Origin of the sequence: Pseudomonas sp. NBRC 100443, assembly GCF_030268185.1 — a bacterium.
Classification (GTDB): Bacteria; Pseudomonadota; Gammaproteobacteria; order Pseudomonadales; family Pseudomonadaceae; genus Pseudomonas; species Pseudomonas citronellolis.
Window position 1 is genome coordinate 55082 of record NZ_BSQE01000003.1, and the last position, 57671, is coordinate 112752.

General features: G+C 66.0%; 48 protein-coding genes and 1 tRNA gene (2 of these 49 running past the window's edge). 38 read left to right on the forward strand and 11 right to left on the reverse strand.

Annotation, left to right across the window (positions count from 1 at the left end; genetic code table 11):
- Both QSJ95_RS04470 and QSJ95_RS04475 read right to left on the reverse strand, forming a co-directional pair.
- Positions 1-456, reverse strand: the 5' portion of a protein-coding gene (locus QSJ95_RS04470; RefSeq protein WP_009615033.1) for an alpha/beta fold hydrolase. Its footprint begins 378 nt before the window's first position; 456 of the gene's 834 nt are visible here — the first part of the coding sequence; the start codon lies at positions 454-456; the stop codon falls past the left edge of the window.
- A gap of 26 nt (positions 457-482) precedes the next feature.
- Entirely contained in the window at positions 483-1073 is a 591-nt protein-coding gene (locus QSJ95_RS04475; RefSeq protein ID WP_009615034.1) for an amino acid synthesis family protein, read from the reverse strand.
- Positions 1074-1703: 630 nt separating this feature from the next.
- On the opposite strand from QSJ95_RS04475, the gene QSJ95_RS04480 reads away from it, so the two are divergent.
- From QSJ95_RS04480 to QSJ95_RS04515, 8 genes are all read left to right on the forward strand, one after another.
- Positions 1704-2291 (forward strand): type II secretion system protein N, encoded by a 588-nt coding sequence (locus tag QSJ95_RS04480; protein ID WP_285640393.1) that lies wholly within the window; start codon positions 1704-1706, stop codon positions 2289-2291.
- Positions 2292-2293: 2 nt separating this feature from the next.
- Positions 2294-4102: a type II secretion system secretin GspD gene (gene gspD, locus QSJ95_RS04485; RefSeq protein WP_082936655.1), complete on the forward strand. Its 1809-nt coding sequence runs from the start codon at positions 2294-2296 to the stop codon at positions 4100-4102.
- Between the two features lie 82 nt (positions 4103-4184).
- The gene (locus QSJ95_RS04490; protein WP_157763205.1) at positions 4185-4799 is read left to right on the forward strand and encodes a hypothetical protein; all 615 of its coding nucleotides are present in this window, start codon (positions 4185-4187) and stop codon (positions 4797-4799) included.
- Positions 4800-5168: 369 nt separating this feature from the next.
- Positions 5169-10466, forward strand: coding sequence for a hypothetical protein (locus QSJ95_RS04495; protein ID WP_285640402.1), 5298 nt, complete (start codon positions 5169-5171; stop codon positions 10464-10466).
- A gap of 26 nt (positions 10467-10492) precedes the next feature.
- Positions 10493-11899: a hypothetical protein gene (locus QSJ95_RS04500; protein ID WP_285640403.1), complete on the forward strand. Its 1407-nt coding sequence runs from the start codon at positions 10493-10495 to the stop codon at positions 11897-11899.
- A complete protein-coding gene (locus QSJ95_RS04505; RefSeq protein WP_285640874.1) occupies positions 11850-12854 on the forward strand; it encodes a Wadjet anti-phage system protein JetD domain-containing protein in 1005 nt (334 codons plus the stop codon). Before QSJ95_RS04500 ends, QSJ95_RS04505 begins: the two co-directional genes overlap by 50 nt.
- Before the next feature lie 112 nt (positions 12855-12966).
- Positions 12967-13368, forward strand: coding sequence for a hypothetical protein (locus QSJ95_RS04510; protein WP_058487758.1), 402 nt, complete (start codon positions 12967-12969; stop codon positions 13366-13368).
- Positions 13361-14005 (forward strand): BRCT domain-containing protein, encoded by a 645-nt coding sequence (locus QSJ95_RS04515; RefSeq protein WP_285640406.1) that lies wholly within the window; start codon positions 13361-13363, stop codon positions 14003-14005. Before QSJ95_RS04510 ends, QSJ95_RS04515 begins: the two co-directional genes overlap by 8 nt.
- Before the next feature lie 16 nt (positions 14006-14021).
- Here QSJ95_RS04515 and QSJ95_RS04520 read toward each other — a convergent pair whose 3' ends face one another.
- Both QSJ95_RS04520 and QSJ95_RS04525 read right to left on the reverse strand, forming a co-directional pair.
- A complete protein-coding gene (locus QSJ95_RS04520; RefSeq protein ID WP_285640408.1) occupies positions 14022-14144 on the reverse strand; it encodes a hypothetical protein in 123 nt (40 codons plus the stop codon).
- Positions 14145-14432: 288 nt separating this feature from the next.
- Positions 14433-14509 (reverse strand) — tRNA-Arg (locus tag QSJ95_RS04525).
- A gap of 608 nt (positions 14510-15117) precedes the next feature.
- Here QSJ95_RS04525 and gabD point away from each other — a divergent pair.
- The 3 genes from gabD (at position 15118) to QSJ95_RS04540 (ending at position 19499) form a co-directional block, all read left to right on the forward strand.
- Entirely contained in the window at positions 15118-16569 is a 1452-nt protein-coding gene (gene gabD, locus QSJ95_RS04530) for an NADP-dependent succinate-semialdehyde dehydrogenase (RefSeq protein ID WP_009615037.1), read from the forward strand.
- A 196-nt stretch (positions 16570-16765) separates the two neighbouring features.
- Positions 16766-18046 carry a 4-aminobutyrate--2-oxoglutarate transaminase gene (gene gabT / locus QSJ95_RS04535; protein WP_009615038.1) on the forward strand — a complete coding sequence of 427 codons (1281 nt, stop codon included), beginning with the start codon at positions 16766-16768 and terminating at the stop codon, positions 18044-18046.
- Between the two features lie 223 nt (positions 18047-18269).
- Positions 18270-19499 (forward strand): HDOD domain-containing protein, encoded by a 1230-nt coding sequence (locus QSJ95_RS04540; protein WP_285640411.1) that lies wholly within the window; start codon positions 18270-18272, stop codon positions 19497-19499.
- A gap of 385 nt (positions 19500-19884) precedes the next feature.
- On the opposite strand, the gene argH is transcribed toward QSJ95_RS04540, so the two are convergent.
- Complete coding sequence (gene argH / locus QSJ95_RS04545; protein ID WP_285640414.1) at positions 19885-21279, reverse strand: argininosuccinate lyase; 1395 nt, start codon at positions 21277-21279, stop codon at positions 19885-19887.
- A 231-nt stretch (positions 21280-21510) separates the two neighbouring features.
- On the opposite strand from argH, the gene QSJ95_RS04550 reads away from it, so the two are divergent.
- The 6 genes from QSJ95_RS04550 (at position 21511) to QSJ95_RS04575 (ending at position 27579) form a co-directional block, all read left to right on the forward strand.
- Positions 21511-22581, forward strand: coding sequence for a sensor histidine kinase (locus tag QSJ95_RS04550; RefSeq protein ID WP_009615041.1), 1071 nt, complete (start codon positions 21511-21513; stop codon positions 22579-22581).
- Positions 22582-22585: 4 nt separating this feature from the next.
- A complete protein-coding gene (algR, locus tag QSJ95_RS04555) occupies positions 22586-23332 on the forward strand; it encodes an alginate biosynthesis regulator AlgR (RefSeq protein ID WP_064581703.1) in 747 nt (248 codons plus the stop codon).
- A 171-nt stretch (positions 23333-23503) separates the two neighbouring features.
- Complete coding sequence (hemC, locus tag QSJ95_RS04560; protein WP_009615043.1) at positions 23504-24445, forward strand: hydroxymethylbilane synthase; 942 nt, start codon at positions 23504-23506, stop codon at positions 24443-24445.
- Positions 24442-25206 carry a uroporphyrinogen-III synthase gene (locus QSJ95_RS04565; protein ID WP_285640419.1) on the forward strand — a complete coding sequence of 255 codons (765 nt, stop codon included), beginning with the start codon at positions 24442-24444 and terminating at the stop codon, positions 25204-25206. Before hemC ends, QSJ95_RS04565 begins: the two co-directional genes overlap by 4 nt.
- Before the next feature lie 22 nt (positions 25207-25228).
- Positions 25229-26344, forward strand: coding sequence for a uroporphyrinogen-III C-methyltransferase (locus QSJ95_RS04570; protein WP_043316365.1), 1116 nt, complete (start codon positions 25229-25231; stop codon positions 26342-26344).
- On the forward strand, positions 26341-27579 hold the full coding sequence (locus QSJ95_RS04575) for a heme biosynthesis HemY N-terminal domain-containing protein (RefSeq protein WP_009615047.1): 1239 nt from the start codon (positions 26341-26343) through the stop codon (positions 27577-27579). The genes QSJ95_RS04570 and QSJ95_RS04575 overlap by 4 nt, the downstream gene beginning before the upstream one ends.
- 62 nt (positions 27580-27641) lie before the next feature.
- On the opposite strand, the gene QSJ95_RS04580 is transcribed toward QSJ95_RS04575, so the two are convergent.
- Positions 27642-28730 (reverse strand): PQQ-dependent sugar dehydrogenase, encoded by a 1089-nt coding sequence (locus QSJ95_RS04580; RefSeq protein ID WP_281687284.1) that lies wholly within the window; start codon positions 28728-28730, stop codon positions 27642-27644.
- 114 nt (positions 28731-28844) lie between these two features.
- Between QSJ95_RS04580 and QSJ95_RS04585 the strand changes: the two genes are divergently transcribed.
- From QSJ95_RS04585 to QSJ95_RS04595, 3 genes are all read left to right on the forward strand, one after another.
- Positions 28845-29327, forward strand: a complete 483-nt coding sequence (locus tag QSJ95_RS04585; protein WP_009615049.1) for a disulfide bond formation protein B — start codon at positions 28845-28847, stop codon at positions 29325-29327.
- 246 nt (positions 29328-29573) lie between these two features.
- Entirely contained in the window at positions 29574-30041 is a 468-nt protein-coding gene (gene rsd, locus QSJ95_RS04590) for a sigma D regulator (RefSeq protein WP_285640424.1), read from the forward strand.
- 324 nt (positions 30042-30365) lie between these two features.
- Positions 30366-31586, forward strand: a complete 1221-nt coding sequence (locus QSJ95_RS04595; RefSeq protein ID WP_285640427.1) for an AlgP family protein — start codon at positions 30366-30368, stop codon at positions 31584-31586.
- Here the strand turns inward: QSJ95_RS04595 and QSJ95_RS04600 are convergent.
- On the reverse strand, positions 31583-32056 hold the full coding sequence (locus tag QSJ95_RS04600) for a TIGR02444 family protein (RefSeq protein WP_285640429.1): 474 nt from the start codon (positions 32054-32056) through the stop codon (positions 31583-31585). The genes QSJ95_RS04595 and QSJ95_RS04600 overlap by 4 nt on opposite strands.
- Before the next feature lie 47 nt (positions 32057-32103).
- On the opposite strand from QSJ95_RS04600, the gene QSJ95_RS04605 reads away from it, so the two are divergent.
- The 6 genes from QSJ95_RS04605 to QSJ95_RS04630 all read left to right on the forward strand — a co-directional run bounded on the left by QSJ95_RS04605 (position 32104) and on the right by QSJ95_RS04630 (position 38712).
- Complete coding sequence (locus QSJ95_RS04605; protein WP_267853661.1) at positions 32104-34017, forward strand: ATP-binding cassette domain-containing protein; 1914 nt, start codon at positions 32104-32106, stop codon at positions 34015-34017.
- Positions 34017-34577, forward strand: coding sequence for a mechanosensitive ion channel family protein (locus tag QSJ95_RS04610; RefSeq protein WP_043269653.1), 561 nt, complete (start codon positions 34017-34019; stop codon positions 34575-34577). Before QSJ95_RS04605 ends, QSJ95_RS04610 begins: the two co-directional genes overlap by 1 nt.
- A gap of 39 nt (positions 34578-34616) precedes the next feature.
- Positions 34617-35375: a TerC family protein gene (locus tag QSJ95_RS04615; protein WP_043269651.1), complete on the forward strand. Its 759-nt coding sequence runs from the start codon at positions 34617-34619 to the stop codon at positions 35373-35375.
- Positions 35376-35588: 213 nt separating this feature from the next.
- Complete coding sequence (locus tag QSJ95_RS04620; RefSeq protein WP_009615056.1) at positions 35589-36218, forward strand: LysE family transporter; 630 nt, start codon at positions 35589-35591, stop codon at positions 36216-36218.
- A gap of 77 nt (positions 36219-36295) precedes the next feature.
- The gene (locus QSJ95_RS04625; protein WP_058487747.1) at positions 36296-38191 is read left to right on the forward strand and encodes a cytochrome c/FTR1 family iron permease; all 1896 of its coding nucleotides are present in this window, start codon (positions 36296-36298) and stop codon (positions 38189-38191) included.
- A gap of 68 nt (positions 38192-38259) precedes the next feature.
- A complete protein-coding gene (locus QSJ95_RS04630; RefSeq protein WP_009615058.1) occupies positions 38260-38712 on the forward strand; it encodes a YaiI/YqxD family protein in 453 nt (150 codons plus the stop codon).
- 85 nt (positions 38713-38797) lie between these two features.
- On the opposite strand, the gene elbB is transcribed toward QSJ95_RS04630, so the two are convergent.
- Positions 38798-39451 (reverse strand): isoprenoid biosynthesis glyoxalase ElbB, encoded by a 654-nt coding sequence (gene elbB / locus QSJ95_RS04635; RefSeq protein ID WP_009615059.1) that lies wholly within the window; start codon positions 39449-39451, stop codon positions 38798-38800.
- A 142-nt stretch (positions 39452-39593) separates the two neighbouring features.
- Between elbB and QSJ95_RS04640 the strand changes: the two genes are divergently transcribed.
- The gene (locus tag QSJ95_RS04640; RefSeq protein WP_285640439.1) at positions 39594-40832 is read left to right on the forward strand and encodes a sterol desaturase family protein; all 1239 of its coding nucleotides are present in this window, start codon (positions 39594-39596) and stop codon (positions 40830-40832) included.
- On the opposite strand, the gene QSJ95_RS04645 is transcribed toward QSJ95_RS04640, so the two are convergent.
- Positions 40833-41396 (reverse strand): DedA family protein, encoded by a 564-nt coding sequence (locus QSJ95_RS04645; protein WP_099049022.1) that lies wholly within the window; start codon positions 41394-41396, stop codon positions 40833-40835. It abuts the gene before it with no gap.
- A gap of 244 nt (positions 41397-41640) precedes the next feature.
- On the opposite strand from QSJ95_RS04645, the gene hemB reads away from it, so the two are divergent.
- A complete protein-coding gene (gene hemB, locus QSJ95_RS04650; protein ID WP_009615065.1) occupies positions 41641-42654 on the forward strand; it encodes a porphobilinogen synthase in 1014 nt (337 codons plus the stop codon).
- 22 nt (positions 42655-42676) lie between these two features.
- Positions 42677-44887 carry a polyphosphate kinase 1 gene (gene ppk1, locus QSJ95_RS04655; RefSeq protein WP_009615067.1) on the forward strand — a complete coding sequence of 737 codons (2211 nt, stop codon included), beginning with the start codon at positions 42677-42679 and terminating at the stop codon, positions 44885-44887.
- Positions 44888-45618: 731 nt separating this feature from the next.
- On the opposite strand, the gene ppx is transcribed toward ppk1, so the two are convergent.
- Positions 45619-47121, reverse strand: coding sequence for an exopolyphosphatase (gene ppx, locus QSJ95_RS04660; RefSeq protein WP_009615068.1), 1503 nt, complete (start codon positions 47119-47121; stop codon positions 45619-45621).
- Between the two features lie 193 nt (positions 47122-47314).
- On the opposite strand from ppx, the gene trxA reads away from it, so the two are divergent.
- The 4 genes from trxA to QSJ95_RS04680 all read left to right on the forward strand — a co-directional run bounded on the left by trxA (position 47315) and on the right by QSJ95_RS04680 (position 51796).
- Complete coding sequence (trxA, locus tag QSJ95_RS04665; protein WP_009615069.1) at positions 47315-47641, forward strand: thioredoxin TrxA; 327 nt, start codon at positions 47315-47317, stop codon at positions 47639-47641.
- A gap of 246 nt (positions 47642-47887) precedes the next feature.
- Positions 47888-49150, forward strand: a complete 1263-nt coding sequence (rho, locus tag QSJ95_RS04670) for a transcription termination factor Rho (protein WP_009615070.1) — start codon at positions 47888-47890, stop codon at positions 49148-49150.
- A 116-nt stretch (positions 49151-49266) separates the two neighbouring features.
- Positions 49267-50733 carry a 4-hydroxy-3-polyprenylbenzoate decarboxylase gene (ubiD, locus tag QSJ95_RS04675; protein ID WP_009615071.1) on the forward strand — a complete coding sequence of 489 codons (1467 nt, stop codon included), beginning with the start codon at positions 49267-49269 and terminating at the stop codon, positions 50731-50733.
- A 94-nt stretch (positions 50734-50827) separates the two neighbouring features.
- Complete coding sequence (locus QSJ95_RS04680; RefSeq protein WP_043316391.1) at positions 50828-51796, forward strand: CDP-6-deoxy-delta-3,4-glucoseen reductase; 969 nt, start codon at positions 50828-50830, stop codon at positions 51794-51796.
- A gap of 309 nt (positions 51797-52105) precedes the next feature.
- Here the strand turns inward: QSJ95_RS04680 and QSJ95_RS04685 are convergent, their stop codons facing one another.
- Positions 52106-53005 carry a LysR substrate-binding domain-containing protein gene (locus QSJ95_RS04685; protein WP_285640449.1) on the reverse strand — a complete coding sequence of 300 codons (900 nt, stop codon included), beginning with the start codon at positions 53003-53005 and terminating at the stop codon, positions 52106-52108.
- Positions 53006-53223: 218 nt separating this feature from the next.
- On the opposite strand from QSJ95_RS04685, the gene QSJ95_RS04690 reads away from it, so the two are divergent.
- From QSJ95_RS04690 to QSJ95_RS04710, 5 genes are all read left to right on the forward strand, one after another.
- Positions 53224-54342, forward strand: coding sequence for an ABC transporter ATP-binding protein (locus tag QSJ95_RS04690; protein ID WP_285640451.1), 1119 nt, complete (start codon positions 53224-53226; stop codon positions 54340-54342).
- 10 nt (positions 54343-54352) lie between these two features.
- Complete coding sequence (locus tag QSJ95_RS04695) at positions 54353-55279, forward strand: ABC transporter permease (RefSeq protein ID WP_285640453.1); 927 nt, start codon at positions 54353-54355, stop codon at positions 55277-55279.
- Positions 55279-56097, forward strand: a complete 819-nt coding sequence (locus tag QSJ95_RS04700) for an ABC transporter permease (protein WP_285640455.1) — start codon at positions 55279-55281, stop codon at positions 56095-56097. Before QSJ95_RS04695 ends, QSJ95_RS04700 begins: the two co-directional genes overlap by 1 nt.
- A gap of 26 nt (positions 56098-56123) precedes the next feature.
- The gene (locus tag QSJ95_RS04705; RefSeq protein WP_285640457.1) at positions 56124-57158 is read left to right on the forward strand and encodes an ABC transporter substrate-binding protein; all 1035 of its coding nucleotides are present in this window, start codon (positions 56124-56126) and stop codon (positions 57156-57158) included.
- A gap of 153 nt (positions 57159-57311) precedes the next feature.
- Positions 57312-57671 carry the beginning of an amidase gene (locus QSJ95_RS04710; RefSeq protein ID WP_285640459.1) on the forward strand. The gene runs 1098 nt beyond the window's last position, so 360 of the gene's 1458 nt are visible here — the first part of the coding sequence; its start codon is at positions 57312-57314; its stop codon lies off the right edge, out of view.

The window sequence follows — 57671 nt, forward strand, 5'->3', positions numbered from 1 at the left end:
CAGGGCCGCCTCGGCGTTGGCGTCGGGACCGTGTTCGGCGGCCTGGCGGGTGCGCTCGATGACGCCGGCGCGCTGTTCGGCGCTGCGGTTGAACACACTGTTGAGGATCACCAGCCCCTGCAGCCGCTGCGGATGGTGCAGGGCGAAGGCGCGCGCCACCAGGCCGCCCATGGAGAAGCCGATGACCGTGGCCTGCGGGATCTGCAGGTGGTCGAGCAACTCGCGCAGCTGCGCGGCGTAGCCGACCAGCCCGGTGCCCGCTTCGGGGCGCGGGCTGGCGCCGTGGCCGAGCATGTCGTAGGCGATGACCCGGTAGTGCGGGGCCAGGCCGACGATCTGCCCGCCCCACATTTCCTTGTTCAGGCCCACGCCGTGGATCAGTACCACGGGCTGGCCCTGGCCGGTCGCCAGGTAACTGGTGCCGGCCGGTGTATGTTCAGCGGTGAGCCGAATCATGGAACGCTCCTGCACTGGCCGCGGAATCACTGGGCCTGCTCGGCGGCCAGTTCTTCCAGGTCGATGTAGCGGTTGCCGATGCGCGGGTGCAGGCGGCCGCCGTCGGCGGCGCCCAGGACCACGATGATCTCGTCGGCGCGCGGCGCGTCCTCGATCTGCATCTCCAGGGTGATGTAGTGCGAACGCAGGCCCTCGTCGTCCTTGTGCATCATCGGGACCTGGATCGAGGTGCCCGGGCCGCCGCGCTTGTTGGTGAAGCTCAGGTAGCTCTTGGCGTCCACCGCTTTGCGGTAGTGGTTGCCGAAGCGCAGGGTGTGGATCACCGCCGAGGCATGCTCGATCTCGCCATCGGCGCCGACCACGGCGGCCTTGCCATAGGCCTCGATCCTGTCGGCGCCGCCGATCAGCGCGGTCAGCCGCTCGACCATCAGCGCGCCCAGCTCGGAACAGTTGGCCTTGATCTCCGGCTTGAGGTCCTCGACGAAGCCGCGGCCCGCCCAGGGGTTCTTGATCACCACGGCCAGCCCGGCCATGGACACCGGTTTCTCGGCAGCCTTGCCGCCCTCGATGAAGGTTTCCTCGACGTAGCTGACGATCTTGCGGATTTCGAAGCTCATGGGCACTCCTTGGGTGTCTCTGTGCGATTTGGTCTGATGGTATACCATAATATTGGAAGTGCAAGAGGCAGGGTGGCAAAGGCGGTGGGGTCTGGCGACGGATGGTTGCCCGGTGCTTACGAAGAAGGCCTGCCGCTGGGAGCGCCGGCCCTTCTATCGGTTCAGGATGCAGCTCTGGTTTCGCCCCAGGGCATGTGAAGCGCCCGACTCTTCCTTCGCCTGTGTGGGGCTCCCGGTCATGCTCGAACCAACAGCGTGCTTCGTATGGCGACGTTTGAATGCTTCGCTGCTGGCGGCGGGTCTTCAAATAGGGCTGCGTTGGATGCCGGGCATGATGACGTTTGCTATGGCACAGACGTGGCGTGGTCGTTGGTTAATAGTCGTTGGTTAATAAAGGTTATTCATTCAATTTTGTAGGGCTTTTCTTTGTAGGGATATTGGTGGGCATATTGTTGAATGTTCTGAGTTTAAAAGAATTGTCGTCCGCCAATCATTTGCACATGCGTATGGGTGACGAGCACAACCGTTTTCTTTAAAAGCCTTGGTCGGTTCACGCTTCAGTCTTTATCCGCAAGGTTGAATGGCTGATGGCAGGCAAGGAGCTGTTCTTGGGAAAGCAAAAGGAACTGCATGAAAATCGACATTGCGCTATCGAAGCTCGCCGTGCCGAGCATGATCTGCGGGCTCTGCGCCGTGGCAGCCTTCTATGTGTTCAGCTTTCTGAAATGGCAGCGGCAACTCGATGAGGCAATCGTTCCTCAGTCCCCGGGCGGTGAAGTCGCACGGCAAAAGCCGACCCCAAACCGTGAAGTGTTGGCGCAGCTTTTCGGTAGCCCGGCTCCAAAAGCTGAGACTGTACCTGTCAAGGAAAGCAATCTGTCTCTAAAGCTGGTGGCCAGTTACGCCGGTAGCGAGGAGTCACGTTCAGCTGCGGTAATTGAAGGCAATGAGAATGCGCAAGCTCTCTATTATCCCGGTGACAAACTGCTCCCTGGTGTTGAACTGGTTTCGGTTCAGTCGCGTCGGGTATTGATAAGGCGAAATGGAGTTCTGGAAAGTGTGAGTCTGGACGAACGAAAACAGGATGTGGAAGAGTTGTCCAAGCCAATTGTTTCAGTCGCGCAGAAAGTTTCCTCGCCGACACTCGAACCGCTTAATAGTGAAAGGCTATCGGAAAAGTTGAGCAGGTTGAAATCCCTTGCGGCCGGGGATAACTGAACATGCGTATTGTATTTTTAGTGCTGGCTTTATTTAGCGCTTGGCTGCATGCCGAAGAAAAGGCTTCCAGTTCTTTTGGGCTGGACATGAAAGGAGCGGATATACGGTCCCTGATAGAGTGGGTGGCCGATCAGACAGGAAAGAACATTGTCATCGATCCCAGGGTCAAAGGGCGGGTTTCAGTTGTCACGGGTGGAGCCATCGGCGAGGCGGATCTTGGGCAATTGCTGAGTTCGGTATTGAGCGTGCATGGCTATGCGCTGATAAAGGAAGGAAGCGTATACAAGGTCGTTCCCGACGCGGATGCGAAGTCATCCAGCATCCCGGTTGGCGAGCAGCATGCCAGTGCCGGCGATAATGTCGTGAAGCTCTTCAAGTTGAACAATGTCTCCGCGGTCCAGTTGGTGAACCTGTTGAAGCCCATGGTTCCCCAGACAGCCTACATAGCGGCCTACCCTGAACGGAACTACATAATCGTTGCCGATCGCGCCGTGAACATTTCCAAGATCGATGACCTGGTCGGGCAACTGGATCGTGTGTGGGCGGTGAGCACCGAGGTGCTGGCTCTTGAGTTCGCCAGTGCACAAGACATCCTCACGATGCTCAATGGTCTATTCCCAAAACCGAAGTCGGAGACGCCAGAGGGCTTTTTCTCCATTGGTGCGGATGTTCGAACCAATAGCATCGTGGTTGCTGGCGACGAGGTATTGCGGCGGCAGGTGAAGGATGTAGTGGCGCGTCTGGATCGTAAGGTCCAGGGGCTTGGAAACAGCCGAGTCTTCTATTTGCATTACCTGCGTGCGGCCGATGTATTGCCGGCCATTCAAAGTATCAGTTCCAGTATCCAGAAACAGGGCTTGAATATTCAGGAATCCTCGGTGGAGGTGAACATACAGGCCAGCGAGGCTACGAACGCCCTGGTCGTGACCGGTCCCCCGGATGTCATAGAGGCGGTAGAGCACATCATTCGCAAGTTGGACATCCGCCGTGCCCAGGTTCTGGTCGAGGCCGTCATCGTGGAGGTTTCCGAGGCGCAGGGGCGGGAACTGGGCGTCGAGTGGCGCACGAGCAGCAGCGGAAAAGGCGGGGATGGGTGGTACGGCGGCACCTTGTATCGTGACGGGACAGGAGGAGGCGCGGCGGACGAGGCTCCCAACCTGCTCAGCGGCCTGTCGCTGGGGTTTTATCGCAACGGTTCTCTTCGGGGACTGATCAAGGCCCTTGAGACCGGCGAGTCGCTGAATATCCTGTCCAAGCCGAATCTGGTCACCCTCGACAATGAAGAGGCGAAAATTGTCGTCGGGCAGAATGTTCCTTTCGTCACGGGACGTTCTACCAGTGCTGCCAGTCCAGTGGAGAACCCCTTCCAGACCATAGAGCGTAAAGACGTGGGGATCACGCTGACCATAAAGCCCCAGGTCAATGAAGGGGATGCCGTCACGCTGGACATTACCCAGGAAATATCCAGCGTTTCGAACGCTCGTGTGGCCCAGGCCCAGGACATCATCACCAATACGCGCTCGGTGAAGACGCGTGTTCTGGTCGAGGATGGTCAGACCCTGGTTTTGGGCGGGCTTATCTCGGACGAGCAACAGGAGGGTAATGCCAGCGTCCCGTTTCTCGGACGGGTGCCAGTACTGGGAGCGTTGTTCCGCAGTGATCGGAACAACAAGAAAAAGAACAACCTGATGATATTCATACAGCCGAGGATCCTGCGGAGCACGGAGGATGCCCAGTTGGTGACCGGTGGGCGCTATCACTACATCGACCAGGCGGCCAGGCGCATGGGGTATGAGTTCAATGCGGAGTAGCCGGTGGGGGGTAGTCATTGTTCTGGCGTGCGCGGCTGTGGGTAAGGTCTTCGCCTCCTCCACGACCGATGACGCATGCCTGGTGACCGAACTGCCGCAACGGTTGATCGACGTGGATGGAAAGGGGCGTGTCCATGGGGCATGGTCGGTTCCGACCGGCCAACTCATTGAGCATCTGCAGCAGGCACGTTTGCCGACCGGCGTTTTGCTGGCGGGTTATGACATTCTTTCGGTCCGGCGGGTATGTACCGAGATCGGGCAAGCCGATCTGGAGCGAGCCCATGTGGTATTTGGCGGGCGCGAATGGCTATTGGCCCGACAGGGCGCGTCGGCATGGGAATGGCTGGTGTCGCCAGTCGAGAGGGTCGCCACCAACCTGCTGAGTGGACGTTTGTCGGGGATCTTCGTTGGCCCCGGTAAGGTCGTGATCGGGCAAGGGTTGGAGCGGTCGACAATCACCGATCCCGCCAGAATGGCGGCGTGGCTTATCGATAACCACCAGGCCCGCATGGAGCCAGTCGTACTTTTTGTCGAGAAGGAATACCAGCAAAGTTTCTTGGAGTTCTTTTCAAATAATCCGTTGCCTGGTGTGTTTCTATCATTTGACGATGCAGAGAGAGTCAAGGAAACGCTGAATAGATATGCGAGCATTTCCCAGGATGATCAGGTTCGTCTGCTCGACTACTACTGTAAGTAAATTCATATATTGGTTTGATTGTGGTCTCAAGAGTGATCTTGGGTGACCGCCGTTTTATGTTGTTTTCGGAAGGTTCGGGCTTTATCTGTACTATTTAGGGGATCGAGGTCTGGTACGTTTGCGTCTGTCAGACGATTTGTAGGCTTTTATCTTTTGGTCTCGGATGGATTTCCCTCGGCTATGTAGGAAGTATTTGTCGGATTATCGATTTTCGTTATCTGTGTCATATAAAACGACATTGTAATTGCTACTTCAGGTGCCTTTGTTATTTCCTGATCCCTTGGCGAGAGTCTGTTGGGTCTCAACTCCAGACGATGCGGAGTTTAGCTTGGCGGGTGTTTTACATCTGCTTTCAGGGAGTCGAAGAGAGTGTTCAAGCAATGGATGGCGGGCTTATTGGCCTTGTGGGCATTCGGGGCGTGGGCGAACGACCAGCTTTGTGCTGTGGTGATGCTCGAGATTCCCCAGGAATTGAGCTTCGAGCGCCAGGCCTTCGTAGCCACCATGCGCATCAACAATGGTCTGGACACCATGGTCCTCGACGAATTGAAGGTGCAGGTCCTCTTCGAGGATGACCTGGGCAATGTGGTCAAGGCCAGTTCCGACCCCGATGCCACCGATGCCGCTTTCTTCATTCGCCTGGATGACTCCCAGAACGTCAACAGCCTGCAGTCCGGCGCCGATGGAGCCGTAACCCATGGCCAGGTGCCGGCATCTGCCAATGGCGTGTTGCGCTGGTTGATCATCCCCGCAGCCGGGGCTGCCGGTGATACGGCGGCGGGAAAGCGCTACAACGTGGGTGCCAGCCTGAGCTACAACGCCGGCGGCAAGGTCGAGTCCCTGGCGGTGACGCCCGACACCATCGTGGTCAAGCCGCAGCCGGAACTGACGCTGGATTACTTCCTGACCCGGGATGTCATCGCCGACGACGCGTTCACGCCGGATATCGAAGCCCCTGAGCCCTACACCCTGGGGGTACGGATTCGCAACAGTGGTCGCGGCGAGGTCAGCGGGCTCAAGCTGGAGTCGGCCCAGCCCCGCATCATCGGCAATGAGATGGGAGTAGCGATCAACTTTCGAATTACCCAGAGCTTCGTTGACGAAGCACCGGCAGAGCCCTCCTTGCTGTTGGACTTCGGCCGCATAGCTCCCGGGCGCAACCGCAATGGTCGCTGGATCATGGAAAGCACGCTGTCCGGTGAGTTCATCGACTTCAGTGCATCCTTTACCCATCCCGATGAGCTTGGTGGCAGCCTGACTTCTCTGCTCAAGGCGGCCAATACATATTTCCTGCTGCGCGATGTGCTGGTCGATCTGCCTACGCGTGATCGTATTCGCGACTTCCTCGCCTTCGTCGGCGACGACCTCTATGTGTTCGAGTCCGATGCTGCGGGAGAGGCGCGTAATGCCCCGTGCTCGGATTGCACGGCGGTCCGGCGTCTTACGGCGCAACTGAAAGGTGGTTCCGTCCAGCGCACCCTGGTCGTTTCTGTAGAGCCGGGATTCGGTTATGCCCGGGTGCCTGATCCCTATGCCGGCAGCAAGGGATTGCGGCGGGTAGTGCGTGTCGATGGTACGGCCGTTTCGCCTGCCAACGCCTGGCTGAGCAAGGAGCGCAGCGCCGATGGGCGTACCTTCGACTACTACCTGAACCTGTTCGATACGCAGCCGGCCAGCGAATATGCCATCGAATTCGGTGATTTGACCCAGGAGCCCAAGCCGCCGGTCTTCCAGCATGTGATGGATCGCTCGGTCCACGAGGGTGGTCAGGTCGGCTTCATGGTGCGCGCCAGCGATCCCAACGGAACCGTTCCACAGCTTTCCGTCGCGACGCTTCCTGTAGGGGCTTCCTTCAAGGACGAGGGGCGGGGACGGGGGACATTCCTCTGGGCCCCCACGCAAGGGCAGGCAGGGCGTTACGTCGTCAATTTCAAGGCCAGTGACGGGTTGCTGGAGACCACGATGCCAGTGGGTATCCAGGTGTTCCGGATGGGGGACAGTGATGGCGATGGGATGGACGACGATTGGGAGCAGGAGCATTTCGGCGATCTGGACCGTGATGGCACCGGTGACTATGACGGCGACGGAATTTCCGATCTCGATGAGTTCCATAACGACAGCGACCCTACGCTGGCCGATGCGACTCCATTACCTCCGCAATTGTACGATCCAATGGACAATGCCCAGGTCGAGGATCTGTATCCGGCACTGCGGGTGCGAAACAGCCCGACGCAGGTCACCGGGCAGCCCCTGAGCTATTGGTTCGAACTGTACGGCGACGAGGCCATGAGTCAGCTCCTGGCCAAGTCCGATGCGATAGCCGAAGGAGCAAACACCACCGAGTGGGTGGCCAAGGCCGATCAACTGGAGCCGGGAGCGAGCCTCGAGGACAATCGTCGCTACTACTGGCGTGTAAGGGTCAGTCACGCCAAGGGCAGTAGCGAATGGTTGGGTGGGCGCTTCTTCATCAATACCGCCAACGATTCTCCGAGCGCGCCGACGCTGCTGGATCCAACGCCCTTGGGCCTGGTGTCGGATACGCGCCCGGTATTCCGCTTCAACAACAGCGTCGATGTGGATGAGGATCCGCTGACCTACCGTGTGCGCGTCTATGACGAAGACGACGATGATTTCAGCCTGCCGGTAGTGGAAGTCAGCGGTCTGCTGCCGGGTAACGACGGTGTCACCGCCTGGCAATCTCCTATGGAACTGGCAGATGGCCGTTTCTATTTCTGGTTGGTGGAAGCCCATGATCCTCATGGGGCCGTGACGCCCAGCGAGCCCAGCCTGTTTGGCGTGAGCCTGAGCAACAAGGCGCCGAGCGCGCCGGGGCTGGCATGGCCGGTCCAGGACCAGCAGGTCGCTGAAGCCGTCGGGCTGACGCTGCGCCTGGATGCGGCGCAGGATCCTGAACGGCAGCCGTTGCAGTATCGCATCCAACTGGATGACAACGAGCGCTTCGATTCCGCGCAGCGTATCGACTCCGAGTGGTTCTCCGCAGGGCAAGCAGCCATCCAGTGGACCGTTCCGGTCGAGTTGCGAGAGGACCAGGTCTATTACTGGCGGGCACGTGCCAGTGACGGAGAGCTGGAGTCGGAGTGGGTCGTGGGGCGCTTCCGTGTCAACCAGTTCCAGGCCCCACCTCCCGTGCCCGTCGCCAACAATCCCGCCGAGGGAGCCTGGATCGAAGTACTGGAACCGCGCCTGTCCGTACATCCGGTCCAGGATCCCGATGGCGATACGGTGAGCTACGAATTCGAACTCTATGCCGCTCAAGGGGACCAGCCGCTGGCTGCTCAGGTCAGCACCGAGCCTCATTGGACCGTGGGTTTCGCGCTTACCGATAACACTTGGTACCGGTGGCGGGCGAGGTCGGTGGATGCCACCGGGTTGTTTTCCTCTTGGGGTGGCTGGCAACGCTTTTTCGTCAATGAAAATGGTGTGGATGACGCTCCCACGCTCAGCTTCGTATCGCCGGAGCAGGACCTGACCCTGAGCGGCGGCAGCGTGGCTATCCGGTGGGTCGATACGGACCCGGACAGCTCGGCGACCATCGACCTGTATGCCGGCGATCTGTTGATCGTATCCGGGCTCCCCGAGGACGAGGATGGCGACGGCGATAGTTTCGAATGGTCTCTGGCTGGCGTGGCTCCTGGCACCTATCGCATCAAGGCGATCATTCGCGATGCCAGCAGCCAGGTCGAGGCCGAGGCTTGCTGTTCCATCACCGTGCAACCTTCCACTGCCCAGGTACAGGTCACGCCCCTCACCTCACTGGAACTGGATGAATACGGCGAGGCCGTGGCGGAAATAGAAGTGAGCCTGAGCCGAGCGCCCAAGCCGGGTCAGAGCGTGATGCTCAACCTGGCGGTCACCGACCCGGGTGAAGCACGTCTGCTCAACCAACCGCCCTACTTGTATTTCACCGCCGAGAATTGGCAGATACCACAGCGTATCCGCCTGCGCGGGGAGGACGACTGCGAGATCGATGGACCTCAAAAGGTAGGCCTGGAACTGCTGCCACTGCACAGCAGCGATCCGGGCTTCTCCGGGCTAGATCCGCAGGATGTGCTGCTGACGACCAGCGACAACGAGGTGGAAGGGCAGACCTTGTTCGTTTGCCATTACCAGGTGCTGTCGCGCGGCGAGGTCGATGCCGAGGGCATGGTCGACATCGTTCTGCGGCCGGAACTGCTCAATACCGGAGTAGCTCTGCTCGAGGCGACGGCGACGCCCTCGTTGCAGGGCGATGACATAGAGCTGTCCGGTACGAACACCATGCGTTTCAGCAAGGTGCTCAATGGCATCAGCAGCCAGTCCCACGACAGCCTGGTGTTGCGCCAACCGGCAGGTGAACCGGTGCTGTTCAGCCGCATTCGCTGGAGTGTCGTGGCAGGGGATGCGGCGCCTGTGACCGAGGGGCAGGACGGACATGACGTCCTGCATGGTACCGCTGGTTCGGACATCATCTATGGTGGGGCGGGCAATGACCTCATCTTCGGTGGCGACGGCGACGACGTTCTCATCGGTGGCATGGGACAGGACACCCTGGTTGGCGAAGGCGGTGACGACACCTTCATCGTGACCGGAGAGGATCAGCACGCTGACAGGGTCATGGGCGGCGCCGGCTATGACCAATTGCTGGGTGGTGATGGGAACGACGTCATCCGCCTGAACAACTTCTCCTATGACTGGCGTGTCGAGCTGATCGATGGGCGCGGTGGAAGCAATCGTATCGAAGGCACGGAGGCGGGCGACGTGCTCGACTTCCGTGAAACCGAGTTGCGCAACATCGACCTTATCGATGGCCTGGCAGGCAATGACATCATCATGGGCAGCCAGGGCAGGGACGTGATCAGGGGTGGGTTGGGGAGCGATCACCTGTCTGGTAACGGTGGTGACGATGACTTCCTGTTCGACGGTGACCAGGGCGTCGATCGGATCAGCGGTGGCGATGGCCAGGATCGAATATTGGGAGGCCTTGGCGATGATTGGATTCGCCTGCACTCCTTCTCGCCGGCTTCGAGTATCGAGCTGATCGATGGGGGCGAAGGGCGCAACGTCATAACCGGGGATCCCAAGGCAAAGGCCTCCCTCGATTTCCGTGAAACGACGCTCGTCAACATCGAACGAATAGAGGGCCACGTCGGGGAGGATGTCATTTTCGGCTCCCAAGGAGCGGATGTAATCCTGGGGAGCGCCGGCGATGACACCCTGGACGGAGCCGGTGGGAACGACGTCTTTCTTGTGCAGGGTAGCGATGCTGGGTTCGATCTGTTCATCGGCGGTGATGGGCATGACGGTATCAAAGGCGGCCCCGGCGACGATGTGATCGGATTGCGACGCTTCAGCAACGATGCCCGAGTCGAATGGATCGATGGCGACGGCGGTTTCAACCGCATCCGGGGAACCTCTGGCCACGACAATTTCGATTTCACCGAGACACGGCTGATCGGCATAAACGAGATCGACGTAGGAGTTGGCAACGATACGGTCAGGGGTAGCCCGGATAGCGACGTGATCGTCGGTGGTCCTGGCTTCGACACGCTGTATGGCTTCGATGGCGACGACACCTTCCTGGTGTCCGGCGCCGACATCGGTTTCGATCGGATCGAGGGCGGTACGGTCGACATGCCCAGCATGGAAGTGCCGGCACGGTATACCTGAATGACCTGTCGAGCGGGCAGGCCGAGTTGATCATCGACAACACCGGTCTGGACAAGGCCAAGGCCGCGACGACGTCGCTGGACCTGGGCGCCGACGGAGAGCTGAAGGCAACGTTGACGGTGATCAACGCCAATGTGCGGGTGATGGCTGCCCGACTGGCCGAGGCGGTTTTCACCGATAGCACCGTGACCCTGGATGTCGATGCCGTGGCGGTACTGCGGGCAAGCGACAGTCACTTCACTCAGGCCCGCGATATCGAGATTGGCGAGTTGTCGCTGAGCGGTGGCGGCTGGAGCCAGGCAGGGTTCGCCTTGGACGCCAAGCGTTATGAGTTTGTTGGCAGCCTGCTGGATATGAGTGGGGCGTTCGGCGGTGCCCAGACCGACTTGGTGGTTGAGGGATTCACGGTCGCTTTGCATCGCAGCGCTACGTGGAAGAAGGTCCGGGTACTTAGCGGTGGGGTTATCACGACACCCTTGGCATCCGAGGACTTTACACAGGCGATTGCCATCAAAGCCGACGAGATCGAAGTGGACGCGAGCTCGCGTATCGATGTGAGTGGCAAGGGGCGGTTGGGAACATTGGTTATCGGCCCGTACACGGGAGGGAGCCATGGCGGTACCGGTGGCCTCTACCAGTCTGGCCCGACCAACACCCCCTACGGTGACTTCCGTGAGCCGTGGGACTTTGGAAGCGGTGGTCGTGGTTCAAGTAACAACTTTACGCGTGGTGGCGGAGCACTGGTGTTGGAAACGCCATTGCTGAGGCTGGGTGGCCTGATCCAGGCCAACGGCCAGTACCAGGGTAATTATTACGGTTCCGGAAGCGGCGGCTCGATTCTTTTGCGAGTGGGTACGCTGGAACTGGGGGCCGAAGCGTTAATTCAGGCCAATGGAGGTGGCGATACGGGTTACTACAGCTACGGTGGCGGTGGTGGTGGTCGTATCGCCGTGCATTTCCAACAGGTGGACCGCGCGGCACTGGTTCAGCGCGTGCAGGCTCGGGGTGGTTACGGCCGAAATGCCCAGCATGGAAGTGCCGGCACGGTTTACCTGAATGACCTGTCGAGCGGGCAGGCCGAACTGATCATCGACAACACCGGCCTGGAAAAGGCTAAGGCCGCGACGACGTTGCTGGACCTGGGCGCCGACGGAGAGCTGACGGCAACGCTGACGGTGATCAACGCCAACGTACGGGTGATGGCTACCCGCTTGGCCGAGGCGGTTTTCACCGATAGCACCGTGACCCTGGATGTCGATGCCGTGGCGGTACTGCGGGCAAGCGGCAGTCACTTCACCCAGGCCCGCGATATCGAGGTTGGCGAGTTGTCGCTGAACGGCGGTGGCTGGAACCAGGCGGGGTTCGCCTTGAATGCTGAACGCTATGACTTCGTTGATAGAGGCCTGGCGGCGGGTGCAAGTGGGTGTGGTTGACTGGGAGTCCGTCACTTACCGGGCAGGGGCGGTCCCTATCTCCTTGCCCATGCGGTGGCGTTTGCATAACCCATCCGAATGGATTGCTGCGGCGAGTGATCCTGACGTCAGTCGGGAATACGCCCAACTCGAGTATCTGGTCGAACGGGTGGACAGTTCCTTTCATTCGTTGCTGGTGGCCCAGCGCAGCCTGTGGTTGACGAAACCACCTGACGAGGTGGTCGCAACTGCACAGCTCGCTACCCGTCTATCTCCGGGATGCGCCCGGGGTCGTCCGTTGCGTCTGTTGGTCGAACACGGTGTGGATACCAAGTTCTTCGAACGAAACTCGACCTTGCTGACGAAGCTTCTCGATGAACGTTTCGAAGGTGAAGTGTCCGGGCAGGGGCTGACCACCTTTCTGGATGCCTTCGACGAGAGTAGCCACTGGGTGCTGGTCGTTCCTCTACAGGTCGGGCTCTTGCCTTTCAAGCGGCTCAGGCTCACCACCGCTGAATTGGCCGAAGCCTCTCTGCCAGGTTCGCGTCTGCTCGTAGTGGAGAACGAGCAGTGTATTCACTTGCTGCCGGAGGTGCCGGGCACCGTTGCCGTACTGGGGGCCGGGCTCGATCTACAGTGGCTGGCGTCCCCAGGGTTGGCCGACAAACAGGTTGCATATTGGGGAGACATGGATACCTGGGGGTTGCTGATGCTGGCGCGAGCAAGGCTTCATCAGCCCGCGGTCGCTGCGTTGCTGATGGAGCAGGCGTTGTTCGACCGGTATGCATCGGCCTGTGCGGTGACCGAGCCGACCAGGGCGCAATCTGTAGTTCCCGATGGTTTGCTGCCCAGTGAGATGGATTTCTATCGATACCTGTTCATGCAGGAGCGTGGCCGTTTGGAGCAGGAATATCTACCCAGGGAACAGGTGTTCCTGGCCATTGCTGCATGGACCGGAAAAAGCACGTGCCCGTGATCATGGCGCGGTAGCCTTTTATCTACCTAGAGCCGTCAGGCGAGCGCTCAGATCTTCTGCTTCTCGAATTCAGCGTTGCCTGGCGAGGGTAACGGACGGGGAGATTTACAAAGTGAATACCATCCATCGTGCAATCAGCGAACCTCTACGTTCAGGCCTGGATTGGTACGAGACCTGGAAGGGAGCCGACCGGGGGTTTATCCAATGCTGGGAGGTTGGCCGGAGACGTGCTGCGGCCGAGCCGCAGTTGGCCGAGGCCTGCCTGGCAGGGCAGTTGCCGCCCTTGGGGTGGAAAGGCGGTGTCGTGAAACGCCTCAAGAAACCTGAGAAGTTCGGATCCTTTCGATACCTGGCCGAATGGCAGGGCCTGCGTGGTGAGGATCTGCACATCGACCTCGCCAAGGAGCTCTCCCTGGTTTGCTCGGCAACGGGCATGACGGTGGTGTTCACCTCCGACCTGGCGAAGCTGGCCGGCCCTGGAGGCAGCGATGAAGTAGAGGATGCCAATGGTTGATCTGCATCGGGAATTCGAAGGCAGCCGCTTTTTCCATGAGGCGCGCATCGATCGGCGCTCTGCGGACGCCCTGGTGGGCCTGGCCGCCGGTATTACTGCAGACGGGCATATCAACCAGCAGGAGGCCGAGTTTCTGGAGAACTGGATCTCGGCCAACCTCGTGCACCTCGAGGATCCGGTGATCAACCTGTTGTATCGCCGGCTATCGGACATGCTCTCCGATGGCGTGCTGGATGCAGACGAGTCCGCGGAGCTGCTGGAAATCCTTCGCAGCTTCGCAGGCTTGAGCGCAGCCAAACCCAGGGCGAGCGACAACGCTTTCGTTCCTTCGAATGCACTGCCTCTCGATCGCCCCGTCCCTGAGCTCGTATGGAATGGGCGGTTGTTTCTGTTCACGGGCGTCATGGCCTACGGTCCGCGCAAGGACTGCGAGGCATTGGTTATCGAGCGCGGAGGCCAGATCGCACCCGGCGTGAGCAAGAAGGTCCACTACCTGGTCGTTGGCGAAATAGGGAACGAGCAATGGCTCCACAGTACCTATGGCACCAAGATCAAGAAGGCGGTGGAGCTGCGGGAGAGTGGCTGTTCATTGGCCATCGTCAGTGAGAAGCACTGGCAGGCGGCGCTGTTCGGTTAAGCAGGCTAGGACTGGTTTAGTCCTTTCGTTGCTCGATCTGTCGGGTGACAGGCCTGATCACCGCGGAATGCTGGATCGAGAAGACCTTCAGCTTCAGGGCCTCGACCAGAAAGGCATAGCCGATGAATTGGCTTTCCATTCGGTGCTCCTGGCTAGAGATTTTTGAATTGGACCAACATTATTTGAAATAGCGGCGTCTGAATAGACAAAATTTTACAGGCGCTGGGAAGAGTGGTTTCAGGCGGGTTTGGCTATCTGCATGCGGCAGGAAGGCAGAGGGTAGCCTTGCCAATGTCGGTTCCGGCACCCGCGATGGCATGAAGCCCGCATAGCACTGAACCCCATTGGACTCGGGGCCGTTCTGATCGCATGGGCGGCGGCGGGAAACGAAAAAGGCCCAGGTTTTCACCTGGGCCTTTTATATGGATGGCGCATCCGGCGGGATTCGAACCCACGACCCCTGCCTTCGGAGGGCAGTACTCTATCCAGCTGAGCTACGGATGCGCATGGCCGCGGCTGGCGCGGCAGGCGGCAATCATACGCATCTGATCGGCTTGCGTCCATCGTTCGGGCGTGGCCCTGGTTAATTCGAAATCGGTCTGCCGCCCGTCGGCCGGGGCTGGCCTGGAGGCGCCGGGTGGCATGTACTTTCGTTGGTTTTTTCGAACGACCCCTTGCCCTTTGGGGGATGGGGCCCTAGGATGCGTTTGACATTTCAAACGCCCACCACAACAACAGGAGACAGGGGAATTGGCGTCACAGTACCCGGCCTCGTGCCAGTGGGATGACCGACTTCCGTACTGCCTGGCGAATGCGCGCGATGCCGTGCAGCAGCCGATTCCTGCAGTGGTGGCGTTTCCGCAGCGTATCCCGTCCATGGATCTCCCGGTTGACCTGACCGGCTACGGCTACCGCCGTGGTCCGTTTTCGCGCGCCCGTGCGCGACGATCGGCGACCCTGCGCTAGCGCCGGTGCCGTCCCCTGGCGGGCGGCGCGGCGGGACGATGGAACGGGTGGGGCGAGCGCCCCTCCAATGCTTCCCGGACAACAAGAGCAGGCGGGGTAGTCGAGGTAGACCCGCTGCTTATGGCTTTCCTCGAAGGAGACTGGTCATGCAACTCAATGATGCCAAGCTGTTCCGCCAACAGGCCTACATCGACGGTTCCTGGGTGGACGCCGACAGCGGTCAGACCATCAAGGTCAACAACCCGGCCACCAACGAGATCATCGGCAGCGTGCCGAAGATGGGCGCCGCCGAAACCCGCCGCGCCATCGAGGCCGCCGACAAGGCCCTGCCGGCCTGGCGCGCGCTGACCGCCAAGGAGCGCGCCAACAAGCTGCGCCGCTGGTTCGAGCTGATGATCGAGAACCAGGACGACCTGGCCCGCCTGATGACCATCGAGCAGGGCAAGCCGCTGGCCGAAGCCAAGGGCGAGATCGCCTATGCCGCCTCCTTCCTCGAGTGGTTCGGCGAAGAAGCCAAGCGCATCTATGGCGACACCATCCCCGGCCACCAGCCGGACAAGCGCATCATCGTCATCAAGCAGCCGATCGGCGTCACCGCGGCCATCACCCCGTGGAACTTCCCCTCGGCGATGATCACCCGTAAAGCCGGCCCGGCCCTGGCCGCCGGCTGCACCATGGTGCTCAAGCCCGCTTCGCAGACTCCGTATTCCGCCCTGGCCCTGGCCGAGCTGGCCGAGCGCGCCGGCATTCCGAAAGGCGTGTTCAGCGTGGTCACCGGCAGCGCCGGCGAAGTCGGCGGCGAGCTGACCAGCAACCCGATCGTGCGCAAGCTGACCTTCACCGGCTCGACCGAAATCGGCCGCCAGCTGATGGCCGAATGCGCCAAGGACATCAAGAAGGTGTCCCTGGAGCTGGGCGGCAACGCGCCCTTCATCGTCTTCGACGACGCCGACCTGGATGCCGCCGTCGAAGGCGCGCTGATCTCCAAATACCGCAACAACGGCCAGACCTGCGTCTGCGCCAACCGCCTGTACGTGCAGGACGGCGTGTACGACGCCTTCGTCGAGAAGCTGAAGGCCGCCGTGGCCAAGCTGAACATCGGCAACGGCCTGGAAAGCGGCGTGACCACCGGCCCGCTGATCGATTCCAAGGCCGTGGCCAAGGTCGAAGAGCACATCGCCGACGCCGTGGGCAAGGGCGCCAAGGTCGTTGCCGGCGGCAAGCCGCACGCCCTGGGCGGCACCTTCTTCGAGCCGACCATCCTGGTCGACGTGCCGAAGAACGCGCTCGTTTCCAAGGACGAGACCTTCGGCCCGCTGGCCCCGGTGTTCCGCTTCAAGGACGAGGCCGACGTGATCGCCATGTCCAACGACACCGAGTTCGGCCTGGCCTCCTACTTCTACGCCCGCGACCTGGGCCGCGTGTTCCGCGTGGCCGAGGCCCTGGAGTACGGTATGGTGGGCATCAACACCGGCCTGATCTCCAACGAGGTCGCGCCGTTCGGCGGCATCAAGGCCTCCGGCCTGGGCCGCGAAGGTTCGAAGTACGGCATCGAGGACTACCTCGAGGTCAAGTACCTCTGCCTGGGCGGCATCTGATTTCCCGTGGGCGCGGGGGTGGCAGGCAAGAGCCGGCAGCCACCCCCGCGCCGGCGTTTTCCGGTGGTGGCACCGGACAACCCACCCGGCGGGCCGCAAGTGCCGCGACAGTCGATCATCGTATGCTGTCGCGAGTGGCTTCTCCCCGTCTTCATCCTTTGACCCGGCCGACCGATGAGCGGCCACTGAGGAAGCTATGAGCAAAACCAACGAATCCCTGCTGCAACGCCGCCAGGCCGCCGTTCCGCGCGGCGTGGGCCAGATCCACCCGGTCGTCGCCGAGCGCGCCGAGAACGCCACCGTGTGGGACGTCGAAGGCCGCGAGTACATCGACTTCGCCGGCGGCATTGCCGTTCTGAACACCGGCCACCTGCACCCGAAAGTGGTCGCCGCCGTTCAGGAGCAACTGACCAAGCTGTCCCACACCTGCTTCCAGGTGCTGGCCTACGAGCCCTACATCGAGCTGGCCGAAGAGATCGCCAAGCGCGTGCCGGGCAACTTCCCGAAGAAGACCCTGCTGGTCACCTCCGGCTCCGAAGCGGTCGAGAACGCCGTGAAGATCGCCCGTGCCGCCACCGGCCGCGCCGGCGTGATCGCCTTCACCGGCGCCTACCACGGCCGCACCATGATGACCCTGGGCCTGACCGGCAAGGTGGTTCCGTACTCCGCCGGCATGGGCCTGATGCCGGGCGGCATCTTCCGCGCCCTGGCTCCGTGCGAACTGCACGGCATCAGCGAAGACGAGTCGATCGCCAGCATCGAGCGCATCTTCAAGAACGACGCCCAGCCGCGCGACATCGCCGCCATCATCATCGAGCCGGTACAGGGCGAGGGTGGCTTCTACGTCAACTCCAAGCCGTTCATGCAGCGCCTGCGCGCCCTGTGCGACGAGCACGGCATCCTGCTGATCGCCGACGAAGTGCAGACCGGCGCTGGCCGTACCGGCACCTTCTTCGCCACCGAGCAACTGGGCATCGTCCCGGACCTGACCACCTTCGCCAAGTCCGTCGGCGGCGGCTTCCCGATCTCCGGCGTCGTCGGCAAGGCCGAGATCATGGACGCCATCGCCCCCGGTGGCCTGGGCGGCACCTACGCCGGCAGCCCGATCGCCTGCGCCGCGGCCCTGGCCGTGCTGAAGGTGTTCGACGAAGAGAAACTGCTGGAGCGTTCGCAAGCCGTTGGCGAAACCCTGAAGGCCGGCCTGCGCGAGATCCAGGCCAAGCACAAGGTGATCGGCGACGTCCGTGGCCTGGGTTCGATGGTCGCCATCGAGCTGTTCGAAGGCGGCGACGTGAACAAGCCGGCGGCCGAGCTGGTCAGCAAGATCGTTGTGCGTGCTCGCGAGAAGGGCCTGATCCTGCTCTCCTGCGGCACCTACTACAACGTGATCCGCTTCCTGATGCCGGTGACCATCCCGGACGCCCAGCTGAAGCAAGGCCTGGCCATCCTGGCCGAGTGCTTCGACGAACTGGCCTGATCGGCTCGTTCGGCAGTGCCGGAAGAGGCCCGCGCAAGCGGGCCTTTTCTTTTTCCGGGGTTCCGCTCCGGCTGCGGCGCCGTGACGCATCTACCCCCTTGGTCGTATCGGAGAGCGGCGCCGCATCAGCTATCCTGTCCTGCGCGCGATGTCGTCCGGGCTGCCCTCTGGCAGGCGCCTTGCGACTCGGTTAAGGTGCGCGCGCATCTGCGAGAGGATCTCCATGACAGCACTCAGCGCCGCGCCGACCGTTCTGGTTGCCGCCGCCGACCCCTGGAACCGCGAACTGCTTGGCCAACTGGTGCTGAGCGTGCGTTGCGACGCGGCCATCGAATACTGCGAGGACGGTGACCAGGCCATCGATGCCTGCCGCTTGCGCGCCTTCGCCCTGGTGCTGGCCGAGCAGGAACTGGCCGGCACCGACGGCATTGACCTGCTCCGCCACCTGCGCCGCAGCCGCCGCGGGGCAAATGCGCCGGACTTCATCCTGATCAGCGCCAAGGCCGATGGGGCCAGCGTGCGCGCGGTGCTGCCGCTGGCGCCCAGCGCCTACCTGGTCAAGCCGTTCAATGCCGAGGACCTGCGCCAGCGCCTACGCAGCCTGCTGCTGGAGCCGGGGCAGGAAGTCAGCTGCGCCGTGCCCCGGGAGCCCACCGGCAGCCTGGCCGACTTCCTCGCCGAGGCCCGCGACGCCGCCGAGGGCGCGCCCCTGCTGGCGGAGGTCGGCGAGTCGGCGAGCCGTTGCCTGAACACCGAGGGTGTCAGCCTGGAGCAGCTGGAGGAAGAATTCGGCCGCGACCCGCAGATCACCGCCTGCCTGATCGCCGCGGCCAACAGCGCCGCGCGGCACGTCGGCATGCCCTGCCTGACACTCGCCCAGGCGCTGGCCCGCCTCGGCCTGGCCCAGGCCTGCAACCTGGTCCTGGGGCTCAGCCTGGAGCGCGCCGCGCAGCTTGTGGAGCCACGCCTGAAGGAGCGCGCCGCGGCGTTCTGGGCGCTTTCCCAGCGCACCGCGGATGCCGCCGAGGCCCTGGCCGAGAGCCTCGACGTCGACGCGCCACGCTGCTACACCGCGGGCTTGCTGCATTGCCTGGGCGACCTCGCGGTGCTGCGTACCCTGGAGGAGTGGTGCCGGCGCGGCGGAGCGCTGGAAGACCAGGAGATCGACGATAGCCTCAAGGCCTTCGGCGCCAGTTTCGGCTCCACGCTGCGCGCGCGCTGGCGCCTGCCGCTGGAGCTGCGCGGGCTGGTCGCCGCGTGCTACGGCATGGGCAGCGGGGTGTTCTCGCGCAAGGCGCTGGTGCTCAACCTGGCGGCCAGGGCGGCACGTTTGCCGGCTTCCCAGGCTGGGCAGTTGAAGGAAGAGAAGGCGCTGCGGATGCTCGGGCTGGGGCCGGTGGAATTGCAGTTGCTGCAGAAGTTCTGTGACGCCGAGGAGCCAAGCGCTTCGTAGGATCAGCCGTTTCCGGCTGCACGAGAAGCCGTGCCCGCCGGTTGTGGTGGGAGCGGCTGTCTTGCCGGCTGCGCCGAAGCGCTTTTCGTAGGATGGGTTGAGCTTGCGAAACCCATGCGGTTGCGGTGATGGGTATCGCTTCGCTCAACACCATCCTACGAAAAGCCGTGCTTCCTGGTACGTAGGAACTTTTCCGCGATAGCCGGACGTTCCGGCGCGTTTCGCGGTCCTACGCCGCCCCACCTGCGCCATTCCCCTGTAGGAGCGCGCCCTGCGCGCGATTCGCGGGCAGGGCCGCTACCGTTCACAGCCGCGCGCAGACAATAAAAAACGCCGCTTCCCCTCACGGGAAGCGGCGTTCCTTCGCAACTGACGCGCTAACGCCTCAACGCTTGGCCAGCAGCTCCCGGCCGCGCGCCACGGCGGCGCGGACCTGGGCGGGGGCGGTGCCGCCGATGTGGTCGCGGGCGTTCACCGAGCCTTCCAGGGTCAGCACGGCGAAGACGTCGTCGTCGATCTGGTCGCTGAACTTGCGCAGTTCTTCCAGGCTCATCTCGGCCAGGTCCTTGCCGCTGTCCACGCCGTATTTCACCGCGTGGCCGACGATCTCGTGGCAGTCGCGGAAGGGCAGGCCCTTGCGCACCAGGTAGTCGGCCAGGTCCGTGGCGGTGGAGAAGCCGCGGCGGGCCGCCTCGCGCATGATTTCGCGCTTGGGCTTGATCGCCGGGACCATGTCGGCGAAGGCGCGCAGGCTGTCGCGCAGGGTGTCGGCGGCGTCGAACAGCGGTTCCTTGTCTTCCTGGTTGTCCTTGTTGTACGCCAGCGGCTGGCCCTTCATCAGCGTCAGCAGACCGGTGAGGTGGCCGAACACGCGGCCGGACTTGCCGCGCACCAGTTCCGGCACGTCGGGGTTCTTCTTCTGCGGCATGATCGAGGAGCCGGTGCAGAAGCGGTCGGGCAGGTCGATGAACTGGAACTGCGCGCTGGTCCACAGCACCAGCTCTTCGGAGAAGCGCGACAGGTGCATCATCGCCAGGGCGGCGGCGGCGCAGAATTCGATGGCGAAGTCGCGGTCGGACACGCCGTCCAGCGAATTGCCGGAGATCGCTTCGAATCCCAGCAGTTCGCAGGTGATTTCCCGCTGGATCGGGTAGGTGGTGCCGGCCAGCGCGGCGCTGCCCAGGGGCATGCGGTTGACGCGCTTGCGGCAGTCCACCAGGCGCTCGTAGTCGCGGCTGAGCATTTCGAACCAGGCCAGCAGATGGTGGCCGAAGGTCACCGGCTGGGCGGTCTGCAGGTGGGTGAAGCCGGGCATGATGGTGTCGGCTTCCGCCTCGGCCAGGCCCAGCAGGCCCTGCTGCAGGCGGGTGATCTCGGCAAGGATGATGTCGATCTCGTCGCGCAGCCACAGGCGGATGTCGGTGGCCACCTGGTCGTTGCGCGAACGGCCGGTGTGCAGTTTCTTGCCGGTGACGCCGATGCGGTCGGTCAGGCGCGCCTCGATGTTCATGTGCACGTCTTCCAGGTCGACGCGCCAGTCGAAGCTGCCGGTTTCGATCTCGTCCTGGATCTGCTTCAGGCCGTCGATGATGGCGTCGCGCTCGGCGTCGGTCAGCACGCCGGCCTTGGCCAGCATGGTCGCGTGGGCGATGGAGCCCATGATGTCGTGGCGGTAGAGGCGCTTGTCGAAGTCGACGGAGGCGGTGAAGCGGGCGACGAAGGCGTCGACGGGCTCGCTGAAGCGGCCGCCCCAGGACTGGTTGGTCTTCTCTACGCTCATGGATCTCTCTCGCGGAAACGGGCAGGCGCGTTCGCCGCCTGCAGGAAGGGCAAAGTCCGACGATAATAGCAGGCTGAAGGTCAAAAACGGCGTGCGCCGCGACGGGTGTGGCGGGGGAAGGACAAGGGGCGCCCCGCCCGGGCGCGGCGCAGTCGACATTTCGGTGCTCGAATTCGCCCGGCAGGCTACGAGCCGCTTGCCGAGGCGTGGAGGCTTGCGGAAACTTCGTCGATGCCAAACCAAGCCAAGACCGGCGACCAGCCGGCAACCCAAGACGATTTCTTCATTCCCGAACTGTGCCAGAGCGAAGCGCTGTTCAGCCTGGTCCTGCTGGCCGAGCTGCTGGTGCTGGTACTGGTGCTGGCCGAGCCGATGACGCCCAGCTTCAACTGGGTGCGCCTGGCCCTGGCCTCGCTGTTCGTGCAGTGGATAGTGCTGCTCTCGGCCGGCCTGCTGTGCCGCCTGCGGCCGCTGCTGGCGCGCTGGCCGGCGTGGGGCGCGGGGCTGGCCAGCTGCCTGCTGGTGGTGTTGCTGACCCTCGGCTGCACCGCGGTGGCCGACTACTACGCCCTGGGCGGGCCGCTGTCGATCAAGGGCGAGGTCAACCTGTACCTGCGCCATGCGTTGATCGCCCTCATCATGTCGGCCTTGTTGCTACGCTACTTTTATCTGCAGAGCCAATGGCGCAGGCAGGAACAGGCCGAGCTGCGCGCGCGCATCGAGTCGTTGCAGGCGCGCATCCGTCCGCACTTCCTGTTCAACAGCCTGAACAGCATCGCCAGCCTGATCGAGCTGGACCCGGGCAAGGCCGAACAGGCGGTGCTGAACCTGTCGGACCTGTTCCGCGCCAGCCTGGCCAAGCCGGGGACTTTAATTTCCTGGGGGGAGGAACTGGAGTTGGCCAGGCGCTATCTTTCCATAGAGCAGTATCGCCTGGGCGACCGGCTGCAACTGGATTGGCAGGTGAGCGGCGTGCCCGACGGCGTGCCCATCCCGCAGCTGACCCTGCAGCCACTGTTGGAGAATTCATTGATCTACGGTATCCAGCCGCGCATCGAAGGCGGCCTGGTGAAGGTTGAGGCGGACTATCGTGACGGTGTGTTCCAGCTGTGCGTGAGCAACCCTTACGACGAGTCGACGCAGACGCTGCCCACGAAGGGGACCAAGCAGGCGCTGCAGAATATCGCAGCGCGAATTGCGGCACTTTTCGGGCCAAAAGCGAGTCTCAGCGTCGAACGCCGTGACGGACGGCACTACACCTGTCTACGCTATCCATGTGCGCGTCTCATGCAGGAAGCCTGAGCTTATGAATGTCCTGATCGTCGATGACGAACCCCTGGCGCGCGAGCGCCTGGCCCGACTGGTGGGGCAACTGGACGGCTACCGCGTCCTCGAACCCTCCGCCAGCAACGGCGAAGAAGCGCTGGCGCTGATCGACAGCCTGAAGCCGGATATCGTCCTGCTGGATATCCGCATGCCCGGCCTGGACGGGCTCCAGGTCGCCGCCAAGCTGTGCGAGCGCGAAGCCCCCCCGGCGGTGATCTTCTGCACCGCCCACGATGAATTCGCCCTGGAGGCCTTCCAGGTCAGCGCGGTCGGCTACCTGGTCAAGCCGGTGCGCGCCGAGGACCTGGCCGAGGCCCTGAAGAAGGCTTCCAGGCCCAACCGCATCCAACTGGCGGCGCTGACCAAGCCGCCGGCCGCCGGCGGCCCCGGCCCGCGCAGCCACATCAGCGCGCGGACGCGCAAGGGCATCGAGCTGATCCCCCTGGAGGACGTGATCTTCTTCATCGCCGACCACAAGTACGTGACCCTGCGCCACGACGGCGGCGAGGTGCTGCTGGACGAGCCGCTGAAGGCGCTGGAGGACGAGTTCGGCGAGCGCTTCGTGCGCATCCACCGCAACGCCCTGGTCTCGCGCGAGCGCATCGAGCGCCTGCAGCGCACCCCGCTGGGGCATTTTCAGCTTTACCTCAAGGGCCTGGACGGCGACGCCCTGACCGTGAGCCGTCGCCACGTCGCCGGCGTGCGCCGCTTGATGCACAACCTTTGAGGGCTGCAGGCGCGCCGAGGCGATTTTCGTAGGAGCGAGAGGCCGGATAGGGTTCGCTGGCGAAGCGCAATCCCAGGGATGGTCCGAAAGCCTGCTTTGGCGTCGCAGGGGGGAAAGCCTGGGCGCCGAAGCCTGTTATCATCCCCGGCAGTCCTTTGTCCGGAATTGCCCATGTCGTCCCGCGAAATCCGAATCGCCACCCGTCAGAGCGCTTTGGCCCTGTGGCAGGCCGAGTACGTCAAGACCCGCCTGGAGCAGGCCCATCCCGGCCTGCGCGTGAGCCTGCTGCCGATGACCAGCCGCGGCGACAAGCTGCTCGATGCGCCGTTGGCGAAGATCGGCGGCAAGGGCCTGTTCGTCAAGGAACTGGAGACCGCCTTGCTGGAAGGCGCGGCCGACATCGCCGTGCACTCCATGAAGGACGTGCCCATGGACTTCCCCGAGGGCCTGGGCCTGTACTGCATCTGCGAGCGCGAGGACCCGCGCGACGCCTTCGTCTCCAACACCTACGCCAGCCTCGCCGAGCTGCCCGCCGGCAGCGTGGTCGGCACCTCCAGCCTGCGCCGCCAGGCACAGCTGCTGGCCAGCCGCCCGGACCTGCAGATCCGCTTCCTGCGCGGCAACGTCAACACCCGCCTGGCCAAGCTCGACGCCGGCGAATACGACGCCATCATCCTCGCCGCCGCCGGCCTGATCCGCCTCGGCTTCGAGGCGCGCATCCGCTCCAGCATCGGCGTCGAGGACAGCCTGCCGGCCGGCGGCCAGGGCGCCGTGGGCATCGAATGCCGCAGCGCCGATAGCGAGATCCACGCGCTGCTGGCGCCGCTGCACCACGCCGACACCGCGCTGCGGGTGACCGCCGAGCGTGCGCTGAACAAGCGCCTCAACGGCGGCTGCCAGGTGCCCATCGCCTGCTACGCCGTGCGCGAGGGCGAGCAGCTGTGGCTGCGCGGCCTGGTCGGCCAGCCCGACGGCACGCAACTGCTGCGCGCCGAAGCCCGCGCGCCCCTGGCCGAGGCCGAGGCGCTGGGCGTGAAGGTCGCCGAAGACCTGCTGGAACAGGGCGCGGCCGATATCCTCGCCGCCGTCTATGGCGAGGCCGGCCCGCAGTGAGCCACTGGCGCCTGCTGCTGACGCGGCCGCAGGACGAGTGCGCGGCCCTGGCCGCCAGCCTCGCCGAGCACGGCGTGGCCAGCGCCAGCCTGCCGCTGCTGGCCATCGAGCCGCTGGAAGAAACCTCCGAGCAGCGCAGCCTGCTGCTCGACCTGGACCGCTACTGCGCCGTGGTGGTGGTCAGCAAGCCTGCCGCGCGCCTGGGTCTGGAGCGTCTCGACCGCTACTGGCCGCAACCGCCGGCGCGCCAGGACTGGTTCGCGGTCGGCGCGGCCACCGCGGCTATCCTCGATGACTACGGCCTGCGTGTGCACCACCCGGAGAACGGCGACGACAGCGAAGCGCTGCTGGCCCTGCCGGCGCTGGCCCGCGCCCTGCAGGTGCCCGGGCCGCGGGCGCTGATCCTGCGTGGCGAAGGTGGCCGGGAATTCCTCGCCGAGCGCCTGCGCGGCCAAGGCGTGGCGGTGGATTATCTGGAACTCTACCGTCGCGTGCTGCCGGACTACCCGGCGGGCGAGCTGGCGCGGCGGGTGCGTGACGAAGCACTGAACGGCCTGGTGGTGAGCAGCGGCCAGGGCCTGGAACACCTGCTGCGCGTGGCCGGGGAGGACTGGCCGTGGCTGGCCGGGCTACCCTTGTTCGTGCCCAGCCCGCGGGTCGCCGAACTGGCCCGGGAAGCCGGTGCGCGACACGTGATCGATTGCCGCGGGGCGAATGCCGCGGCCCTGCTGGAGGCGCTCAGGGGCGCCGACGAAGAATAATTTCCGAGCGAAGGATGGACCTGTGAGCGAAGCCGTCACTCCCCAAGACACCCCGCAAGATACCCCCGTCGAGCCGACCCCGCCCGCTCCGGCCCGGTCCGGCAACGGCCTGGCCCTGCTCGCCCTGCTGGTCGGCGTCGCCGGCCTCGGCGTCGGTGGCTGGGGGCTGTGGCAGACGCAGCAGCTGCAGGCCCGCGACCAGGCCCGCGCGCAGCAGCTGGAAGAAGCCCGTGGCGAGGCGCAGAGCCTGCTCAACCACAACAGCGCGCTGGACAAGCGCCTGGATGCGCTGCCCAGCGCCGACGAGCTGGAGGCCCGCCGGCGCCTGGTGGTCGAGCTGCAGGGCGACCAGCAGCACCTGGCCCAGCAGTTCAAGCAGGTCCTCGGGCAGAGCCGCCAGCAGTGGCGCCTGGCCGAGGCCGAGCACCTGATGCGCCTCGCCTCGCTGCGCCTCTCCGCGCTGCAGGACATCGACAGCGCCACGCAACTGGTGCAGGGCGCCGACGACATCCTCCGCGCGCAGAACGACCCGGGCGCCTTCGCCGCCCGCGCACAACTGGCCAAGAGCCTCGAAGCCCTGCGCAGCCTGCCGCAGCCGGATCGCACCGGGCTGTTCCTGCAGCTCGGCGCGCTGCGCGAGCAGGCCGCCCAGCTGCAACCGCTGGAGCCGAGCTTCAAGGAAGGCCCGGGCAAGGCCTCGACCACCGCCTGGGGCGACGGCAGCAGCACCCTGGACCAGTGGTGGGAACGCATCTCGCGCTACGTGCGCATCGACTTCAACGCCGGCCAGGACGTGCGCCCGCTGCTCTCCGGGCAACAGCTGACGCGCGTGCGCCTGGCCCTGAGCCTGGCCCTGGAGCAGGCGCAGTGGGCCGCGCTCAACGGGCGCCAGGAAGTCTACCAACAGGCCCTGAAGCAGGCCCGGCAGATCCTCGGCGACTTCTTCAACGCCGACCTCGCCGACAGCCGCGCCCTGGGCCTGCGCATCGACGAGCTGGCGCAGCAGCCGGTGGCCGTGCAGGTGCCCGACCTGACCCCGGCGCTGGGCGCCCTGCAGGCCTACGTGGTGCGCCGCGACCAGGCCGCCCTCGACCAGCAGCAGGCGCCCGCCGCGCCCCAGGCGGAGGGTAGCCAATGAGCCGCGTCTACCTGCTGGTCCTGGCCCTGGTGGTGGCCGCCACCCTGGTCGGCCTGGCCATCGCCGAGCAGTCGGGCTACGTGCTGATCGCCTACAAGAGCTTCCGCTACGAATCCAGCCTGTGGACCTTCCTCGCCCTGCTGGCGCTGGTCTGGCTGCTGTACCTGGCGGTGCGCCTGGTATTGCGCCTGGTCGGCGTGTCCGGGCGGGTGGTCAACCCCTGGTCGCGCTTCAACCGCCGCCGCCGCGCCGAAATGGCCGAGGAACACGGCCAGCGCGACCTCGCCGAAGGCCACTGGGCCCCGGCCCTGCGCCACCTGCGGCGCGCCGCCGAACTGAACCAGCACAGCCTGTCCAGCTACCTGGGCGCGGCCCGCGCGGCCAACGAGCTGGGGCGCTTCGACGAGTGCGACCAGTTGCTCGACCGCGCCCTGGAACGCCAGCCCGGCACGGAGCTGGCCGTGGGCCTGACGCGCGCGCAACTGCTGATCAACCGTGGCGCCTTCGAACCGGCCCGCGCGGTACTGGTGAAGCTGCACGAGGAACACCCGCGCCACCCCACGGTGCTGCGCCTGCTCCAGCAGCTCTACGTCAGCCTGCAGGACTGGCGCCCGTTGCTGGCCCTGCTGCCGGAACTGCGCAAGGAGCGCGTGCTGGAGAACGCCCAGCTCAGCGACCTGGAGCGCCGCGCCTGGATCGCCGCCCTGGAAGCCGCCGGCGAGCAGGGCGTGGGGCAGGGCGAGACGGCCCTGCAGCCGCTCACCCAGACCTGGCAGAACCTGCCCGCCAACCTGCGCGCCCAGCCGCTGCTGGTCGCCGCCTATGCCCAGCAGCTGCTGCGCCTGGGCGCGCCCGAGGAGGCGGAGAAGGTCCTGCGCCAGGCCCTCAAGGAAGGCTACGACGAGCGCCTGATGCTGCTCTACGGCAAGGCCCGCGGCGGCGATCCGGCGCGCCAACTGCAGAACGCCGAGGCCTGGCTGAAGAAGTACCCCGACGACCCCGTCCTGCTCCTGTCCCTGGGCCGCCTGTGCCTGGCCGACAAGCTCTGGGGCAAGGCCCGCGACTACCTGGAGGCCAGCCTGGCCCGCCAGCACAGCGCCGAGACCTGTGCCGAGCTTGCGCGCCTGCTGGCGCACCTGGGGGAGACCGAGCGCAGCAACAGGCTGTTCCAGGAAGGCCTCGGCCTGTTCGGCGCGCCCGTAGGCAGTGCAGTCCAGCTGCCTGCGAAAGCGTAAGACGGTTCGGATGAAACGCGGCGCCCTCGGGCGCCGCTTTCGTTTTGGCTGACGGCTTTCGCCTACTTGCCGACGTAGCGGATGCGGTAGATCGCCCCGGCCATGTCGTCGCTCACCAGCAGCGAACCGTCCGCGGCCACCAGCACGTCGGCGGGGCGTCCCAGCACTTCCTCGTCGGGCTGCAGCCAGCCCTCGGCGAACAGGCTCTGGCGTTTCAGCGAGCCGTCCGCGTTCAGCTCGACGCGCACCACCCGGTAGCCGACCTTGCGGCTGCGGTTCCACGAGCCATGCTCGGCGATGAAGACGTTGCCGCGGTACTCGGCGGGGAACTGCTCGCCGCTGTAGAAACGCATGCCCAGCGCCGCCACGTGGGCACCGAGGCCGGCCACCGGCGCCACGAAGGCCGAGCAGGGACGCTGGGCGAACTCCGGGTCGGCGATGCGCCCGGCATGGCAGTCCGGGTAGCCGAAGTCGTCGCCGGCCTTGCCCACGCGGTTCAGCTCGTCGTCGGGCTGGTCGTCGCCGAGCAGGTCGCGGCCGTTGTCGGTGAACCACAGCCGGCCCTGGGCGTCCCAGTCGAAGCCCACGGTGTTGCGCACGCCATAGGCCACCACTTCGCGCTGGCTGCCGTCCGGCTGCATGCGTTGCAGGTTGGCGTAGCGCTCGCGGTCCGGGCGGCAGATGTTGCAGGGCGCGCCCACCGGCACGTAGAGCTTGCCGTCGGGGCCGAAGGCGATGAACTTCCAGCCGTGGTGCGTCTCGCCGGGGAACTGCGGCGGCAGTTCCTCGGGCTTTGGCGGCGCATCCAGGTGCGTCTCGATGTCGCGCAGCACGTAGAGGCGGCTGACAGCCGAGACGTACAGATCGCCCTGGTGGAAGGCCACGCCGCTGGGCATCTTCAGGCCGCTGGCGATCACCCGCGGGCGCTGTTCGCCGGGGCGCAGGGCATACACCTTGCCGGCCTCGCGACTGCCGACGAAGAGCGTGCCCTCGCTGCCCAGGGCCATGGCGCGGGCGTTGGGCAGCTGGTCGCTGAGCACCTCGATGCGGAACCCTTCGGGCACCTTGAGCCGCTCCACGACCGAGGCGGCGAATGCACCGGGGAGGGGGACGAACAGCAGCGCGGCGAGTAGGATCAGCTGTCGACGCATGGTAGGAATTCCCTGATGGCTGTCCGGCCCAGTCTAGCCCGCCGCCTTGAAAGGCCCGCGGAATTTCCTCTACCGTAGCGGCCTTTCCGAAAATGCCGTGCCACTGGAGCCGCCATGAACCTGGCCAGCCCGCGTTCCCTGTTCTTCCTCGCCTTCCTCGCCTGCGCCGCCATGCTCGGCGCCGGTTTCTACCTGCAGTACGTCGTCGGCCTGGAACCCTGCCCGCTGTGCATCGTGCAGCGCATCTTCTTCGCCGGCGCCGGGCTGTTCTCGCTGATCGCCGCGCTGCATGGCCGTGGCCGGCGCGTCTACTCGGTGCTGGTGCTGCTCTGCTCGCTGGGCGGGGCCGGCACCGCCGGCCGGCAGATCTGGCTGCAGACCCTGCCGCCGGACCAACTGCCGTCCTGCCTGCCGCCGCTGGACTACATGATGCAGACCATGCCCTACGCGGACATCCTCTGGACCATGTTCCACGGCTCGGCCGACTGCGCCGAGGTGACCTGGACGCTGCTCAGCCTGAGCATCCCGGAGTGGAGCCTGCTGGCCTTCGTCGGCTTCGCCCTGTTCGCCGTCTTCCAGTTTCTGCGCCGCGGCTGATCGCCGCGCGGCAGCAGAACTGTCCTACGGCGCGAAGCCAGCGCCGTCGCGGGCTGCCGATTAAACGCTCGTATGAATTTTCCCGCGAAAGGTGTCTTGAAGCGGACATCCCGCGGGCATACTCTGGTCTTCCGCACCGCCGGGATTCCGCCATCAGAGCGGTAGAACGCCGGCGAGTGCCCGCATTCGACAGAGAACTGTCCCGCCGCGGAACCGCCGGGACAGGCCGAGGGAAGCGAGGACAAGATGCTCGAGAGCTGCCGCAATGCCCAGGAACGTTGGGGAGGCGTCCACCAACTGATCGACCGCTGGTTGCGTGACCGCCAGGAACTCATCCAGGCCTTCGATTCGCTATCCGGACCCCAGGCGCCCGCCGTCAATGGCGAGGGGCTGGAGAACTTCTGCCAGCGCCTGGTCGACTACGTCTCCGCCGGCCACTTCGAGGTCTACGAACAGCTGATGGACGAGGCCAAGGCCTTTGGCGATGCGCGCGGCCTGGAACTGGCCAAGCAGATCTACCCGCGCCTGGAAGCCATCACCGCGTCCGCATTGAACTTCACCGATCGCTGCGACAACGGCGATTGCCGCGAAGGCACCTGCCTCACCAACGAGTTGAAGCTGCTGTGCCAACAGCTTCACGAGCGTTTCGAACTGGAAGATTGCCTGATCGAGGTGCTGCACAACGCCCACGAACAGTGCACGGTCACCGCCTGATTCTGGCGGGCGGGAAAAGGGGCGCGGTCCTTGCGGACGCGCCCTTTTTTCATGCCCGCGAAAACCTCGTCGGGGTGGCTGAAAGCCGCGTACTACGAGGCTTACAGCCATTCGGAAAGTTCCGCCTGACGGCCTCGTGGCGGCAGTCTGTGGCGTCGTTGGCGAGGGTGTCGCTGGAGGTGGCGTGCCCGCGGGCTGCTGTCCGGCCTGTGGAAAAACGGCTGCAGATTGTGCCTGGCGCGGGTTTCAGCTTTATGGGGGCGTTGGCGAGAGGGCCTGCGCGGGTCTAGTATGGGCGCAACCACGTACGCCAGGAGGCACGTCATGTCGGCCAACAAGAAACCTGTCACCACCCCTTTGCATCTGCTGCAGCAACTTTCCCACAGTCTGATCGAGCACTTGGAGACCGCTTGCAAGCAGGCCCTGGTGGACTCCGAGAAACTGCACGCCAAGCTGGAAAAGCAACGTGCCAAAGCGCAGGACAAACTGCACAAGGCACGCACCAAACTGCAGGAAGCAGGCAAGTCCGGGAAGGCCAAGGCACAAGCCAAGGCCAAGGCCGGCATCGCAGAGCTGGAAGAGGTGCTGGAAACACTGAAGGGCCGTCAGGCGGAAACCCGCGCCTACATCGCCAACCTCAAGCGTGACGTCCAGGAAAGCCTGAAGCTGGCCCAGGGCGTGAGCAAGGTGAAGGAAGCGGTCGGCAAGTCGCTGGCCACCCGCAAGCCGGTTGCCGCCGCCAAGCCTGTCGCCGCCAAGCCGGTGGTCAAGGCTGCCGCTGCCAAGCCTGCCGCCAAACCGGCCGCCAAGGCCGTTGCCGCCAAGCCGGCTGCCGCGAAGCCCGCCGCTAAACCGGCTGCCAAGGCTGCTGCTGCGAAGCCCGCCGCCAAGCCGGCTGCCAAAGCTGCTGCTGCGAAGCCCGCCGCTAAACCGGCTGCCAAAGCTGCCGCTGCGAAGCCCGCCGCCAAGCCGGCTGCCAAAGCTGCCGCTGCGAAGCCCGCCGCCAAGCCGGCTGCTAAAACTGCTGCTGCGAAGCCCGCCGCTAAACCGGCTGCCAAGGCTGCTGCCGCGAAGCCCGCCGCCAAGCCGGCTGCCAAAGCTGCTGCTGCGAAGCCTGCCGCCAAGCCGGCTGCCAAGGCTGCTGCCGCGAAGCCCGCCGCCAAGCCGGCTGCCAAAGCTGCTGCCGCGAAGCCCGCCGCCAAACCGGCTGCCAAGTCCGCTGCTGCGAAGCCTGCTGCCAAACCGGCTGCCAAGCCTGCTGCTGCGAAGCCTGCCGCCAAACCGGCTGCCAAGCCCGCTGCTGCGAAGCCTGCCGCCAAACCGGCTGCCAAGCCCACCGCTGCGAAGCCTGCTGCCAAACCGGCCGCCAAGCCCGCCGCTGCGAAACCCGCGGCCAAGCCCGCCGTCGCCGCCAAGCCTGCAGCTCCGGCCGCTACCCCGGCTGCTCCCGCTGCCCCGGCCGCGTCGACCGCTCCGGTCGCCAGCGCCGCACCGGCTCCGGTAGCGCCGAGCGCTCCGGCCGCCACTCCGAGCAGCGCTTCCTAAGACGCCGCTCGCGAAGCCGCCGCGGTGCGCAGCTGTTGCAGCGCACCGCGGCGTGTCTTTCCCGCTTCGCCGGCGCAGCCCTGCAGCCAGGCGTCCAGTTCGCTTCCGGCCTCTTCCGTCCAGCCCCGTCCCGCTTCCGCCAGCCGCTCCAGTTGCAGGCGTTCGGCGCGCAGCTCCAGCGTTTTCAGGGTTTCCCGTAGTTCTTCCAGATGGGCGTCGTCCTGCGCCCCCGCCTTCCACTGTTGGCGCAGTATCCGCAGCGGCTTGACCACCTCGCGTTGCCAGTTGGCGGAGGCCTTCGCCAGGGTATCCAGGCGTTGTCCGGAGCAGGCCCGGCCACGGGCTGCGAACCAGGCCCCGGCCAGCAGCAGGCAGACGTCGGCGCCGGCTTCCTGCAGCTCCAGGCAGGCCGCCTCGACGCCCGGCTGCGCGTAGAGGTCGAGGGCAAACGACCAGATATCTTCTGTCATAGGGCTCCCACAGCGGTTGCGCGGCGAAGCTGATAAACTCCGCCGCCATGATTCGACTCCAAAATCTTACGCTACAGCGTGGCCCCCAGCGCTTGCTGGAAGGTGCCGAACTGACCTTGCATGCCGGCCAGAAAGTCGGCCTGATCGGCGCCAACGGCGCCGGCAAATCGAGCCTGTTCGCCCTGCTGCGCGGCCAGCTCGGCCAGGACGCCGGCGACTGCCGGATCCCCGCCGACTGGCGCATCGCGCACATGCGCCAGGAGGTGGACACCCTCGAGCGCCAGGCCGTGGACTATGTCCTCGACGGCGACGTGCGCCTGCGCGAGATCCAGGCGCAGCTGGCCGCCGCCGAGAACGCCCATGACGGCGCCGCCGTGGCGCGCCTGCACACCGAGCTGGACAACGCCGACGGCTACACCGCCGACGCGCGGGCGCGCAAGCTGCTGGCCGGCCTGGGCTTCAGCGCCGAGCAGATGGAGCGCCGCGTCGGCGACTTCTCCGGCGGCTGGCGGATGCGCCTGAACCTGGCCCAGGCACTGATGTGCCCGTCCGAACTGCTGCTGCTCGACGAACCCACCAACCACCTCGACCTTGACGCCATCCTCTGGCTGGAGGAGTGGCTCAAGGGCTACCCGGGCACGCTCATCCTGATCTCCCACGACCGCGACTTCCTCGACGCCGTGGTCGACCACGTGGCGCACCTCGAACAGCGCAAGCTGACCCTCTATCGCGGCGGCTACTCGGCCTTCGAGCGCACCCGCGCCGAGCGCCTGGCGCAACAGCAGCAGGCCTACGAGAAGCAGCAGGCGCAGCGCGCCCACATGGAAAAGTACATCGCCCGCTTCCGCGCCCAGGCCACCAAGGCGCGCCAGGCACAGAGCCGCATCAAGGCCCTGGAACGCCTGGAGGAGCTGGCCCCGGCCCACGTCGACTCGCCCTTCGACTTCGTCTTCCGCGAGTCGGACAAGATTTCCAGCCCGCTGCTGGACCTGTCCGAGGCGCGCCTGGGCTACGGCGAGAAGACGGTGCTGGAGAAGGTCAAGCTGCAACTGGTGCCCGGCGCGCGCATCGGCCTGCTGGGCCCCAACGGCGCGGGCAAGTCGACCCTGATCAAGACCCTCTCCGGCGACCTGCCGCTGCTGGCCGGGCATCTGGCGCGCGGCGAGAACCTCGCCATCGGCTACTTCGCCCAGCACCAGCTCGACTCGCTGGACGCCAAGGCCAGCCCGCTGCTGCACCTGCAGCGCATCGCCCCGGGCGAGCGCGAGCAGACCCTGCGCGACTTCCTCGGCGGCTTCGACTTCCGCGGCGCGCGCTGCGACGAGCCGGTGCTGAACTTCTCCGGCGGCGAGAAAGCGCGCCTGGCGCTGGCCCTGATCGCCTGGCAGAAGCCCAACCTGCTGCTGCTGGACGAGCCGACCAACCACCTCGACCTGGAGATGCGCCTGGCCCTGACCATGGCCCTGCAGGAGTTCTCCGGGGCGGTGGTGGTGGTGTCCCACGATCGCCATCTGCTCAAGAGCACCACCGACCAGTTCCTGCTGGTGGCCGACGGCCGCGTGCAGGACTTCGACGGCGACCTCGACGACTACGCCCGCTGGCTGGTGGATTTCCGCGCGCGCCAGGCGCCGGTCGCCAATGCCGGCGCAGCGTCTGTCGAGAAGACCGACAAGCGCGCCCAGCGCCAGGCCGCCGCCGCGTTGCGCCAGCAGCTGGCGCCGCACAAGCGCGAGGCGGACAAGCTGGAGAAGGAACTGGGCGGCATCCACGAGAAGCTCGCCGCGCTGGAGGAAAAGCTCGGCGACAGCGCCCTCTACGAGAACGCGCGCAAGGACGAACTGCGTGACCTGCTGGCCCGGCAGGCGAGCCTGAAAGCCCGCGAGGCCGAGGTCGAGGAAGCCTGGCTGGTGGCCCTGGAAACCCTGGAGAACCTCCAGGCCCAGCTCGAAGGAGCCGAGTGATGGAAGACCTGCCGCTGCTCGTCGCCTGGAGCGATCCATTGCTGCGCGGCCTGCAGATCGTCCTCATCCTGCTGCTGGCCTGGGTGCTGCAGCGCATGGTGGCGCGCGGGCTGAACCGCCTGGCGCAGCGCTACCCGATCCCCCACGAACTGCTGCTGCCGCTGCGCGGCGGCCTGCGCTGGCTGATCATGGGCTCGGCGCTGATGATGGTGCTGGAGCGCCTGGGGGTTTCCGCCCAGGTGCTGTGGACCGCGCTGACCGGCTTCGTCGCGGTCGCCGCGGTGGCCTTCTTCGCCATCTGGAGCGTGCTTTCCAACCTGTTCTGCGCGCTGCTGATCTTCACCGTCGGGCCGTTCCGCCTGGGCGACCTGGTGGAGGTCATCGAGTCGGCCGACAAGCCCGGCGTGAAGGGCCGCGTCAGCGCCATCAACCTGCTCTACACCACCCTCGAGGAAACCTTCGAGGACGGCACCAGCGCCCTGCTGCAGGTGCCCAACAGCCTGTTCTTCCAGAAGGCCATCCGGCGCTGGAAAGGGCCCGGGCTGAGCAGCGGAAGATAACAACCACAACCCCTGTTCCCACACGGATACCCACGCACTATGGAATGGCTCGCTAGCCCTGAAATCTGGGTCGCCTTTCTGACCCTGACCGCCCTGGAGATCGTCCTGGGCATCGACAACATCATCTTCATCTCCATCCTGGTCAGCCGCCTGCCGGCGGCGCAGCAGCCCAAGGCGCGGTTCTTCGGCCTGGCGCTGGCGATGGGCACGCGGATCCTCCTGCTGCTGTCGATCACCTGGGTGATGCGCCTGACCGCCGACCTCTTCGAGGTGTTCGGCCAGGGCGTTTCCGGGCGCGACCTGATCCTGTTCTTCGGCGGCCTGTTCCTGCTGTTCAAGAGCACCATGGAGATCTACCACAGCCTGGAAGGCGCCGAGGAAGGCGGGCAGGGCAGCGCCAGGAGCCGCGGCTTCATGGCGGTGATCGTGCAGATCGCGATCATCGACATCATCTTCTCCCTGGACTCGGTGATCACCGCCGTGGGCCTGGTGCAGAACGTGCCGGTGATGATCGCCGCCATCGTCATCTCGGTCGGCGTGATGATGCTCGCCGCCGGCACCATCAGCGACTTCATCGACAAGCACCCGTCGCTGAAGATGCTGGCGCTGTCGTTCCTCATCGTGGTCGGCACCGTGCTGGTGGCCGAGGCCTTCGAGGTCCACGTGCCCAAGGGCTACGTCTACTTCGCCATGGCCTTCTCGCTGGCGGTGGAAGCCCTCAACATCCGCCTGCGCGGCGCCCTGGCGCGCAAGCGCGGCGAAGAGCCGGTGAAGCTGCGCAAGGACCTGCCGAGCTGATCGGCATGCCCCGCGCCGGGCTTCCTCCACACCTGTAGGAGCGGGCCCTGCCCGCGATTCGCGCGCAGGGCGCGCTCCTACAGGGGGGCGCCGGAGTCACGGCGATGGGTATCGCTTCGCTCAACCCATCCTACGGGGGCATCCCCTACACGGCAACGCGCGACTCGGGCACACTGGCTACCCGTAACAAGATTTTTCGCCACGAGGTCCACCATGCTCGCCAGTACCTGGTTCGCCTTCCTCATCGCCTGCTGGGTGATCAGCCTGTCGCCCGGCGCCGGGGCCATCGCCTCGATGTCCTGCGGCCTGCAGTACGGCTTCTGGCGCGGCTACTGGAATGCCCTGGGCCTGCAGATCGGTCTGGCTCTGCAGATCGCCGTGGTCGCCGCGGGCGTCGGCGCGCTGCTGGCCACCTCGGCGCTGGCCTTCAGCGTCATCAAGTGGTTCGGCGTGGTCTACCTGGCCTACCTCGCCTGGCGCCAGTGGAGCGCCGCCCCGCAGGTGATGCAGGCCGACGCCGAGCGCCCCATCGGCCGCCCGCTGAGCCTGGTGCTGCGCGGCTTCCTGGTCAACGCCAGTAACCCCAAGGCGGTGATCTTCATGCTCGCCGTGCTGCCGCAGTTCGTCGACCCGCACCGGCCGATGGCGATGCAGTACGTGATCATGGGCGCGACCATGATCTGCGTCGACCTGATCGTCATGGCCGGCTACACCGGGCTGGCCGCGCGGGTGCTGCGCGCGCTGCGTTCGCCGCGCCAGCAACGGCTGATGAACCGCACCTTCGCCAGCCTGTTCCTCGGCGCCGCCGCGCTGCTGGCCACCGTTCGCCGCGCCCCGGTGTGAAGCCGACGGGCGCCGCCTAGGCGCCCGAATGGTGGCGGAGTAGTATTGGCGCCCTCCATTCTCATTCGCCTTCCGCCATGCGCCTTCCAAAGCTTCTCATCTGGCTGCTGCCGCTGCTTTGCGGCGCCAGCCTCACGGCCCTGGCCGACGTTCCGGTCGACCCCTCCCAGGCCCTGCACCTGCTGAGCTACCTGGCCGCGGACTACCCGCCGACGGTGAGCGCCGGGCAGGTGGTCGACGCCACCGAATACAAGGAGCAACTGGAGTTCGCCGGCCAGCTGCAGGCGCTGCTGCTGGCCCTGCCGGCGCGCCCCGAGCGGGCCGACCTGGAGCGCGAGGTGGCCGGCCTGCGCCGCGCCATCGAGCAGCGCCAGCCCGGCGCCCTGGTGGCGCAGCAGGCGCGGCACCTGGAAGCGCGCCTGGCGGATGTCTACCAGGTGGTGCAGACCCCCGCCATCACCCCCGACCCGGCCCGCGGCGCACCGCTCTACGCCCAGCAGTGCTCGATCTGCCACGGCGACGCCGGCAAGGGCGACGGCCCGGCGGGCATCGGCCTGCAGCCGCCGCCGGCCGACCTCACGGCCCGCGCGCGCCTGGACCAGCTGAGCCTCTACGACCTGCGCACGGTGATCGGCCTGGGCGTCGCCGGCACCGACATGCCGGCCTTCGCCGACCAGTTGGACGAGCGCCAGCGCTGGGACCTGGCAGCCTACGTGGCGGGCCTGAGCGCCGCCGAGGCCCAGCCCGACGGCGCCCACGCCTACCCGCTGGCGAGCCTGGCCACCCAGACCCCGGCCGAAGTGGCTGCCCGCGACGGCGACGCCGCCGCGCAGAGCTTCCGCGCCCTGCGCGCGCACCCGCCGCTGGAGCACCGCGGCCCGGCGCAGCTGATCGACTACACCGCCGCCACCCTCGACAAGAGCTTCGCCATCTACCGCCAGGGCGATCACGACCAGGCCTACGACCTGTCCGTGGCGGCCTACCTGGAAGGCTTCGAGCTGGTGGAAAGCTCGCTGGACAACGTCGACGCCACCCTGCGCAAGGCCACCGAGAAAGAACTCATGGCCTACCGCCAGACGCTGCGCGACGGCCTGCCCGAAGCCCAGGTGGCGCAGCAGCTGGAGCGCGCCAAGGGCAAGCTTGGCGAAGCCGCCAAGGCGCTCAGCGGCGACTCCCTGAGCAGCACCATCAGCTTCGTCTCGGCGCTGCTGATCCTGCTGCGCGAGGGCGTGGAAGCCATCCTGGTGCTCGCTGCCATCCTCGCCTTCCTGCGCAACACCGGGCAGGAAGCCGCCACCCGCGGCGTGCACGTCGGCTGGGGCCTGGCCTTCGTCGCCGGCTTCGCCACCTGGGCGCTGGCGGCCTACGTGATCGACATCGGCGGCGCCCAGCGCGAGCTGATGGAGGGCTTCACCTCGCTGTTCGCCTGCGTGATGGTGCTCTGGCTCGGCGTGTGGATGCACGACCGCCGCCACGCCGCGGCCTGGCAGGACTACATCCGCAGCAGCCTGGTGGGCGGCGGCGGGCGCTTCGGCTTCGCCGTGCTGGCGTTCTTCTCGGTGTACCGCGAGCTGTTCGAGGTCATCCTGTTCTACGAAACCCTCTGGCTGCAGGCCGGCCCGGCCGGGCACAGCGCGGTCATCGCCGGCGCCGGCTGCGCGGTGGTGCTGCTGATCGGCCTGGCCTGGGTGATCCTGCGCGGCTCGGCGAAACTGCCGCTGAAGCTGTTCTTCACCGTCAACGCCGCGCTGCTCTGCGCGCTCTCGGTGGTGTTCGCCGGGCACGGCGTGGTGGCCCTGCAGGAAGCCGGGGTGATCGGCACCCGCCCGGTGCCCTTCTTCGACTTCGACTGGCTGGGCATCAAGGCCGACGCCTACTCGCTATCGGCCCAGGCCCTGGCGCTGCTGGCGGTGGCCGTGCTCTACGGGCGCAGCCTGCTGGCGGAAAAACGCAAGGCCGCGGCGCTGCCCTGAGGCGGCACGCGGCAAACCCCGACGGCCAGTGCGATACTGGCCGTCGTCATTTTCGGGAAACGAGTCCGATGCGTATCTGGATCGATGCCGACGCCTGCCCGCGCGCGGCGAAGGAACTGGTGGCGAAGTTCGCCCTGAAGCGCAAGCTGGAAGTGGTGATGGTCGCCGGCCAGCCGGTGGCCAAGCCGCCGTTCGCCTGCGTCAGCCTGGTGGTGGTGCCCAGCGGCATGGACGCCGCCGACGACTACCTGGTGGAGCAGGCCGAGCCGGGCGACCTGGTGATCTGCAGCGACGTGCCGCTGGCCGACCGCCTGGTGAAGAAGGGCGTGGACGCCCTGGACCCGCGCGGCCGCGAGTTCGACGCGAAGAACATGGGCGAGCGCCTGGCGCTGCGCAACCTGATGACCGACCTGCGCGACCAGGGGCAGATGGGCGGCGGCCAGGGGCCTTATGGCGACAAGGATCGGCAGGCTTTCGCCAATGCGCTGGATCGGTTGTTGACGCGGTTGAGCAGAAGCTAAAAGAGACGCTGGAAGCTTGAAGCTGAAAGCTAGAAGCCGCACGATCTCCAGCTTCCAGCTTCCAGCTTCCAGCTCCAATCCTGCCTTACGCCAACTCCAACACCCGATCCACCAACTTGTTGATCCCGCTGGCCGCCTCGGCGATGTTCTGCGCCAGCATGTAGGCCGGGGTGGTCACCAGCTTGTGGCGGCTGTCCTCGACTATCTCGTCCACCGGGCAGTCGACGTGCTTGGCGCCCATGCGGGTGAGGGCGGCGGCGGTGTCGGCGTCGCAGCCGATGGTGCATTCGATGCCCGGGCCGTAGATGCGCTCGGCCATGGCCGGAGCGATACAGATCAGGCCCACCGGCTTGTGCGCGGCGGCGAAGGCCTTGGCCAGGGCCAGCACGTCCGACTCGACCTCGCACCGGTCGCCCTCGAAGGCGAAGTTGCACAGGTTCTTCGCTGCGCCGAAGCCGCCGGGGACGATCAGCGCGTCGAAGTCCTCGACCTTCGCCTCGCGCACGTCCTTGATCTCGCCGCGGGCGATGCGCGCGGATTCCACCAGCACGTTGCGGCTCTCCGGCATTTCCTCGCCGGTGAGGTGGTTGACCACGTGGTGCTGGGCGATGTCCGGGGCGAAGCACTGCACCTGCGCGCCGCGCTGGGACAGGCGCAGCAGGGTGATCACGCTTTCGTGGATCTCGGCGCCGTCGTAGACGCCGCAGCCGGAGAGGATGACGGCAACTTTCTTGTGCATGCAGGTACTCCTGGTTCGGGGTTGGCCGGAGGTGGCGACGTGGCTGTCGCCATATGCCGGCCGGGTTGTCACCGGCGGCCGTTGTAGCCGGGCGCCAGAGGACTAGGATCGGTATCCATAAGCATAACGATTCGGTCGCGCCATGAACTACATCCTCTTCGCGGTGCCGTTCTTCTTCCTGCTGATCGCGCTGGAGCTGCTGGCCGACCGCTGGCGCGGCACCTCCACCTATCGCCTGAGCGACGCCCTGAACAGCCTCAGCGCCGGGGTGCTGTCCACCACCAGCGGCCTGCTGACCAAGGGCATCGGCCTGGTCACCTACGTGTTCGCCTGGCAGCACCTGGCGCTCTTCGAGCTGTCCGCGCAAAGCGCCTGGGTCTGGGTGTTCGCCTTCGTCTTCTACGACTTCTGCTACTACTGGAACCACCGCCTGGGCCACGAGCGCGGCATCCTCTGGGCGGCCCACGCGGTGCACCACCAGAGCGAGGAATACAACCTCAGCACGGCGCTGCGGCAGACCAGCACGGGCTTCCTGTTCGGCTGGATCTTCTACCTGCCGATGGCCGTGGCCGGCGTGCCGCCGCTGGTGTTCGTCAGCGTGGCGGCGCTTAACCTGCTCTACCAGTTCTGGGTGCACACCCGGCACATTCCCAAGCTCGGCTGGTTCGAATGGTTCTTCGTCAGCCCGTCGAACCACCGGGTGCACCATGCGCAGAACCCTGTCTACATGGATCGCAACTACGGCGGCGTGTTCATTCTCTGGGATCGCCTGTTCGGTACCTTCCAGGAGGAGCTGGACGAGGAGCCTGTGGTGTTCGGGGTGACCGTGCCGCTGGCCAGCTGGAACCCGCTGTGGGCCAACCTGCAGGTCTATGCCGCGCTGTGGAACGATGCGCGGCGGGCGGGCAACAGGTGGGACAAGCTGCGTATCTGGTTCATGCGCACCGGCTGGCGTCCGGCCGACGTGGCGGCGCGCTACCCGCTGCAGAAGCCCGACCTGGCGGCCTTCCGCAAGTTCGAGGTGCCGCTGTCCCGCGGCCGGCAGTGGTACGCCACCGTGCAGTTCGCCGGCTACGTGGTCGGCGGCACTTTGCTGCTGGGGCTGGGGGAGCGCTGGCCGCTGCCGGCGCTGCTGCTGGGCTGGGCGTGGATGGCCTGCGGCCTGTTCGTCATCGGCGCCTGGCTGGAGAACCGCGCCTGGGCGCCGCGGCTGGAAGGGCTGCGCCTATTGCTGAACCTGCCTTGGGTGGCGATCACTGCCGCAGCGGCCGGCCTGGCGCTGCCGGGGTGGGCGCTGGCGCTGCTGGGCGCCCATGCCGCCCTCAGCCTGCTGGCGCTGTGGGGCCTGCGCCACGAGGGGCGACAGGCGCAGCCGGCCTGATCAGTTGCCGTTGCGGCTGTTCTTGATGCGCCGGTGCAGCCACAGCAGCAGGCCGATGGCGAGCAGGCCGCCGAGGACCATGAGTTCGTACTTCTTGATGTTGCCCAGCACGCCTTCGAGCACGCTGCCGAAGTAGTACGCCGCCGAGCCGAGCGCGCTGGCCCAGACGATGGCGCCCAGGCCGTTGAGCAGCAGGTAGCGGCCCGGCGGGTAGCCGGACAGGCCGATGGCCACCGGCATCACCGTGCGCAGGCCGTAGACGAAGCGGAAGCTCAGCACCCACAGGTCCGGGCGCCGCCGCACGTGCTCCAGGGCGCGGTCGCCGAGCTTCTGCCAGCGCGGCTTGCGCGCCAGCAGCTTGCGCCCGTGGCGGCGGCCGAGGAAGTACCAGAGCTGGTCGCCCGCGTAGCTGCCGAGGAAGGCCACGGCGATCACGTATTCGAGCTGCATGTAGCCGCGGAAGGCAAGGAAGCCGGCCAGCACCAGAATGGTCTCGCCCTCGAAGAAGGTGCCGAGGAACAGGGCCACATAGCCGAAATCCTGCAGGAATTGTTGGAGCATTATCGAGGCAACGCAGCAAAATGAACGCGCAGCCTAACGCGGTTGTCGTCCGGGGGGAAGGCACCTGCTGGCGGCTTGCTGGCCTTTGCATGGCCCGGGCCGCCTACTTTGGTCGTATGCTGCGGTTTCGGGTCCCTGCGACCGGTTGCCGCGACCCCGGGTCACTGTTACCCCTTGTTACCAATCGGTCATAATCCCCGACTATAACTGTCACACTGTGCCTGTCGTCAGGGCCCTGGAGTACGCCGTGAGCTTCATTTCCGCCGAACGCGCCTTCCCCTTCACCCGCCTGCGCCGCAACCGCCGCGACGAGTTCTCCCGTCGCCTGGTGCGCGAGAACGTGCTGAGCGTCGACGACCTCATCCTTCCGGTGTTCGTCCTCGACGGCAAGAACCAGCGCGAGGCCATCGCCTCGATGCCGGGCGTCGAGCGCCTGTCCATCGACCTGCTGCTGCAGGAAGCCGAGCAACTGGTGGAGCTGGGCATCCCGGCGCTGGCGCTGTTCCCGGTCACGCCGCTGGAGAAGAAGTCCCTCGACGGCGCCGAGGCCTACAACCCCGAGGGCATCGCCCAGCGCGCCACCCGCGCCCTGCGCGAGCGCTTCCCGGAGCTGGGTATCATCACCGACGTGGCCCTGGACCCGTTCACCATCCACGGCCAGGACGGCATCCTCGACGAGAACGGCTACGTGATGAACGACGAGTCGGTGGACGTACTGGTCAAGCAGGCGCTGTCCCATGCCGAGGCCGGCGCCCAGGTGGTGGCTCCCTCGGACATGATGGACGGCCGCATCGGCGCCATCCGCGAGGCGCTGGAATCCACCGGGCACATCAACACCCGGATCATGGCCTACTCGGCCAAGTACGCCAGCGCCTACTACGGCCCGTTCCGCGACGCGGTCGGCTCCGCCGCCAACCTCGGCAAGGGCAGCAAGGCCACCTACCAGATGGACCCGGGCAACAGCGACGAGGCGCTGCACGAGATCGCCGCCGACCTCGCCGAAGGCGCCGACATGATCATGGTCAAGCCGGGCATGCCCTACCTGGACATCGTCCGCCGGGCCAAGGACGAATTCCGCGCGCCGACCTTCGTCTACCAGGTCAGCGGCGAATACGCGATGCACATGGCGGCCATCGAGAATGGCTGGCTCAGCGAGGCGGTGATTCTCGAATCGCTGCTGGCCTTCAAGCGCGCCGGCGCTGATGGCATCCTGACCTACTTCGCCAAACGTGCGGCAGAACAACTGAAAAGGGGGCGCTGACGCCCCCGCGACGAGACTTGCGATGAATACCGAAGGCCAGAACGCTACCGACCTGATCGAAACCGAAGTGACTGTCAGCGAGACCCTGGAGACCGTCGAGGTCCCCGTGGTCGCCGAACCCCCCGTGGAGGCGCCCGCCGCCCCGGCGGTGGCGGTGAACGTCGACGACAGCGCCCTCTACATTCATCGCGAGCTGTCGCAGCTGCAGTTCAACATCCGCGTGCTGGAGCAGGCGCTGGACGAGTCCTACCCGCTGCTCGAGCGTTTGAAGTTCCTGCTGATCTTCTCCAGCAACCTCGACGAGTTCTTCGAGATCCGCGTCGCCGGGCTGAAGAAGCAGATCACCTTCGCCCGCGAGCAGGCCGGCGCCGACGGCCTGCTGCCGCACCAGGCCCTGGCGCGGATCAGCGAGCAGGTGCACGAGCAGGTCGGCCGCCAGTACGCCATCCTCAACGACATCCTGCTGCCGGAGCTGGCCAAGCACGGCGTGCGCTTCATCCGCCGGCGCTACTGGACGCCGAAGATCAAGGCTTGGGTGCGGCGCTTCTTCCGCGACGAGATCGCCCCGATCATCACCCCCATCGGCCTCGACCCGACCCACCCGTTCCCGCTGCTGGTGAACAAGAGCCTGAACTTCGTGGTCGAGCTGGAGGGGATGGACGCCTTCGGCCGCGACTCCGGCCTTGCGATCATCCCGGCGCCGCGCTCGCTGCCGCGGATCATCCGCCTGCCCGAGGACGTGGCCGGGGAGGGCGACAACTACGTGTTCCTCTCCTCGATGATCCACGCCCACGCCGACGACCTGTTCTCCGGCATGAAGGTCAAGGGCTGCTACCAGTTCCGCCTGACGCGTAACGCCGACCTCTCGGTGGACGCCGAAGACGTCGAGGACCTGGCCCGCGCGCTGCGCGGCGAGCTGTTCTCGCGGCGCTACGGCGACGCCGTGCGCCTGGAGGTGGTGGACACCTGCCCGGCGCACCTGTCCAACTACCTGCTCAAGCAGTTCGGCCTGGCCGAGAGCGAGCTGTACAAGGTCAGCGGCCCGGTCAACCTGACCCGCCTGTTCAGCGTCACCGGCCTGGCCAGCCATCCGGAGCTGCAGTACCCGCCGTTCACCCCGACCATTCCGAAGCTGCTGCAGAAGAAGGAGAACATGTTCGGCGTGCTGGCCAAGCTGGACGTGCTGCTGATGCACCCCTTCGAATCCTTCACCCCGGTGGTTGACCTGCTGCGCCAGGCGGCCAAGGACCCGAACGTGCTGGCCATCAAGCAGACCCTGTACCGCTCCGGGGCCAACTCGGAAATCGTCGACGCCCTGGTGGAAGCGGCGCGCAACGGCAAGGAGGTCACCGCGGTGATCGAGCTGCGCGCGCGCTTCGACGAGGAGTCCAACCTGCAGCTGGCCAGCCGCCTGCAGCAGGCCGGCGCGGTGGTGATCTACGGCGTGGTTGGCTTCAAGACCCACGCCAAGATGATGCTCATCCTCCGCCGCGAGGACGGCGAGCTGCGCCGCTACGCGCACCTGGGCACCGGCAACTACCACGCCGGCAACGCCCGCCTGTACACCGACTACAGCCTGCTCACCGCCGACGTGGCGCTGTGCGAGGACCTGCACAAGCTGTTCAACCAGCTGATCGGCATGGGCAAGACGCTGCGCATGAAGAAGCTGCTGCACGCGCCCTTCACGCTGAAGAAGAACCTGCTGGAGATGATCAACCGCGAGGCGGCCCAGGCCGCCGAAGGCAAGCCGGCGCACATCATGGCCAAGGTCAACTCGCTGACCGACCCGAAGGTCATCCGCGCGCTGTACAAGGCCAGCCAGGCGGGGGTGAAGATCGACCTGGTGGTGCGCGGCATGTGCTGCCTGCGCCCAGGCGTGCCGGGGGTGTCGCACAACATCCAGGTGCGCTCGATCATCGGCCGCTTCCTCGAACACAGCCGCATCTACTACTTCCTCAACGGCGGCGACGAGAAGCTCTACCTCTCCAGCGCCGACTGGATGGAGCGCAACCTCGACATGCGCGTGGAGACCTGCTTCCCGGTGGAAGGCAAGAAGCTGGTGCAGCGGGTGAAAAAGGAGCTGGAACTGTACCTGGCCGACAACACCCAGGCCTGGGTGCTGCAGGCCGACGGCAGCTACCAGCGCCTGAACCCCACCGGCAACCAGAACCCGCGCAACGCCCAGGCCATGCTGCTGGAGCGCCTGTGCACGCCGGTGATCAACGGACGCTGAGCCGCCTTGGTCCCGAAAAGCCCCGCCGCGCAAGCGCCGGGGCTTTTTCATGGGCTCATCGCTCCTACAGGGGAATGGCGCGGGTGGGGCAGCGTAGGAGCGGATCTCATCCGCGAATCGCGCCGGGGGTTGCGGCTATCGCGGAGAAGCTCCGCTACGGTCCAGGTTGGCACGGCTTCTTGTAGGAGCGGGCCCTGCCCGCGAATCGCGCGCAGGGCGCGCTCCTACAGGGGAATGGCGTGGGTGGGGCAGCGTAAGCGGATCTCATCCGCGAATCGCGCCGGGGGTTCCGGCTATCGCGGAGAAGCTCCGCTCCTACGGTCGAGGTTGGTGCGGCTTCTTGTAGGAGCGGGCCCTGCCCGCGATTCGCGCGCAGGGCGCGCTCCTACAGGGGAATGGTGTGGGTGGGGCAGCGTAGGATCTCATCCGCGAATCGCGCCGGAGGTTGTGGCTATCGCGGAGAAGCTCCGCTCCTACGGTCGAGGTTGGTGCGGCTTCTTGGAGCGGGCCCTGCCCGCGAATCGCGCGCAGGGCGCGCTCCTACAGGGGAATGGTGTGGGTGGGGCAGCGTAAGCGGGCCCTGCCCGCGATTCGCGCGCAGGGGAATGGCGGGGGTGGGGCCGTGGCCGTCGTAGGATGGGTTGAGCGAAGCGATACCCATCACCAAGCACCGCATGGGTTTCGCAGGCTCAACCCATCCTACGAAGAGCGCCTCGGTGCAGTCGGCTCCCTCAGCTCACGCTCAACTGGTACCCCACGCGCTGCAGCCAGCCGGCTTCCTGTTCGAAGTCGGCCTGGGTCAGCGGGTTGGCTTCCAGCCAGCCCTTGGGGAAGCGCACTTCCAGGCTCTTCGAACCCACCTTGAGGGTGACGTCCGGCATTTCCTGGGTGCCGCGGATGTGGTGGAAGAGGATGGCGAAGCGCAGCACGATGCACAGGCGGATCAGCTTGTCGCCCTCCGGGCCCAGCTCGGCGAAGCGGTCCGCCGGGATGTTGCGGCGATGGCCGCGCACCAGCAGCGCCAGCACCTGCTGGTCCTCGCGGGAGAAGCCGGCCAGGTCCGAGTGCTCGATCAGGTAGGCGCCGTGCTTGTGGTAGTGGTAGTGGGCGATGTCCAGGCCCAGCTCGTGGGTGCGCGCGGCCCAGCCGAGCAGTTCGCGGTGCCAGTCGTCCTGCAGGCTCCAGGGCTCAGCCACCTGCTCCAGCGCCTGGAGGGCCTTGGCCTCGACGCGGGCGGCCTGGTCGAGGTCGACGTGGTAGCGCTCGATCAGCGCGCTGATGGTGCGCTCGCGCACGTCTTCATGGTGATGACGGCCGAGCAGGTCGTAGAGCACGCCTTCGCGCAGGGCGCCTTCGGAGTGCTGCATCTGCTTGAGTTCCAGCGCGTCGAACAGCGCTTCGACGATGGCCAGGCCGGCCGGGAAGATCGGCCGGCGGTCCGGCTTGATGCCGTCCAGGTCGAGCTTGTCCACGTCGCCCAGCTTCAGCACCTTGCGCTTGAGCCAGGCCAGGCCGTCGGGGTTGATCTCGCCGTTGCCGTGGCCGCCGGCCTGGATCGCCAGGCACACCGCGCGGATGGTGCCGGAGGCGCCCAGGGCCTCGTCCCAACCCAGGCGGCGCAGGCTGTTCTCGATGCCCATCAGCTCCAGGCGCGCCGAGGTGTAGGCCTGGGCGTAGCGGGCCGGGGTGATCTTGCCGTCCTTGAAGTAGCGCTGGGTGTAGCTGACGCAGCCCATCTGCAGGCTCTCGCGCAGCTGCGACTCGAAGCGCTGGCCGATGATGAACTCGGTGCTGCCGCCGCCGATGTCGGCCACCAGGCGGCGCCCGGTGGTGTCCGGCAGGGTGTGCGAGACGCCCAGGTAGATCAGGCGCGCTTCCTCGCGGCCGGAGATGACTTCCACCGGGTGACCGAGGATTTCCTCGGCGCGGCGGGTGAATTCGTTGCGGTTGCGCGCCTCGCGCAGGGCGTTGGTGCCGACCACCCGCACCGAGCCCGGCGGCATGCCGTTGATCAGCTGGGCGAAGCGCCGCAGGCAGTCCAGGCCGCGCTGCATGGCTTCTTCGTTGAGCAGGCGGTCCTCGCCGATGCCGGCGGCCAGCTGGACCTTCTCGCCGAGCCGCTCGAGGATGCGGATCTCGCCATGATCGGCCTTGGCCAAGACCATGTGGAAGCTGTTGGAACCCAGGTCCAGGGCGGCGATCAGCGGGAAGGTCTTGGCGGGGGTATGGGGCATGGTGCGAAGGTCCGTTTGTTAACCCCGCCATCCTGCCACGATAGCCCTCCGGTGCCAACGAACGCCGGGCCTTCGATCGGTTTCGCCGGGGCCGGCGATAGCGACACTCAATCGCCTGCGCCTTTCGGAAGGCGGCCAAGGCGGGCTATGATGGGCCCACTTTTTTCGCATCCGATTCCCACGGAGAGATTTCATGAGCGAACATATCGTCAGCGTTACCGATGCCAGCTTCGAGCAGGACGTGCTGAAGGCCGATGGTCCTGTGCTGGTGGACTACTGGGCCGAATGGTGCGGTCCGTGCAAGATGATCGCGCCGGTACTGGACGAGATCGCCAAGGACTATCAGGGCAAGCTGAAAGTCTGCAAGCTGAACATCGACGAGAACCAGGAAACCCCGCCGAAGTACGGCGTGCGCGGTATCCCGACGCTGATGCTGTTCAAGGGCGGCAACGTCGAGGCCACCAAGGTCGGCGCCCTGTCCAAGTCGCAACTGGCGGCCTTCCTCGACAGCAACATCTGAGTCGAGACAGCCCCCGGAAAAGCCCCGCACGACGCGGGGCTTTTTTCATTCCGTCCCCTAGACGCCCCTTGGCGCGGGTGTTACATTCGGGCCTGCAACGTTGTTTTACGTTGTCCCCTGCAAGCCGTCGCCGACGCACTTCCTATTCGAATTTCCAAGCGATCCTGTCGTCACTCTGCGGCACGGCATTAACGAGCTCACATGCTTGTTTCCCCTTTCCTCATATCTATCTAACACCTCCTTCTTATGAATCTGACCGAACTCAAGCAAAAGCCGATTACCGAATTGCTGGAAATGTCCGATGCCATGGGCCTGGAAAACATGGCCCGTTCGCGCAAGCAGGACATCATCTTCGCGCTGCTGAAGAAGCACGCGAAGAGCGGCGAGGAAATCTCCGGTGACGGCGTGCTGGAGATTCTCCAGGACGGCTTCGGCTTCCTGCGCTCCGCCGACTCCTCGTACCTGGCCGGCCCGGACGACATCTACGTCTCGCCCAGCCAGATCCGCCGCTTCAACCTGCGCACCGGGGACACCATCGTCGGCAAGATTCGCCCGCCGAAGGAAGGTGAGCGTTACTTCGCCCTGCTCAAGGTCGATTCGATCAACTTCGATCGTCCGGAGAACGCGAAGAACAAGATCCTGTTCGAGAACCTGACGCCGCTGTTCCCGACCAAGCGCCTGACCATGGAAGCCGGCAACGGCTCCACCGAGGACCTCACCGGCCGGGTGATCGACCTCTGCTCGCCGATCGGCAAGGGCCAGCGCGGCCTGATCGTCGCACCGCCGAAAGCCGGCAAGACCATCATGCTGCAGAACATCGCGGCCAACATCGCCCGCAACAATCCCGAGTGCCACCTGATCGTCCTGCTGATCGACGAGCGCCCGGAAGAAGTGACCGAGATGCAGCGCACCGTGCGCGGCGAAGTGGTCGCCTCCACCTTCGACGAACCGCCGACCCGCCACGTGCAGGTCGCCGAGATGGTGATCGAGAAGGCCAAGCGCCTGGTCGAGCACAAGAAGGACGTGATCATCCTGCTCGACTCCATCACCCGCCTGGCGCGTGCCTACAACACCGTGATCCCCAGCTCCGGCAAGGTGCTCACCGGTGGTGTCGACGCCCACGCCCTGGAGAAGCCCAAGCGCTTCTTCGGCGCCGCGCGCAACATCGAGGAAGGCGGCTCGCTGACCATCCTCGCCACCGCGCTGATCGAGACCGGCTCGAAGATGGACGAGGTGATCTACGAGGAATTCAAGGGTACCGGCAACTCGGAACTCATCCTCGACCGTCGCATCTCCGAGAAGCGCGTGTTCCCGGCGATCAACATCAACCGCTCGGGCACCCGCCGCGAAGAGCTGCTGACCGGCGAGGAAGAGCTGCAGCGCATGTGGATCCTGCGCAAGATCCTGCACCCGATGGACGAGATCGCCGCCGTCGAGTTCCTGCTGGACAAGCTCAAGCAGACCAAGACCAACGACGAGTTCTTCGACTCGATGAAGCGCAGCAAGTAAGCGCCGCTGGTTGATCGCTGCAAGCCACGAGGCCGGGGAAACCCGGCCTTCGTGTTTCTGCGAAGTGGTGTTAAAGGCTAAACTGTCGCATCTTCGCCTACGCCATCGAGACTTCCATGCAGTATCGCGACCTGCGCGAGTTCATCGCCGCCCTGGAGCAGCGCGGCCAGCTCAAGCGCATCCAGGTGCCGGTGTCCCCGGTGCTGGAAATGACCGAGGTGTGCGACCGCACCCTGCGGGCCAAGGGCCCGGCCCTGCTGTTCGAGAAACCCACCGGCTTCGACGTGCCCGTGCTCGGCAACCTGTTCGGCACCCCCGAGCGCGTGGCCCTGGGCATGGGCGCCGAGGACGTCTCCGAACTGCGCGAGATCGGCAAGCTGCTGGCCTTCCTCAAGGAGCCGGAGCCGCCCAAGGGCCTGAAGGACGCCTGGAGCAAGCTGCCGATCTTCAGGAAGGTCATCAGCATGGCGCCGAAGGTGCTCAAGGACGCGCCCTGTCAGGAGGTCATCGAAGAGGGCGAGGCGGTCGACCTGGGCAGGCTGCCGGTGCAGACCTGCTGGCCCGGCGACGTTGCGCCGCTGATCACCTGGGGCCTGACCGTCACCCGCGGGCCGAACAAGGAACGGCAGAACCTCGGCATCTACCGCCAGCAGGTGATCGGCCGCAACAAGGTCATCATGCGCTGGCTCAGCCACCGCGGCGGCGCCCTGGACTACCGCGAGTGGTGCCAGAAACACCCGGACCAGCCCTACCCGGTGGCCGTGGCACTGGGCGCGGACCCGGCGACCATCCTCGGCGCCGTGACGCCGGTGCCCGACACCCTCTCCGAATACGCCTTCGCCGGGCTGCTGCGCGGCCACCGCACCGAACTGGTGAAGTGCATCGGCAGCGACCTGCAGGTGCCGGCCAGCGCCGAGATCGTCCTGGAAGGGGTGATCCACCCCGGCGAGATGGCCGACGAAGGCCCCTACGGCGACCACACCGGCTACTACAACGAGGTGGACCGCTTCCCGGTGTTCACCGTCGAGCGCATCACCCGCCGCCAAAAGCCGATCTACCACAGCACCTACACCGGCCGCCCGCCGGACGAGCCGGCGATCCTCGGGGTGGCGCTGAACGAAGTCTTCGTGCCCATCCTGCAGAAGCAGTTCCCCGAGATCACCGACTTCTACCTGCCGCCCGAGGGCTGTTCGTACCGCATGGCGGTGGTGACCATGAAGAAGCAGTACCCCGGCCACGCCAAGCGCGTCATGCTGGGCGTGTGGTCGTTCCTGCGACAGTTCATGTACACCAAGTTCGTCATAGTCACGGACGATGACATCAACGCGCGGGACTGGAACGACGTGATCTGGGCGATAACCACGCGCATGGACCCCAAGCGCGACACGGTGATGATCGACAACACGCCGATCGACTACCTCGACTTCGCCTCGCCGATCTCCGGCCTGGGCTCGAAGATGGGCCTGGACGCCACCCACAAGTGGCCCGGCGAGACCAGCCGCGAATGGGGCCGCGCCATCGTCAAGGACGAGGCGGTGAGCCGTCGCGTCGATGAGCTGTGGGCCAGTCTGGGGATAGATTGAGCTGGAAGCTGGAAGCTAGAAGCGGTTTTTTTACTTCCAGCTTCTGGCTTCCAGCTTCCAGCTCTCCAAGCTATAGAAAAAAGAGATCGATCATTTGAGAGTGACCTTGCAACCCTCCGGCGCCCAGCTTGAACTGCGCCCCGGCGAACGCATTCTCGACGGCGCGCGGCGCCTGGGCTACGACTGCCCGCAGAGCTGCCGCAACGGCAACTGCCACGTCTGCGCCGCGCTGCTGGTGGAAGGCAGCGTGCGCCAGGACGGCGAGGTGCGCGACCATGGCGAACTCTTCACCTGCCTGGCCGAACCGCTGGAAGACTGCGTGCTGCACTGGGACGGCGTGCTCGCCCCGGGCGAACTGCCGCTGCGCAAGCTGGCCTGCCAATTGACGCTGTGCGAAGCGGTGGGCGGCGACGTCTGGCGCGTGCGCCTGCGCGCCCCGGCCGGCAAGCCGCCGCGCTACCACGCCGGGCAATACCTGCTGATCGAGCGCGAGGACGGCAACGACTCGGCCTTCTCCCTGGCCTCGGCGCCCCACGAGGGGCGCGACCTGGAGCTGCACATCCTGGCGCGGGAGAACAGCGCCATCGAACTGCTCGGGCAACTGCAGCGCGAGCGTATCGCCCGCGTGCAGCTGCCCTTCGGCGACGCCCACCTGGCCGAGCTGCCCGAAGGCCCGCTGGTGCTGATCGCCGCCGGCACCGGCATGGCGCAGATGCACAGCCTGATCGAGCACTGCCGCGCCCAGGGCTTCGCCCACCCGGTGCACCTGTACTGGGGCGTGCGCCGGCCCGAGGACTTCTACGCGCTGCCGCACTGGGACGAATGGAAGGGCCTGGCCAACCTGCACCTGCACAAGGTGGTCAGCGACCTGTGCGGCTGGCAGGGCCGCTGCGGCCTGCTGCACGAGGCGGTGTGCGAGGACTTCCCCGACCTGGGCAGCCTGACCGTTTACGCCAGCGGCTCGCCGGCGATGGTCTACGCCACCCTCGACGCCCTGGTGGCCGCCGGCATGGACGCCCACCAGATGCGCGCCGACGTCTTCGCCTACGCGCCACGGGATTAAGGCAAGCGGGCCCTGCCCGCGATTCGCGCGCAGGGCGCGCTCCTACAGGGGGCACGGTGCTGGGGCAACCCGTAGGAGCGGATCTCATCCGCGAATCGCGCCGGTGGTTATGGCTATCGCGGAGAAGCTCCGCTCCTACAAAAACACCTCGGCGCGGTCCTCAGGGAAATACCGTCGTAGGATGGCGTTGAGCGAAGCGATACCCATCGCCACGGCAGCATGGGTTTCGCAGGCTCAACCCATCCTACGAAGAGCGCCCCGGCGCAGTCGGCAAGACGGTTGCTCCGGTATCGCTTCGTTCAACCCAACCTACGGCAACGCCAACGGAAACTCCGCGGCCAGGGTTTGCGCCAGCCAATCGCCGAACCACTCGATATCGGCGCTGCTCGGCCCCGGCGGGATCAGCAGTTGGTAGCTCTCCAGGCGCACCTGATTGGGAAGCGGCCGCACCAGCGCGCCGGATTCCAGCTCCTTGCGCACCAGCACGTCGTTGGCCAGGGCGATGCCGGCGCCGGCCTCGGCCATGGACAGCGCGTGGTCGTTGCTGACGTAGAGCACGTCGGGGCTGACGCGGATGTCCAGTTGATTGGCGGCGAACCAGGCGTTCCACCATTCGCCGTCGTGGACGTGGATCAGCTCGTGGCGCACCAGCTCCTCGGCGCTGTCCAGCGGGCCGTGGGCCGCCAGGTAGGCCGGCGAGCACACCGGGAATACCTGCGGGTGCAGCAGCGTGGCCTGGCTCTGCGGGTACTGCCCGGGCATGCCGTAGGCGATGCCCAGGTCGGCGCTGTTGCCGTCCACCTCGGTGAAGGTCGGGTTCGGCTCGATCGCCACCTTCAGCCCCGGGCGCTGCTGGCGCAGGGTTTCCAGGTGCGGCATCAGCCAGCGCTTGGCGAAGGCCGGCACCACCAGGATCTTCAGCCAGCGCGCCGAGCCGCCGGGTACCAGTTCGAGGCTGGCCTCGGCGATCTGCTGCAGGGCCGTGGATATCTTCGCGTAGTAGCGCTGCCCGGCCGGCGTCAGGCTGACGCCGCGCGGCGTGCGTTCCAGCAGCTGCACGCCCAGCCAGTCCTCCAGCAGGCGCACGTGGCGGCCGATGGCCGGCTGGGTGACGTGCAGCGCCCTGGAGGCGGCGACGTAGCTGCCCAGGCGCGCGGCCGCTTCGAAGGCGCGCACGGCGTTGAGCGGCGGCAAGCGGGGGAGTGACATGAGGGTGGGCCTCGTGCGTTGTTAAATTATTTAATATCGAATGTAAGAAAATTGAGCTTTTTGCTCAACCGCAATCTGGCCACACTCGGCCCCAGCAGCCTCACCACAAAACCAGCCGGTCACCGGCACACGCTGCAGCGCTTTCCCCATTCCTGCCACAACAAATACAAGCCTCCGCGCGCACCGCGCCAGCGGGGGAGGGAACCGGAGGTACATCCATGAGTGCCCTGCACAGCCTGCAGACGGCCGCCGTCTCCATCCGTTCGGTGCGCAAGGTCTACGGCGACCCCGACAGCGGCCCGGTGGCGCTGAAGAGCGTCGACCTGGACATCCGCGACAACGAATTCTTCACCCTGCTCGGGCCCTCCGGCTGCGGCAAGACCACCCTGCTGCGGATGATCGCCGGCTTCGAGTTCCCCACCGCCGGGGAAATCCTCCTCTACGGCGAGAACATCGCCGACCGCGCGCCCTACGATCGCCCGGTCAACACCGTGTTCCAGCACTACGCGCTGTTCCCGCACATGACCATTGCGCAGAACCTGGCCTTCGGCCTGGAGTCGCACCCCATGGGCCAGCGCCTGGGCAAGGCGGCCGTCGCCGAGCGGGTGCGCGAGATGCTCGCCCTGGTGCAGATGGAACGCTTCGCCGAGCGCCGCCCGACGCAGCTCTCCGGCGGCCAGCAGCAACGCGTGGCCCTGGCCCGCGCGCTGGCCCCGCACCCCAAGGTGCTGCTGCTCGACGAGCCGCTCTCGGCCCTGGACCTGAAGCTGCGCCAGGCCATGCGCGAGGAGCTCAAGACGATCCAGGCCAAGACCGGGATCACCTTCATCTTCGTCACCCATGACCAGGAAGAAGCCCTGACCATGTCCGACCGCATCGCCGTGCTGGCCAACGGCGAGGTGCAGCAGGTCGGCCGGCCGACGGACATCTACGAGCAGCCGCGCAACCGCTTCGTCGCCGACTTCATCGGCGAGACCAACTTCCTCCCGGCGCAGGTCGCCGAGCTGGCCGGGGAGCAGGCGCTGTTCCGCATCCCCGGCGGCCAGACGCTGCGCGCGGCGGGCCGCGAGGGCCTGCGCGAAGGTGCCGAGGTGACCCTGTCGATCCGCCCCGAGCGCCTGCGCCTGGTCGGCGCCGACACCCCGGACGCCACGCCCTGCACCCTGGTCGAACAGGTCTACCTGGGCACCGACCTGCAGTACCAGGTGCAGCTCGCCGACGGCACCCGCCTGCGCGTGCGCACGCCCAACAGCGCCGGGCAGAGCCAGCGCTTCGCCGCCGGCGAGCGCCTGGGCCTGCAGTTCGACCGCGACAGCGCCAGCGTGCTGCTGGACTGAGGAACCCGCCATGACCACTCTCACCGTACGCCCCGGCAACGCCCTGGAGCGGCGCCGGGCCCTGGCCGGCCTACTCGGCGTGTCGCCGGCGCTGCTGGCGATCGGCCTGTTCCTGGTGGTGCCGATCCTCATCGTCGCCGCCTACTCGCTGATGCAGGCCAACCCCTATGGCGGCGTCAACCACGTGTTCAGCAGCGACGCCTACGTCTCGCTGCTGTTCGAGCGCCAGCTGGACGACAGCCTGGCCTTCGCCGACTCCTACCTGGTCATCGCCCTGCGCTCGCTGGGCATCGCCACGGCCACCACCGTGATCACCCTGCTGGTGGGCTTCCCGGTGGCGGTCTGGCTGGCCATGCAGCCGGCGCGGCGGCACGGCCTGCTGATCTTCCTGATCACCGTGCCGTTCTGGGCCAACCTGCTGATCCGCACCTACGCCTGGATCCTGCTGCTGCGCGGCACCGGGGTGATCAACAACGGCCTCATGGGCCTGGGCCTGATCCACCAGCCGCTGCCGCTGCTGTACAACGACGGCGCGGTGCTGCTGGGCCTGGTCTACACCTACGCGCCCTTCGTGGTGCTGCCGATCTACTCGACCCTGGAGAAGATGGACATGCGTCTGCTGGAAGCCGCCCAGGACCTCTACGCCGGGCGCCTGCGCACCCTGCGCAAGGTGGTGCTGCCGATCGCCCGGCCGGGCATCCTGGCCGGCGCCATCCTCACCTTCGTGCCCTGCCTGGGCGCGATGATCGCCCCCGAGCTGCTCGGCGGCGGCACCAAGATGATGCTCGGCAACCTGATCTTCCGGCAGTTCGCCGACTCGCGTAACTGGCCCTTCGGCGCCGCCCTGTCGCTGGTGCTGATGGCGGCGGTGATGCTCGCCCTGACCTTCTACGCGATGCGCGCCGAGCGCCTGCGCGTCGCCCAGGGAGGTGTGTGATGCCGAGTCTGTTGCGCAAGCGCCGTCTCGGCGTGCAGGACTTCCCCGGCTTCGGCGGCTTCAGCCTGCTGTTCTACCTCTACCTGTACGCGCCCATCGTGGTGCTGGTGGTCTACTCGTTCAACGCCAACCAGTCCGCCACCGTGTGGACCGGCTTCAGCCTCGACTGGTACCGCGCCGCCTTCGCCAACCAGGCGCTGCGCAGCGCGGCCGGTAACAGCCTGCTGATCGCCGTGTGCGCCAGCATGATCGCCACTGCCATCGCCACTGCCATCGCCACCCTGGCCGCGCTGGGCACCTCGCGCGGGGCGAAGTTCAAGGGCATGCGCCTGTCCATGGGCGCCATCATGCTGCCGCTGGTGCTGCCGGAGATCGTCGTCGGCGTGGCCACCCTGGCGCTGTTCTCCAGCCTCGGCGTGTCGCTGGGCTATGGCAACCTGATCATCGCCCACACGGTGTTCTGCATTCCCTTCGCCTACCTGCCGATCCGCGCCCGCCTGGAGGACATGGACCTGTCCCTGGAGCAGGCCGCCGCCGACCTCTACGCCGGGCCCTGGCGGACCTTCCGCAAGGTCACCCTGCCGCTGCTGATGCCGGGGATCTTCTCCGGGCTGATGCTGGCCTTCATCGTCTCGCTGGATAACTTCGTGATCTCGATGATGGTCTCCCAGGCCGGCACCACCACCTTGCCGATCTTCATCTTCGGCCTGCTGCGGATGGGCGTCACGCCCGACGTCAACGCGGTGTCGACGCTGATCCTCGGGGTTTCCGTGTTCTTCGTCAGCCTTTCCTTCCTGCTCGGCAAAGCCAAAGCCTGAGCGCCACGCCACAACCGGGAGTCAACATGAGCAAGTCGATCGCAGTCATCGCCGCCACCCTGTCGCTGAGCCTGGCCGGCGCGGCCCACGCCGCCGGACAGGTCAACGTCATCAGCTGGAGCGGCTACTTCTCGCCGCAGATCCTGGAGAAGTTCGAGAAGCAGACCGGCATCAAGGTCACGGTGGATTCCTATGATTCCAACGAGACCCTGCTGGCCAAGCTCAAGCAGGGCGGCAGCGGCTACGACGTGGCCATCCCTTCGCACCAGTTCGTGCCCATCCTGGTCCACGAGAACCTGCTGGAGCGCTTCGATCCGATCAAGCAGCCGTACTACGCGAACATCGAGGACAACCTGCGCAAGCCCACCTGGGACCCGGAAGGCGGCTACTCGGTGCCCTTTATCTGGGGCACCACCAGCGTGGTCTACGACACCGCCACCTACAAGGGCCCGGCCGACAGCTACGCGCTGCTGTTCCAGCCGCCGCAGGAGCTGCAGGGCAAGATCAACATGCTCGACTCGGTCAACGAGGTGATGGACACCGCCAGCCTGTACCTGGGCGTGCCGCTGTGCAGCGAGGACCCGAAACAGGTGCAGCAGGTGCTGAACCTGCTCAAGGCGCAGAAGCCCTTCGTCAAGACGTACAGCTCCAAGGCCGGCTCGGTGCGCGAGAACCTCGCTTCCGGCGAGACCTCCATGTCGCTGTTCTGGGGCGGCTCGTCGCTGCGCGCCCGGGAGATGAAGCCGAGCCTGAAGTACCTCTACCCCAAGGAAGGCGTGATGGCCTGGGTGGACAACCTGGTGATCCCCAAGGGCAGCAAGAATCCTGACGCCGCCCGCCAGTTCATCGCCTTCATGAGCCAGCCGGAGAACTCGGCGATCACCCAGAACTTCCTCAAGCACCAGAGCCCGATCAAGGGCACCGACGCCTTCCTCGACCCGAGCCTGAAGGATGCGCCGGAGCTGCACATCCCCGAGGGCACCAAGGTGGTCTTCAGCAAGACCTGCGGCGAGGGCGCCATCCGCCTGGCCGACCGGCTGTGGACCAACCTGATGCGCTGACCGAAGGCGCTGGGCCCCCGCGTTCGCGGGGGTGACGGGGTGGGGCAGGGCGCCGCGAGGCGCCGTGGCTTCGCTCACCCCGTCGAAAGCCATATCCCCTGAACTGTTCCGTCATTCCCGCGAACGCGGGAAACCAGAGAAAGGCCGCGTCACATGAGCCAGAACCCGAATATCAGCCCCCTCGTCCAGCTCCAGGCCCACGAACTGGCGCAGCTCATCCGCCTGCGCCAGGTCTCCTGCCGCGAGGTGATGGGCGACTACCTGGCGCACATCGAGCGCTTCAACCCGGCGGTCAACGCCCTGGTCAGCCTGCAACCGGCCGAGGCGCTGCTGGCCCAGGCCGACCAGCGCGACGCCGAGCTGGCCCGCGGCGAATACCGCGGCTGGATGCACGGCCTGCCCCACGCCATCAAGGACCTGTCGCTGACCAAGGGCATCCGCACCACCCTGGGTTCGCCGCTGTACCGCGACTACCTGCCCGAGCGCGACGGCATCATGGTCGAGCGCATCCGC

Excerpts from the sequence above, each read along its gene's own strand:
- QSJ95_RS04475 (WP_009615034.1), bottom strand. The coding sequence starts at position 1,073 with ATGAGCTTCGAAATCCGCAAGATCGTCAGCTACGTCGAGGAAACCTTC.
- QSJ95_RS04480 (WP_285640393.1), top strand. The coding sequence starts at position 1,704 with ATGAAAATCGACATTGCGCTATCGAAGCTCGCCGTGCCGAGCATGATC.
- gspD (WP_082936655.1), top strand. The coding sequence starts at position 2,294 with ATGCGTATTGTATTTTTAGTGCTGGCTTTATTTAGCGCTTGGCTGCAT.
- QSJ95_RS04505 (WP_285640874.1), top strand. The coding sequence starts at position 11,850 with ATGACTTCGTTGATAGAGGCCTGGCGGCGGGTGCAAGTGGGTGTGGTT.
- QSJ95_RS04515 (WP_285640406.1), top strand. The coding sequence starts at position 13,361 with ATGGTTGATCTGCATCGGGAATTCGAAGGCAGCCGCTTTTTCCATGAG.
- QSJ95_RS04520 (WP_285640408.1), bottom strand. The coding sequence starts at position 14,144 with ATGGAAAGCCAATTCATCGGCTATGCCTTTCTGGTCGAGGCCCTGAAG.
- gabD (WP_009615037.1), top strand. The coding sequence starts at position 15,118 with ATGCAACTCAATGATGCCAAGCTGTTCCGCCAACAGGCCTACATCGAC.
- gabT (WP_009615038.1), top strand. The coding sequence starts at position 16,766 with ATGAGCAAAACCAACGAATCCCTGCTGCAACGCCGCCAGGCCGCCGTT.
- QSJ95_RS04540 (WP_285640411.1), top strand. The coding sequence starts at position 18,270 with ATGACAGCACTCAGCGCCGCGCCGACCGTTCTGGTTGCCGCCGCCGAC.
- argH (WP_285640414.1), bottom strand. The coding sequence starts at position 21,279 with ATGAGCGTAGAGAAGACCAACCAGTCCTGGGGCGGCCGCTTCAGCGAG.
- QSJ95_RS04550 (WP_009615041.1), top strand. The coding sequence starts at position 21,511 with ATGCCAAACCAAGCCAAGACCGGCGACCAGCCGGCAACCCAAGACGAT.
- algR (WP_064581703.1), top strand. The coding sequence starts at position 22,586 with ATGAATGTCCTGATCGTCGATGACGAACCCCTGGCGCGCGAGCGCCTG.
- hemC (WP_009615043.1), top strand. The coding sequence starts at position 23,504 with ATGTCGTCCCGCGAAATCCGAATCGCCACCCGTCAGAGCGCTTTGGCC.
- QSJ95_RS04575 (WP_009615047.1), top strand. The coding sequence starts at position 26,341 with ATGAGCCGCGTCTACCTGCTGGTCCTGGCCCTGGTGGTGGCCGCCACC.
- QSJ95_RS04580 (WP_281687284.1), bottom strand. The coding sequence starts at position 28,730 with ATGCGTCGACAGCTGATCCTACTCGCCGCGCTGCTGTTCGTCCCCCTC.
- QSJ95_RS04585 (WP_009615049.1), top strand. The coding sequence starts at position 28,845 with ATGAACCTGGCCAGCCCGCGTTCCCTGTTCTTCCTCGCCTTCCTCGCC.
- rsd (WP_285640424.1), top strand. The coding sequence starts at position 29,574 with ATGCTCGAGAGCTGCCGCAATGCCCAGGAACGTTGGGGAGGCGTCCAC.
- QSJ95_RS04595 (WP_285640427.1), top strand. The coding sequence starts at position 30,366 with ATGTCGGCCAACAAGAAACCTGTCACCACCCCTTTGCATCTGCTGCAG.
- QSJ95_RS04600 (WP_285640429.1), bottom strand. The coding sequence starts at position 32,056 with ATGACAGAAGATATCTGGTCGTTTGCCCTCGACCTCTACGCGCAGCCG.
- QSJ95_RS04605 (WP_267853661.1), top strand. The coding sequence starts at position 32,104 with ATGATTCGACTCCAAAATCTTACGCTACAGCGTGGCCCCCAGCGCTTG.
- QSJ95_RS04610 (WP_043269653.1), top strand. The coding sequence starts at position 34,017 with ATGGAAGACCTGCCGCTGCTCGTCGCCTGGAGCGATCCATTGCTGCGC.
- QSJ95_RS04615 (WP_043269651.1), top strand. The coding sequence starts at position 34,617 with ATGGAATGGCTCGCTAGCCCTGAAATCTGGGTCGCCTTTCTGACCCTG.
- QSJ95_RS04620 (WP_009615056.1), top strand. The coding sequence starts at position 35,589 with ATGCTCGCCAGTACCTGGTTCGCCTTCCTCATCGCCTGCTGGGTGATC.
- QSJ95_RS04625 (WP_058487747.1), top strand. The coding sequence starts at position 36,296 with ATGCGCCTTCCAAAGCTTCTCATCTGGCTGCTGCCGCTGCTTTGCGGC.
- QSJ95_RS04630 (WP_009615058.1), top strand. The coding sequence starts at position 38,260 with ATGCGTATCTGGATCGATGCCGACGCCTGCCCGCGCGCGGCGAAGGAA.
- elbB (WP_009615059.1), bottom strand. The coding sequence starts at position 39,451 with ATGCACAAGAAAGTTGCCGTCATCCTCTCCGGCTGCGGCGTCTACGAC.
- QSJ95_RS04640 (WP_285640439.1), top strand. The coding sequence starts at position 39,594 with ATGAACTACATCCTCTTCGCGGTGCCGTTCTTCTTCCTGCTGATCGCG.
- ppk1 (WP_009615067.1), top strand. The coding sequence starts at position 42,677 with ATGAATACCGAAGGCCAGAACGCTACCGACCTGATCGAAACCGAAGTG.
- ppx (WP_009615068.1), bottom strand. The coding sequence starts at position 47,121 with ATGCCCCATACCCCCGCCAAGACCTTCCCGCTGATCGCCGCCCTGGAC.
- trxA (WP_009615069.1), top strand. The coding sequence starts at position 47,315 with ATGAGCGAACATATCGTCAGCGTTACCGATGCCAGCTTCGAGCAGGAC.
- rho (WP_009615070.1), top strand. The coding sequence starts at position 47,888 with ATGAATCTGACCGAACTCAAGCAAAAGCCGATTACCGAATTGCTGGAA.
- ubiD (WP_009615071.1), top strand. The coding sequence starts at position 49,267 with ATGCAGTATCGCGACCTGCGCGAGTTCATCGCCGCCCTGGAGCAGCGC.
- QSJ95_RS04685 (WP_285640449.1), bottom strand. The coding sequence starts at position 53,005 with ATGTCACTCCCCCGCTTGCCGCCGCTCAACGCCGTGCGCGCCTTCGAA.
- QSJ95_RS04690 (WP_285640451.1), top strand. The coding sequence starts at position 53,224 with ATGAGTGCCCTGCACAGCCTGCAGACGGCCGCCGTCTCCATCCGTTCG.
- QSJ95_RS04695 (WP_285640453.1), top strand. The coding sequence starts at position 54,353 with ATGACCACTCTCACCGTACGCCCCGGCAACGCCCTGGAGCGGCGCCGG.
- QSJ95_RS04700 (WP_285640455.1), top strand. The coding sequence starts at position 55,279 with ATGCCGAGTCTGTTGCGCAAGCGCCGTCTCGGCGTGCAGGACTTCCCC.
- QSJ95_RS04705 (WP_285640457.1), top strand. The coding sequence starts at position 56,124 with ATGAGCAAGTCGATCGCAGTCATCGCCGCCACCCTGTCGCTGAGCCTG.